Source organism: Xanthomonas campestris pv. asclepiadis (assembly GCF_020784175.1).
In the GTDB taxonomy this organism is placed as follows: domain Bacteria; phylum Pseudomonadota; class Gammaproteobacteria; order Xanthomonadales; family Xanthomonadaceae; genus Xanthomonas; species Xanthomonas campestris_D.
In genome coordinates this window covers 1-44,057 of the sequence record NZ_JAJGQM010000040.1, presented here as the reverse complement: position 1 = coordinate 44,057, position 44,057 = coordinate 1, and the positions used below count along the sequence as shown (strand labels likewise).

General features: G+C 64.3%; 30 protein-coding genes and 4 pseudogenes. 12 read left to right on the top strand and 22 right to left on the bottom strand.

Translation table 11 applies throughout. The annotated features are described in order from the left end of the window. Window positions 1-341: 341 nt before the first annotated feature. On the bottom strand, window positions 342-545 hold the full coding sequence (locus LL972_RS16435; protein ID WP_164738977.1) for a YdcH family protein: 204 nt from the start codon (window positions 543-545) through the stop codon (window positions 342-344). 156 nt (window positions 546-701) lie between these two features. Here LL972_RS16435 and LL972_RS16430 point away from each other — a divergent pair, with 156 nt between their 5' ends. From LL972_RS16430 to LL972_RS16425, 3 genes are read left to right on the top strand one after another with little or no spacing between them, the layout of a single operon-like run. After that, window positions 702-1,274, top strand: a complete 573-nt coding sequence (locus tag LL972_RS16430) for a hypothetical protein (protein WP_228328501.1) — start codon at window positions 702-704, stop codon at window positions 1,272-1,274. Window positions 1,275-1,292: 18 nt separating this feature from the next. Next, window positions 1,293-1,580, top strand: a complete 288-nt coding sequence (locus tag LL972_RS21820) for a toll/interleukin-1 receptor domain-containing protein (RefSeq protein ID WP_429002176.1) — start codon at window positions 1,293-1,295, stop codon at window positions 1,578-1,580. Between the two features lie 42 nt (window positions 1,581-1,622). Continuing rightward, a complete protein-coding gene (locus LL972_RS16425; RefSeq protein ID WP_228328500.1) occupies window positions 1,623-2,033 on the top strand; it encodes a hypothetical protein in 411 nt (136 codons plus the stop codon). Between the two features lie 274 nt (window positions 2,034-2,307). Here LL972_RS16425 and LL972_RS16420 read toward each other — a convergent pair whose 3' ends face one another. The 3 genes from LL972_RS16420 to LL972_RS16410 form a co-directional block, all read right to left on the bottom strand. Then, window positions 2,308-4,116, bottom strand: a complete 1,809-nt coding sequence (locus tag LL972_RS16420; protein WP_228328499.1) for an XVIPCD domain-containing protein — start codon at window positions 4,114-4,116, stop codon at window positions 2,308-2,310. A 5-nt stretch (window positions 4,117-4,121) separates the two neighbouring features. After that, window positions 4,122-4,631: a hypothetical protein gene (locus LL972_RS16415; RefSeq protein ID WP_228328498.1), complete on the bottom strand. Its 510-nt coding sequence runs from the start codon at window positions 4,629-4,631 to the stop codon at window positions 4,122-4,124. Between the two features lie 260 nt (window positions 4,632-4,891). Then, window positions 4,892-5,149 (bottom strand): XAC0095 family protein, encoded by a 258-nt coding sequence (locus LL972_RS16410; protein WP_228328497.1) that lies wholly within the window; start codon window positions 5,147-5,149, stop codon window positions 4,892-4,894. 541 nt (window positions 5,150-5,690) lie between these two features. Here LL972_RS16410 and LL972_RS16405 point away from each other — a divergent pair. Then, window positions 5,691-6,026, top strand: a complete 336-nt coding sequence (locus LL972_RS16405) for a ribonuclease E inhibitor RraB (protein ID WP_228328503.1) — start codon at window positions 5,691-5,693, stop codon at window positions 6,024-6,026. A gap of 86 nt (window positions 6,027-6,112) precedes the next feature. Here the strand turns inward: LL972_RS16405 and LL972_RS16400 are convergent, their stop codons facing one another. From LL972_RS16400 to LL972_RS16385, 4 genes are all read right to left on the bottom strand, one after another. After that, the gene (locus LL972_RS16400) at window positions 6,113-6,646 is read right to left on the bottom strand and encodes a lipocalin family protein (protein ID WP_228328496.1); all 534 of its coding nucleotides are present in this window, start codon (window positions 6,644-6,646) and stop codon (window positions 6,113-6,115) included. Window positions 6,647-6,990: 344 nt separating this feature from the next. Beyond that, window positions 6,991-8,025: a glycoside hydrolase family 43 protein gene (locus LL972_RS16395; RefSeq protein WP_228328495.1), complete on the bottom strand. Its 1,035-nt coding sequence runs from the start codon at window positions 8,023-8,025 to the stop codon at window positions 6,991-6,993. A gap of 32 nt (window positions 8,026-8,057) precedes the next feature. Next, window positions 8,058-9,545, bottom strand: coding sequence for an MFS transporter (locus tag LL972_RS16390; protein WP_228328494.1), 1,488 nt, complete (start codon window positions 9,543-9,545; stop codon window positions 8,058-8,060). A 241-nt stretch (window positions 9,546-9,786) separates the two neighbouring features. Beyond that, the gene (locus tag LL972_RS16385) at window positions 9,787-12,729 is read right to left on the bottom strand and encodes a TonB-dependent receptor (protein ID WP_228328493.1); all 2,943 of its coding nucleotides are present in this window, start codon (window positions 12,727-12,729) and stop codon (window positions 9,787-9,789) included. A 465-nt stretch (window positions 12,730-13,194) separates the two neighbouring features. Between LL972_RS16385 and LL972_RS16380 the strand changes: the two genes are divergently transcribed. The 5 genes and pseudogenes from LL972_RS16380 (at window position 13,195) to LL972_RS16360 (ending at window position 20,991) form a co-directional block, all read left to right on the top strand. Then, on the top strand, window positions 13,195-14,517 hold the full coding sequence (locus LL972_RS16380; protein ID WP_228328492.1) for an MFS transporter: 1,323 nt from the start codon (window positions 13,195-13,197) through the stop codon (window positions 14,515-14,517). A 10-nt stretch (window positions 14,518-14,527) separates the two neighbouring features. Next, window positions 14,528-15,514 carry an endo-1,4-beta-xylanase gene (locus LL972_RS16375; RefSeq protein WP_228328491.1) on the top strand — a complete coding sequence of 329 codons (987 nt, stop codon included), beginning with the start codon at window positions 14,528-14,530 and terminating at the stop codon, window positions 15,512-15,514. A 43-nt stretch (window positions 15,515-15,557) separates the two neighbouring features. Further along, complete coding sequence (gene uxaC, locus LL972_RS16370) at window positions 15,558-16,979, top strand: glucuronate isomerase (protein WP_228328490.1); 1,422 nt, start codon at window positions 15,558-15,560, stop codon at window positions 16,977-16,979. 166 nt (window positions 16,980-17,145) lie between these two features. Continuing rightward, window positions 17,146-19,580, top strand: a pseudogene (gene galB, locus LL972_RS16365) (beta-galactosidase GalB). 233 nt (window positions 19,581-19,813) lie between these two features. Then, window positions 19,814-20,991 (top strand): annotated as a pseudogene (locus LL972_RS16360) (endo-1,4-beta-xylanase). 99 nt (window positions 20,992-21,090) lie between these two features. On the opposite strand, the gene LL972_RS16355 reads toward LL972_RS16360, so the two are convergent. Together LL972_RS16355 and LL972_RS16350 are read right to left on the bottom strand one after the other, a co-directional pair. Beyond that, a complete protein-coding gene (locus LL972_RS16355; protein WP_228328489.1) occupies window positions 21,091-22,422 on the bottom strand; it encodes an XVIPCD domain-containing protein in 1,332 nt (443 codons plus the stop codon). 12 nt (window positions 22,423-22,434) lie between these two features. Beyond that, a complete protein-coding gene (locus tag LL972_RS16350; RefSeq protein WP_228328488.1) occupies window positions 22,435-22,908 on the bottom strand; it encodes a hypothetical protein in 474 nt (157 codons plus the stop codon). Window positions 22,909-23,283: 375 nt separating this feature from the next. Here LL972_RS16350 and LL972_RS16345 point away from each other — a divergent pair, with 375 nt between their 5' ends. Continuing rightward, complete coding sequence (locus LL972_RS16345) at window positions 23,284-24,321, top strand: SMP-30/gluconolactonase/LRE family protein (protein WP_228328487.1); 1,038 nt, start codon at window positions 23,284-23,286, stop codon at window positions 24,319-24,321. A gap of 152 nt (window positions 24,322-24,473) precedes the next feature. Here the strand turns inward: LL972_RS16345 and LL972_RS16340 are convergent, their stop codons facing one another. From LL972_RS16340 to LL972_RS16320, 5 genes are all read right to left on the bottom strand, one after another. Beyond that, window positions 24,474-25,472 (bottom strand): Kelch repeat-containing protein, encoded by a 999-nt coding sequence (locus LL972_RS16340; protein WP_429002175.1) that lies wholly within the window; start codon window positions 25,470-25,472, stop codon window positions 24,474-24,476. Between the two features lie 302 nt (window positions 25,473-25,774). Next, on the bottom strand, window positions 25,775-27,397 hold the full coding sequence (locus LL972_RS16335; protein ID WP_228328485.1) for an L-lactate permease: 1,623 nt from the start codon (window positions 27,395-27,397) through the stop codon (window positions 25,775-25,777). A gap of 38 nt (window positions 27,398-27,435) precedes the next feature. Further along, on the bottom strand, window positions 27,436-28,440 hold the full coding sequence (locus LL972_RS16330) for a 2-hydroxyacid dehydrogenase (RefSeq protein WP_228328484.1): 1,005 nt from the start codon (window positions 28,438-28,440) through the stop codon (window positions 27,436-27,438). Window positions 28,441-28,675: 235 nt separating this feature from the next. After that, a complete protein-coding gene (locus tag LL972_RS16325) occupies window positions 28,676-28,834 on the bottom strand; it encodes a DUF2256 domain-containing protein (RefSeq protein WP_104584391.1) in 159 nt (52 codons plus the stop codon). A gap of 325 nt (window positions 28,835-29,159) precedes the next feature. After that, window positions 29,160-29,450, bottom strand: a complete 291-nt coding sequence (locus LL972_RS16320) for a SymE family type I addiction module toxin (protein ID WP_228328483.1) — start codon at window positions 29,448-29,450, stop codon at window positions 29,160-29,162. A gap of 478 nt (window positions 29,451-29,928) precedes the next feature. On the opposite strand from LL972_RS16320, the gene LL972_RS16315 reads away from it, so the two are divergent. Beyond that, window positions 29,929-30,315 (top strand): bleomycin resistance protein, encoded by a 387-nt coding sequence (locus tag LL972_RS16315; RefSeq protein WP_228328482.1) that lies wholly within the window; start codon window positions 29,929-29,931, stop codon window positions 30,313-30,315. Between the two features lie 162 nt (window positions 30,316-30,477). Here LL972_RS16315 and LL972_RS16310 read toward each other — a convergent pair whose 3' ends face one another. The 6 genes and pseudogenes from LL972_RS16310 to LL972_RS16285 form a co-directional block, all read right to left on the bottom strand. After that, window positions 30,478-31,941: a mannitol dehydrogenase family protein gene (locus LL972_RS16310; protein ID WP_228328502.1), complete on the bottom strand. Its 1,464-nt coding sequence runs from the start codon at window positions 31,939-31,941 to the stop codon at window positions 30,478-30,480. 229 nt (window positions 31,942-32,170) lie between these two features. Beyond that, window positions 32,171-34,858 carry a glycoside hydrolase family 3 protein gene (locus LL972_RS16305; RefSeq protein ID WP_228328481.1) on the bottom strand — a complete coding sequence of 896 codons (2,688 nt, stop codon included), beginning with the start codon at window positions 34,856-34,858 and terminating at the stop codon, window positions 32,171-32,173. A gap of 2 nt (window positions 34,859-34,860) precedes the next feature. Beyond that, window positions 34,861-36,555 carry a glycoside hydrolase family 43 protein gene (locus LL972_RS16300; RefSeq protein ID WP_228328480.1) on the bottom strand — a complete coding sequence of 565 codons (1,695 nt, stop codon included), beginning with the start codon at window positions 36,553-36,555 and terminating at the stop codon, window positions 34,861-34,863. After that, window positions 36,555-37,814, bottom strand: a complete 1,260-nt coding sequence (manD, locus tag LL972_RS16295; RefSeq protein WP_039520834.1) for a D-mannonate dehydratase ManD — start codon at window positions 37,812-37,814, stop codon at window positions 36,555-36,557. Before manD ends, LL972_RS16300 begins: the two co-directional genes overlap by 1 nt. A gap of 11 nt (window positions 37,815-37,825) precedes the next feature. Then, complete coding sequence (locus LL972_RS16290; protein WP_228328479.1) at window positions 37,826-39,790, bottom strand: sialate O-acetylesterase; 1,965 nt, start codon at window positions 39,788-39,790, stop codon at window positions 37,826-37,828. Then, window positions 39,787-41,916 (bottom strand): annotated as a pseudogene (locus tag LL972_RS16285) (alpha-glucuronidase family glycosyl hydrolase); the annotation flags it as partial. The gene LL972_RS16290 and the pseudogene LL972_RS16285, both read right to left, overlap by 4 nt. Window positions 41,917-42,158: 242 nt before the next feature. Here LL972_RS16285 and LL972_RS16280 point away from each other — a divergent pair. After that, window positions 42,159-43,232: a LacI family DNA-binding transcriptional regulator gene (locus LL972_RS16280; RefSeq protein ID WP_228328477.1), complete on the top strand. Its 1,074-nt coding sequence runs from the start codon at window positions 42,159-42,161 to the stop codon at window positions 43,230-43,232. Between the two features lie 69 nt (window positions 43,233-43,301). Here the strand turns inward: LL972_RS16280 and LL972_RS16275 are convergent. Continuing rightward, window positions 43,302-44,057 (bottom strand): annotated as a pseudogene (locus LL972_RS16275) (xylose isomerase); the annotation flags it as partial.

Genomic DNA, 44,057 nt, shown 5'->3' with positions numbered 1-44,057 from the left:
CATCACGCCTGCCATGAAGTTGGCGATGGCCACTTAGCTCCACTTCTGGCGACCGCTAGAAGTGGGGGGATTACCCGCGCAACGCCACGCCAAGGCCACGCTTGCTCAACCAGCCACGACACGCCGCGTCCCCCATCGCGAATCACATGTCGCGCATTCGCAGCCCCGCAGCCAATCTGCTTACGGGCACCGGAGGAGCGCGCCTGAGCGCGACGGGCCTTCCAGGGAAACGCCTCATCGCGCCCAGGTGCGCTCCTACGCAGGGAATTGGCCCCAAGAGCGGGCAGACGCCGCGATCAAAGCGCGGGTGTCGACAAGCGAACCCAACTGAAGGCATGGCCTCACGCCGGCTCGTCAGGCACCAGCTCCATTTCCAGCCGCGTGATGCAGTCCTTGAGATGCAGCTTGCGCTTCTTCAGGCGCTTCATCTGCAGCTCGTCCTCCAGGTTCGCGGGCACGCGCTGGATCTCCTCGTCCAACGCGCGGTGGGCGCGTCGCAACTCGGCGATCTGCTCGGCGATCTCGGCGGGTGAGAGGGTTTCCACGGCTCCGAGCATACACAACCGCGGCCCGGTCGCGTCACCTGTGCTTGCCGAGCCGCTTGAGGCTGCGACAATGCCGGCGCGCCGCTGGGGAAACGGCGGCGCGTCTGATCCCCTCATTGCCGCGCGGCCACGGCCGTCGAGAAAGGAGTCTTTACGATGCGTTTGCGTTCTTCCCTGCTGGCCCTGAGCCTGCTCACCGCCGCCAACCTGGCCAGCGCCGCCGACGTCGCCAAGTACGACGGCTTTTTGTGCTGCAACCTGCGCACCGACGGCAGCTGGATCAGCGACAGCAACTACGCCGAAGACGGCAAGCGCATGCTTCCCGTAGGCACCCCGGTCAGCGTCACCGGCTTCGGTCGCAACCGCGTCAACCTCAAGATCGCCGGCGAAAAGCAGTCCATCGGCAACGATTACAGCCGCGACCTGGACAACACCGCCTTCGCCGCCCGCTATGTCGTCACCGCCGACCCCAAGCTCAAGCTGGCCACCTTTCCGCCCAAGATCCGCCAGGCCATCAATGACGGCAAGCTCACCGGCGGCATGACCCGCGAACAGGTGCTGATGGCGGTCGGCTACCCGATCAGCAGCGAAAACCCGAATCTGGACGCCTCGCTGTGGCGCTACTGGCGCGACAGCTTCTCCGAGTACCAGGTGCAGTTCGGCCCCAGCGGCAAGCTGGTCAAGGTGACCGCGGACCCGCAGCTGATGAATTTGATTTGGGCGCAGTGAAATTTTGGGGAAAAACTAATGGCGATACCAAAAGCATTTATATCTTATTCGCACGACTCACAGGATCACAAGAAGTGGGTATTGGATTTTGCAGTTAGGCTTCGAAATAATGGAATAGATGCAATGCTTGATCAATGGGACTTGAAGCCCGGCGATGACTTGCCTCTATTCATGGACCGAGGCATGAATTCTGCCGATCGCGTGCTAATGGTTTGTACGGATAATTATGTTGGCAAGGCAAATTCCGGAGTGGGAGGCGTCGGCTACGAGAGAATGATTGTCACAGCTGATTTGTTAAAAAAATAGACTCTAACAAAGTAATACCATTGATACGCCAGAATGGAACTCATGAAGTCCCTATTTTCCTTCAGTCAAAGTTTTTTTTTGGACTTCTCACGACCTGATCAATTTGAGTTTTCATTCGATGAGCTAATTCGCACATTGCACAATTCCTCGCTATTCGAAAAGCCACAAGTTTCCAGTAATCCCTTTGTCTCTACCTCTCAAACCCCACCTAATCGCGTTGGTGATGGCGTTCTGCAGGTGATTAGGTGCGTTGTAAATATCTTTGAAAAGCAGACATGGGATCATGTCAGTTATTCAGAGCTCATTGCAAAAGCAAAGATGTCGAGAATTATGTTTGACATTTATGTCGATCAAGCTAGGTCACAGGATTTATTAACTCAGGATAATGATAAGGACGTCATTTTGACGGCTAAGGGAAAGGTTTATGCTATTCAGCATGGACTAATCTCTTAACGCCTAGTGACCAAAGCTACTAATCGGAATAAATGAGTGGAATTGGCGAGCTAAATGTATTTTAGTTCAACTGCCTCCTGAGAGATCTGCAGCCCGTGGGTGAGGTGAGAGGAAGGCAAAGGTGTGAGCTACGCAGGCTCTGGCCAAGTAGCTGGCATCGTGCAGTTATCAACCAGTATGCTGAGATGAGGCGCGTCCTTGGTTCAACTGACGTATCAATCTGGTGTCTAGTGACTTATCCCGCAGCAGGCGTGGAAACCCACGACCAGATTATTCAAATTGACCGAGCTTGTGTTGATTGTGTCTGTATACGATCTTGCTGTTGAGCCTGCATAACCTCCCGCGCCTTTGTCTGCTGGACTACTTCCACCTGTGCCATACGCTGATCGACAGGAACAGAGAGCGCCTCTTGCGTCGGCATGTGCGCTCGATGCGCAGCGGGATCTGGGGACTGGTGGCCCTCTCGCCACATGTGCATAATTTCGCCGCCAGCCATTTTTTCGGTTGGCGAATTAAATGCAAATTTCAGATCGTCTTTTGCTGTAAAGCCCTTTTCTGCAGCCATCAGCATCAAACTTGCGCTTAGGCGGTCGCTACTCTCATCCCATGATTTCCCTGCTTGTTGATCAAGTCCGCGAACGCCACTACGGATCTTCTCCAACAGCTCATCGTCTGGTCTCCCTGTCTTGTAGGGGACGTTGAGTGCTGGCTGTTGAGGGTCGATGTCGGGAGTCGGGCTGATGTGCTGGTGCGATCCTTTTGTGTGTTGCAAGAGCCCGCGGGTTGGCGGATTGCTGCTGGTGTCCCAATAGATCTGCGGTGTTGCGGTGGTGCCTGGGGGCAGCGTGATTCCGTTATGTTCTAAAAGCTCTTCTTTGAAGCGCAGGCGTTGCATATCGAGCTGCATTTGCGGAGCAACCCCACCCACTGGATGCGCATACGCCCTGTCGAATGCAATCGCTCGACTGACAGCGCCGGCCCCATAGTAGTTGGGGTAGTCCGAGTCACCGTGGAATCCAATGCCTGTTGTCTGATTTTGCGGAAGTCCTGGCGTGCCTCTGGGCTGTTTGTCGAAGTAGTAAGTCGCTTGTGCAGATACATTCTGAGGCGTCATGGGCAGTGAGCCGTCCTGATTGAACGTAATCCCTGGCCGCGCTTGTGTCTGCGTCCTGTTGCTCGGATTGGCTTCAACAAAGTCATCCACACGGCCATTTCCGAGACGTCTCATTGCATTCAAATCGACGGCCGGATTGATTTGCCGCTCCCGATCAATCAATGCGTTCCAACCTGAAATCTGAGCTTTGGCCTCATCGTCGCGCGCACTTTTAACTAGATTCTCCACGGGGATCGTGTAATCGTTGACCGGATTATTATCTTTTGCAATCGCTTTCACTGCGGCATCAAATTGCTTATATGAGTTGGCCATGCTTACTTGATTGAAGGCATGCTGCGTCTCATGACCAAGAACAAATGTTAGATCAGTAGCGTTGGATTTATTGAACTGACTCTGGGTTTGCCCGACCGTAGCTGGTGGAATGCTCATGGTTTTACTGGTCGGGTTGAACGTCCCCCCTGCAATCGTGCCACTAAGAGGAGCGAAATTTTCCAGCAGCATGCGTTTTTGGGGGTCGCTACTGTCAATGGTCGTAACAGCTCGCTTCATCTCGTTCGCCAGCGTCGGCGAACTGTTGATTGTTGCCTGCAGGTTGGTGACCATATCTTGCGTTACAGGCTGGCTTTGTTGGTTTGCATCCATATACGAACTATTTGCGAAACGCATACCCATCTCTTGCAGCCGGAGCGAACCGCGCAAGCTCGCCGTCGGTGCGGATCCTGGATCAAGCGCCGGGAGAGTGACGATTCCGGATGCCTTATCGTAGGAGCCTGTCAGCGGTTCGGAACCGCCAACGCCTGGCTCGAATCCTTTCAGATGACCCCTGGCTGCTTCTTGATTGAGCCTCTGTGTAAGGTCTGGATCGGCCGCAACCGTTGCGCGTAGCTGCGCTTCCTGATCGGGAGTTACATCCGGTCGATTTGCAAATCGAGTCAAAGCGGATTGCAGTTGAGCGTTTGGAACGGCCATGACCATTACTCCTCAATCTTGTGAAGACTGATTGACTTAACGCAGCTGACACTTGCTTGTTGAGGTTCAGGGGAGGCTGGGTGCCATGGATTGATCTGGGCACGTATATTTTTGCGTGAGTACTGAAAAGACAGAATCCATCCAAATTCGTTATAGAGTCCTAGTTCGGCTTTGAACCCAGCATCTTTCAATGCTCTATCATATTGCTCGAAGGCTAGCTCGCAAGGAGGAGTGGTTGAAAGAGGAATGCTACTCGGTGGTAAAAGTTCCAAAGTGACATTGGAGTACTGCGTAAATTTCTTGTCGAAGTTATACGTGATGCCGTATCCTGAATAAGGAGCTGGTTGATCGAGCGTATAAAACCCAGAATTTTCACCTGCACTCTTGGTGAATGGAACTTCTAGATACTTCTCAAGAAGTAATGGCGATAATTCATCAAAACTTTCGACATTTTCTATTAAAGAGAAGAGACGGTCCAGCAGGGCTTGGGGTGTCAGCTCAGTGTGTGTGGTCATGTCTCTTCCTCGAGGTTCGTCAGCCGAAGGTTTGGCAGTTGCACAAGACGTTGCCAAGCAGATGAGCACTACGACTATCAATAAATTCGCCTTGGATTTCACTTCGCATGCTCCTTTCGTTTGCCAAGTGCACCGCTTAAAAATTTTGTTGCTTGACGATGTTCAACTACTGCCAATTTCTTATAGCTTGTAGAAGCAGCAATAGGTGGCCGAGATCAGGGCCGCAGCGATTACTACTGTTGATTCGAGTCAAGCGCATGCTATGACGAAGCACGTCGCTTTGTCATATCGACAGGCACCGTGGTCTGCGATAGTACATCGTCCAACTGCTCCGCCAGCATATCGAAGCAAAACGCCAACGCATCCATTGGTATGGGAGGCTCATTGATGCCTGAGGTGTTTGACACGTAGCGGGGGCGTGCGAGCGCAGCCAGAAAGCGCAAATGATCGCGCGTTTGCAGTAACCGAAGCTGCGCGTTTTCCGGCAGCAGGTAATACCCGAACAGAGACTGCTCCATGCTTACTCCTCCGGAACAGGCTCCCGCCGCACGATGCGGCGGGATGCCGGGAGGTTAGCAACCGCAGATAGCCGGCGGGCTTATTTCCCTTGCGGGTGTTGTATTCGCCGCCCTCCCGACGTGGAAACGCCGAGCATGCGCCCAAACATCAGGCACAAAAAACCACCGCTTGACGGGGGTGGCACCGCTATCTGTGGAGTTGCTACGCTCCGTGAAGGAGTGTGCTACTGATGCATGGAGGAGTCAAGGTGCAGGCCTGGAGTCTTCGCGCCCTTTCGGTTATCAATGCCGTGTCGCAAAGATGTAGGTATTAACATGCAGGCATTTCAGCTCAGGGGGATACTTAGGTGACTCGAATACGCTAGCTGATGAAGCGGGAAATGGTGTGATCGCCAGAAATATAGTGAGCTCGAAGGGCATTCTGAAACCATTTGATTTCAGGCGCGCAGTTAATGACAAGCCCCACACAAGCCGGGCGCTAGGATTCCTCCTCGGTAAATTTGTCAAAAAAATGAAGCTTCCCATGTAACGAAATCCGGATCTGTATCCTAACGACGATAACGGCGACACCCTCTGGCACATTGCCCAGCAAGGGGTGGATCTATCCAAGCCACGCGAGATTGCGTTCTCCGTGGTCTTCCCCACGAAGGAGTCGGCATTGGCGTTTTCGGTGACGCTGCTGCGCTTCGAGCAAAAGGTGCGTTGCTGCCATTACCCGGAAAACACGGCGTTTCCGATGGACGTGACGGTGTATCCGACCATGATCCCAACGTACAAGGCGATTTCGGCGTTCGAGGAAGAGTTGGCAACAGAGGCCAAGCCGTTAGGAGGTTTGAATGACGGATGGGAGTTTTCTGCGGATGAAAAGAACGTCTAACGCCGGCGATGTGCGAGAGCCTGCGATGCAGTCACTACATCGCTGAGCTCGTCGCACTTTTTACCGCATCGGCCCTTTTTACCGCGTCAGCGCTGCGACTGCGGGACGCGGCGCAGCTGCGACACGTCGTAGCCCATGGCGGCGATACGCTGGACGGCCTGCTGATAGTCGGCCTCGGAGACCTGCGGCGTGCGCGCCATGTACCAGACGTAATCGCGCTTGCTGCGCGCCACGATGGTCTGCGTGTACTCCGCATCGCGCCAGGCAATCACGTATTCGGCCTTGAATGGCCAGAAGAACTGCATGCTCCACAGCGCGCCATTGCCCTCCTTCGCCACCTGGCCGATCGGATGCATGGACTTGAGCGGCGCCTGGAAGCTGCCCTTGCGGAAGGTAAAGGTGGTCTGGATGCGACCGTCTGGTCGCAGTGCATAACTCTCCACCGCATCGTAGGCCTTGCGCTCGGGCCGGGTGGGAATATGCGCGATGACGTACCAGTCGCCCATGAAGCGTGGCACGTCGACGCTGTCTGCGCGCGGCAGGGCGGGACGCGACTCGCTGCCGCTTGCACTTCCGTGAGCCGCGAGCGTCAGTAACAACAGCATCGAACCATGTCGCATGGCAATCTCCACCTGAAAGAAATACGTACATAGTCCTACGGCGTTGCCCTGCGTGCGGATGCAACCCCATGCGATGCAGTTCCGCACTGGCGCACGCCGGCCTGCCTTGCCAGTGAGGCGACGGTAACGTTCAACATGTCATGGCGGCGTTGAAGCGCCAGGCCGACGCGTTGCGCACGCCAGGAGATGCTCGATCAAAGACTTAAGCGCTGGGGCGACGATCAGCCGCAGTGAGGGTCACGACGTGCTTGAAAATGCAGAGATGACAGGACGTGTCGTTCAGTGCCGGCGATCGAGCCATGACGGGCTGGTTTAAGTCCAGGCAGGCGGTAGCCCGACGGCATTCACCAGGGCGATACCGCGTCTTCCCCATATGGATGAATCGTCGCGATCCTTCCATCCGCGTCGTGTTCCAGCGGTGCCATCTTGATGCTGCGCAGATGCGTCTGCCCGCCCGACAAGACAGCGTCGTGATAGAACAGATACCACTGGCCTTCGAACGCACAGATGGAGTGATGCGTGGTCCAGCCGATCACCGGTGCGAGCAGCACGCCCTGGTAGGCGAATGGCCCGTACGGGGAGTCGCTGGTGGCGTAGCAGATCAGGTGGGTGTCGCCGGTGGAATACGACAGGTAGTAGCGGCCCGCATGGCGGTGCACCCAGGGGCCTTCGAAGAAGCGGCGGGCGTGGTCGCCGGCGCGGAGCGGGGCGCCGTGTTCGTCTAGGATGACGATCTCGCGGGTGGGTTCGGCCAGTTGCGTCATGTCCTCGTGCAGGCGCGCGACGCGTGGGCCGAGTGCGGATGCGTCGTCTGCGGGTTCCTGGTTGGTTTGGTCGTAGACGTTGTCGCGGTAGTGCTGCAGCTGGCCGCCCCAGATGCCGCCGAAGTACAGGTAATGCGCGCCGTCGTCGTCGGCCAGGACGGCCGGGTCGATCGAGTAGGTGCCGGCAATGGGTTCGGGCTCGGCGACGAACGGGCCTTGCGGGCCATCGCCGACTGCCACGCCGATCTGGAAGATGCCGTCGGCACGTTTGGCGGGAAAATACAGGTAGGTCTTGCCGTCGCGCTGCGCGGCATCCGGTGCCCACATCTGGCGCTGTGCCCAGGGCACGTCGCGCACGTGCAGCACCTGCCCCAGGTCTTCTACCTGCGCGTGCGGATGCGCCATGCGTAGCACGTGGTAGTCGGCCATGTCGAAGTGCGAGCCGTCGTCGCTGAAGGCAACGCCGGCATCGATGTCGTGCGAGGGGTAGATGTACAGCGCGCCGTCGAACACGTGTGCGGACGGGTCGGCGGTATAGAGGTGGGTGACCAGCGGTGCGGAAATGGCGGTGCGCGCCAGCGCCTGCAGTGCAGCGGTGTGCAGTTCATCGGACATGCGCGTACCTGTGCATGAGGTGGAGGAGGGAGTCAGGGCGAAGCGAGTGGTGCGGCCTGACGGCGCAGGCCCAGCTCGTGTTCGATGCGGGTTTCCAGCGTCTTGTCGATCTCGTACAGCGCCAGCAACGCGGTGCCGAGCAGGAACGGGATCGAGGCGTACACGCTGATGGCCAGGCGAATGCCGTCGGTGACCGCTGCACTTTGCTGCGGCAGGGTGGCGTCGTAGCCATAGAACGCCAGGATGCCGGCGACCAGCGCGCCGCCGACGCTCAGGCCGATCTTCAACCCGCACAACATCGCCGAGAAAATGATCGCGGTGGCGCGGCGGTGGTTCTTCCACTCCGAGTAGTCGGCCACGTCGGCGATCATCGCCCACAGCAGCGGGATGGTGATGCCGTAGAAGAAGCCGTGCAGCACGTAGGAGGCGAACACCCAGCCGATCGCCGCCGGCGGATACACATAGAACGCCAGCAAAAACAGCGTAGAAACCAGCAGCGCGCCGCCGCACACATTGCGCTTGCCGTAGCGATCGGCCAGCCGCTTGGAAAAGCCGATGCCCACGATCATCGCCAGGATGCCGCCGGCGCTGAACACGCTGAAGGCCGAGGTCGGTGCGTCCTGCGGCCATTGCAGCGCGCTCATGCCAGCGCCGGTGAGCACGCTATTGATTGCAGCGATAAAGCGGTTGAAGCCGGCATTGTCGAGGAACTGCGCCAGCGCGCCGGCGTCGAGGTAGTACTTGAAGTAGTAGATGTACATCCCGCCCTTCATGGCGAGATTGATGAAGACCAGAATGGTCAGCGCCAGCATCACCAGCCAGGGCTTGTTGCGGACCAGATCGGTGAGGTCCTGGCGCACGCTGCTGCGTTGTTCGCTGATCGGCAGCACCCGCTCGCGCGTGGTGAAGAAGGTGATCAGAAAGCACAGCGTGCCGACGGCGGCGAACAGCGCCATGGTGTTGCGAAAGCCCTGCGCCTTGTCGCCATTGCCCAGGATCAGCACCAGCGGCAGCAGCAGCACCTGGATCACGAACTGGGCGAAGGTCACCGCCAGGAAGCGATAGGCCGACAGGCTGTTGCGCTGCTCCATGCTGCCGGTGAGCACGCCGCTCAATGCCGAGTACGGCAGGTTGTTGGCCACGTACACCAGCATCAGCAGCGTGTAGGTGGCGAAGGCGTAGGCGATCTTGCCCTGCTCGCCGAGGGCGGGCGTGTTGAATGCGGCCAGCGACAACGCACCGAACGGCACTGCCGTCCACAGGATCCACGGGCGGAACTTGCCCCAGCGCGTGCGGGTGCGGTCGGCCAGGATGCCGATGATGGGCGTGAACACGAATGCGCCAAGCATGCCCACCACGAAGATCAGCGTGGCCGCCACACCCGCCGGAATGCGGAACACATCGGTATAGAAGAACGCCAGGAAGGTGACCAGCGTCTGGAAGATCAGGTTGGCGGCCAGGTCGCCCAGGCTGTAGCCGATCTTTTCGCGCAGGGAGAGCTGTTGTGACTGATCGTTCATGAGGCGGGGCGGGCTCGAGGAGTGCTGCGGGAAACGCCGCGGCGCGCGCCAGGCCGCCGACCGCGATCGGTCCGGATCGCGGCGGCAGGCATGGCGCCTGAAGTGTCCGGCAAAATCGCGCGCGCCGTCGCCAGGCAGGCGGCAGCGATACGCGGTGCGCGGGCCATGCGGCAAGGCCATGCGCTCCCCACGGGTCGGCCACACCCGCCTGGCCTCTGTGCTGTCGTGTCGATGACCACGCTCAGAACGTGCCGCGAATGCCGAGCATGACCGTGCGGCCGGGCTCGTACAGATCGTAGGTGGCGTTGGGCCAGGCGTAGGTGGTGCGCAGCGGCTCGTCGGTGAGGTTGGTGACGTTGAGGGTGATCTGCGGCTTGGACGGCAGCGATTCCAGGGTGTAGCTGGCAGACAGATCCAGCTGCCCGCGCGCATCGGCGTTGAGGCGCGCGTAGGGAATGCCATTCTGGTTGGCGCCGGAGATCACCATGTCGTCGTTCCAGGTGTAGGACAGGCGCACCGAGGCGGCGTCCTTTTCCCAGTACACGGTGCCGTTCCACAGGTTGGGTGCAACGCCGACCGCCACTGCCGGAATGCCTTCGCCTTCGGAGGATTGGGTGACATGGGTGTAGTTCACGCTGAAGCCCAGGCCGTCGACCAGCCGGTCCAGCGGCTGCACCCAGATCGCCTCGGTGCCGCGGATGTTGAGCACGCCGTCGGCGTTGACCTGGGTCTGCACATCCACGGTGGCCGCATTCGGGCCGCCGCGCTGGTCCAGGCCGGCCTGCTGGATCGGCAGCAGGCTCTCGTACGGCACGCCCAGGTCGTTGAAGGGAATGCGCCGCACGCCGTTGACGGTGAAGCCGCTGATGCGCTTGTTGAACAGCGTCAGGCCCACATAGCCTTCGCCGCCGGTGTACCACTCGCCGCCGAAGTCCACGTTGGTGGACAGGTACGGCGCCAGGTTCGGATTGCCCTGGGTTGCAGTCTGCGCGGAGGGGTCGCTGAAGTTGGTGTTGGGCAGCATCGCGCTGGGATCGGGGCGGGTGAGCGTGCGCGAGCTGGACAGGCGCAGCACCACGTTGTCTGCCACGTCCCAGGCGGCGTTGAACGAGGGCAGGGTTTCCTTGTAGTCCGAATCCAGCACCTGGATGCGGCGGATGCCGTTGATGGTGACCGGGCCGGTGATGGTCTGGTCGGTGGTCACGTAGCGCACGCCGGCATTGAAGCGCAGCGTGCGGTTCCACACTTCGGTTTCGGCGTTGGTTTCGATGTAGAAACCCCAGTTCTTTTCGCGGATGCCGCCGGCCGAGGCGCCGGTGTTGGCGGAGTTGGTTTCCGGGGCGGAATCGCGTAGCGCGTAGTAGTTGGTGTCGCCCAGGAAGCGGTTGAAATCGGCGGTGATGAAGCCATCCGGGCCGGGGCGCAGATAGCCGGCCAGGGCCGCATTCGGGATTGCCGAGCCGGGGCCGCCGTTGCAGATGGTGCCGCCACCACCGCGGCAGACCACCTGCTCCCAGGCGATGCTGTTGTCGAAACCGCGAATGGTGCGCTCGGCCTGGTCGTAGGCGGCGCCGATCTTGATGTTGCGCTTGTCTTCGCCGAACTGCAGGTCGGCACGTCCGCCACGTGTTTCGGTCACGCGTTTTTCGTTCTGGATATTGACCCGGCCACCGTTCCAGCCCCAGCCCAGGTTCGGGTCGTTGAGATCGAGCGGGCTGCTGATCGACGGGCGGTCGCCGCCTTCATTGCGGTAGTCGACGGTGGTGAACGGCGAGGTGACCAGGATGCTGGGCGACTCACGATCCAGCCAGCTACGCGTGGCATTGGCCTGCACGTTGAGCTTGATGTCCTGGTCCGCGCCGAACAGCAGTTCCGCACCCGGGTTGACGCTCCAGAACTTGACCTCTTCGCGATACGGGCGCGCTTCCAGGAAGTACTGCGCATTGGCGAAGGTGGCGCTGGTGACCACGTTGTTCTGGTCCAGCTGCATGCCCAGCGGGATCATGTTGCCGTTGCGGCCGATCAGATTCATGCTGATCCGCTCGGTGGTGCGCTTGGCTTCCGAATACAGCGTATCCAGGTAGAAATGCATGCTGTCGGAGGGGCGCCATTCCAGCGACATCACCGAGGCATCGCGGTCGCGATCGCCATTCATGTAGACGCTGCGGCCCAGCCGCGGAATCAGCGCGTCGCTGATCTGGTCGATGCTCAGGCCCGGGTTGCGCGCCAGCAGCCAGGCCGCATCGATGGTCTCGCCGGTGGTCAGGCCGCTGCCGGCGGTGGCCGGCACGCGGTCGGGAATGCGCCAGTTGCCGCCGCCGTTGACGTTGCAGGCGGCCGGCTGATTGGTGGCCGGCGTGCCGGCAGGCGGGGTGAGGCCGCACTGGGTGTAGGTGAGGCCGGGGTTGGTCCAGCCCACGCTTTCGAAGCCGCGCACGCCCAGCTTGCTGCGCACCGAGGCCACGCCGAACAGCGCGCCGAAGGTGCCTTGCTCGTTGGTCCAGCTGCCCATGAAGGCGCCGCGCGGGGTGGTCTTTTCGCTGGTGCTGTTCCAGTCGGCCTGGGCCTGGTAGGTGAAATGCACGCCGGGGCGATCGAACGGGCGCGCGCTGCGCATGTCCACCACACCGGACACGCCGCCTTCGAGCATGCTGGCCGTGGGCGTCTTGCTCACGGTGAGCTGGGTGAAGAACTCGGTGGGAAACAGGTTCAGATCGACTTCGCGGTTCTGGTTCTGCGCGTTCAGGCCGATCGAGGCGGTGGCGATGCTGGCGCCGTTGAGCGTGGTCTTGGTGAAGCTGGTGCCCAGGCCGCGGATGGCGATGTTCAAGCCCTCGCCATTGACGTCGCGCGAGAGCTGCACGCCGGGGATGCGGTTGAGCGACTCGGCGATATTCATGTCCGGGAACTTGCCGATGTCCTCGGCAAACACGGTGTCGGCAAAGCCCACCGAGTCGCGCTTGGCATCGGTGGAAAACTGGATGCTGCGCCGGTAGCCGGACACGGTGACGGTGTCGAGCTGGGTCACTGCATCGCCGCCGGCAGCAGTGGCCGCTGGCGATTGTGCGGCAGGTGCGGCGCTGCTGGCGTCGCTGGACTGCGCCCAGGCAGCAGTGCTGGCCATGCCCAGCAGGATGGACCCCAACGCGCAGGACAACGCGGTTCGTGCGTAGCTGTTCTTCACCGTAATCCCTTCCCTAACACGTGAGCAGATGTCCCACGCATCGCCCCTGCGCAGGGAGTGCCGCTGCCGATGCGCGGCGCGGCGATGGTGCGATGGGGGAGACGGGCGATCAGCGGTGGCCGATGTTAGCGCTACCAAATTCAGAACATCACGCTGCAGGGCAGCATAGGCGGCGAGGTATCGCGGCGGCGGGCAACAGTGGCGCTGATCGAAACCGTGCCGGCTGCGCACCATGCGCTGGCGTGCTGCACTGCGCGATGGTTTTTGCCCGGTGGCGTGGTAATGGTAGCGCTATCACCCGTGGCGCAAGGCCACCTTCGTGCAGGTGCAGTGCTCGATGAATCGAACCGAAGAACGCGGCAGCCAGAGGCCGGGCCACACGCGACATGTGGCAACGCATTGCAGCGATCGTTGCGCGATTGCCCCTCGCACACTGCGTCCAGCAGCGACGTGGCGCTCGCGCACATGAGCGAGTTGCCGCAAGCGGCTGCCCCTGCCGGCACGCTGGCGCGCCTGGGCCGCATGCGGTGGCGTGTGTGCGCACTGCTGCTTGCCGCCACCACCATCAACTATGTCGACCGCCAGGTGCTTGGCGTGCTGGCGCCGTTTCTGCAGACGCAAATCGGCTGGAACGAGATCCAGTACGGCTATATCGTCACCGCCTTCCAGGCCGCCTACGCGCTGGGCCTGTTGTGCAGCGGTGCGGTGATTGACCGCTTCGGTACGCGCGTCGGCTACGCGCTGGCAATCGGCATCTGGAGCCTGGCGGCGATGGGGCACGCGCTGGCCACCAGCGTGGTGGGCTTTGCGATTGCGCGCTTCTTCCTGGGGCTGGGCGAGTCCGGCAACTTCCCCGCCGCGCTGAAGACGGTGGCCGAGTGGTTTCCGCGTCGCGAGCGCGCCCTGGCCACCGGCATCTTCAATTCCGGCTCCAACATCGGTGCCATCGTCGCGCCGTTGCTGGTGCCGCTGATCGCCACCGCCTGGGGCTGGCAGGCGGCCTTCCTGTTCACCGGCGTGCTCAGCGCCACCTGGCTGCTGGTGTGGTGGCTCAGCTATCACCCGCCCGAGCAGCAACCCGGCCTGTCGGCGGCAGAGCTGGCGCATATCCGCAGCGATGCGCACGAGCCGGTGCAGCGGCGGCTGTCGTGGCTGCAGGTGCTGCGGCACCGGCAGGCCTGGGCGTTCGTGCTGGGCAAGTTCATCACCGACCCGATCTGGTGGTTCTTCCTGTTCTGGCTGCCCAAGTTCCTGCATGCCGAATACGGCTTGAGCCTGTTGCAACTGGGTGCGCCGTTGATCGTGATCTTCGTGCTGGCCGATATCGGCAGCATTGCCGGCGGCTGGGTTGCCGGGCGCTTCATCGCGCGCGGCTGGAGCGTCAACCGCGCGCGCAAGACCGCCATGCTGATCTGCGCCGTCTCGGTGGTGCCGATCGTGTTCGCTGCACGCGCAGACAATCTATGGGTGGCGGTCGGTTTGATCGGTTTGGCCACTGCCGCGCATCAGGGTTGGTCGGCCAATCTGTTCACGCTGCCGTCGGACATGTTTCCACGCCACGCGGTCGCCACCGTGGTCGGCATCGGCGGCTTTGCCGGTGCGGTCGGTGGCATGCTGATCGCTACTTTCATCGGTTTTCTGTTGCAGGCCACCGGCAGCTACGTGCCGGTATTCCTGATGGCGGGCTCGGCCTACCTGCTGGCGCTGGCGGTGGTGCACACGCTGGTGCCACGCCTGGAGCCGGCGCAGCTGCCGGCAGACGCCGCCGCTACCGCCGCATCTTCCTGAGGGGATCATCATGCAATTACGCACACTGGCAATCGGGTTGTTGTTGGCGGCGAACGTCGCAACGCTTGCGCAGGCCGCACCGCTGGCTTCCGGCGCGCCCAAGTTCCTGGGCAGCGCCTACAGCCCGCAACAGGCGCCAGGATTCGCGCAGTACTGGAACAAGCTCACCCCGGAAAACAGCGGCAAGTGGGGCAGCGTGGAAGCGGTGCGCGACCAGATGGACTGGGGCGGGCTGGATGCGGCCTACCGCTTTGCCAAGGCCAACGGCATGCCGTTCCAGATGCATGTGATGGTGTGGGGCAACCAGCAGCCGGAATGGATCAAGTCGTTGCCGCCGGCCGAGCAACGCCGCGAGATCGCGCAGTGGTTTGCTGCGGTTGCGCAGCGCTATCCGGACATCGACCTGCTGGAAGTGGTCAACGAACCGCTCAACGACCCGCCCAGCAAGGACGACACCGGCGGCGGCAATTATCTGCAGGCGTTGGGCGGCGACGGCGCCAGCGGCTGGGAATGGGTGCTGCAGTCGTTCCGGCTGGCGCGCCAGCACTTTCCGCGTGCGCGGTTGATGATCAACGACTACAGCATCACCAACAGCGCCCAGGCCACGCAGAAGTACCTGCAGATCGTGAAGCTGCTGCAGCGCGAGCAGCTGGTCGATGCGATCGGCGTGCAGGAGCATGCCTTCGAAACCACCCCGAACGTGGCGATGTCGGTGCATCGTGCCAATCTCGATGTATTGGCCGCGACCGGCCTGCCGATCTACATCACCGAGTTCGATCTGGACGGCCCCAGCGATGCGCAGCAGCTGGCCGACTACCAGCGCGTCTTCCCGGTGTTCTGGGAGCACCCGGCGGTGCGCGGCATTACGCTGTGGGGGTTCCGCCCCGGCCTGTGGCGCGACAAGGAGGCGGCGTACCTGATCCGTGCCGATGGCACCGAGCGGCCGGCGCTGACCTGGCTGCGCGATTACGTTGCCAGCCACAGCGCAGCGCCGTGATCCCTGTGTCCTGCATTCCTCCCACGAGTTCGTCGGCCGACTGATGCCTACATCCATCCCGCTGACCCTGCACGACGATCGCCTGTTGCCCGCCGACCCCGGCACGCGTGCGATCGCGCGCCGCCTGTATGCGCAGATCGCCGCGCTGCCGATCATCAGCCCGCACGGCCATACCGACCCGGCATGGTTCGCCACCGATGCGCCGTTTGCCAATGCCACCGAGCTGTTGCTGGTGCCGGACCATTATGTGTTCCGCATCCTCTACAGCCAGGGCATCGCGTTGGACGCATTGGGCATCCCGCGGGCGGATGGATCGCGCGCGGCGGTGGACCCGCGCGCGGCGTGGCGCGTGTTCGCCGAGCACTACACGTTGCTGCGCGGAACGCCGTCAGCGTTGTGGCTCAATCATGTCTTCCATGACGTGTTCGATCTGCGCATCCGGCTGGATGCCGGCACTGCCGATCATTACTACGACCACATCACCGCTGCACTGCAGATGCCGGCATTCCGCCCGCGTGCCCTGTTCGAGCGCTTCGACATCGAGGTGATCGCCACCACCGAGTCGCCGCTGGACACGCTGCAGCACCACGCGGCCATTCGCGCCAGCGGTTGGAAGGGACGCGTGCTCACCGCGTATCGGCCGGACCCGGTGGTCGACCCCGAACACGAACAGTTTGCCGGCGCACTGCAGCAGTTTGGCGCGCTCACCGGCGAGGACGTGCTGAGCTGGCAGGGCTATCTGCGTGCGCATCGGCAGCGCCGCGCGTTCTTTGCCGCACACGGCGCAACCTCCACCGACCACGGCCACCCCAGTGCGGCCACCGCCGATCTGTCGCCGGCCGAAGCGCAGCGCCTGTTCGATACCGTGGTGCGCGGCGCAGCCACGCCCGCGCAGGCCGAGCTGTTCCGCGCGCAGGTGCTGACCGAGATGGCGGCGATGAGCCTGGACGATGGGCTGGTGATGCAGCTGCATCCGGGCTGCTTCCGCAATCACAACCGGCAGCTGTTCCAGACCTTCGGGCGCGACAAGGGTGCCGATATTCCGATGCGCACCGACTACGTGCACGCACTCAAGCCCTTGCTGGACCGATTCGGCAACGACCCGCGTCTGCGCCTGATCGTGTTCACCCTGGACGAGACCAGCTACAGCCGCGAGTTGGCGCCACTGGCCGGGCATTATCCGTCGCTGCTGCTGGGCCCGGCCTGGTGGTTCCATGATGCGCCGGAGGGCATGTGGCGCTTCCGCGAGCAGACCCTGGCCAGCGCCGGCTTCTACAACACCGTGGGTTTCAACGACGACACCCGTGCCTTCCTGTCGATCCCGGCACGCCACGATGTGGCGCGACGCGTGGACAGCGCGTTTCTCGCCAAGCTGGTCGCCGAGCACAGGCTGGATGAGGACGAGGCGGTCGAGGTGGTGATCGATCTGGCGTATCGCCTGCCCAAGCAAGCCTACAAGCTGTGAGGCTGAGCGAGGCAGCACGTGGCGATGCCTGCACGCGTGCAGGTAGTGCGGATCGACCATGCATGCGTGCATGGTCGACGCGAGGCGCGATATGACGCATGCAGGCATGGCAGCGACGGCGACGCGAGATTTTTTCAGGCATTGCGCACGACTCGCAGGTGTCGCGATGCTTTGCATCTGCGTGGTAGTGCCCGCGCTGGCAGCACCACCTGTGCCGACCCAGCCGCCACGCGAGCGTGTCTCGCTCAACGCGCAGTGGCGCTTCCATCGCGGCGATCCTCCAGGCAATCGGCAAATCCTGGACTACGACACCCGCCCGCATGTGCTACGCAGCGAAGACGGCAAGGTGGCCGACGCGCAGCCCGAGCAGGCGCAGCGCCTCGATGCCGCCGCAACCCGCGTGCTCAAGCCGTGGATCCTGCCCACGGCCAACAACTTGATTGCAGATCCCGCGAAGCGGCACAAACGCCCGCCCGGCCACCCCGGCAGTAGCGTCGCCTTCGTGCAGCCGCAGTTCGACGACAGCGGTTGGGAGCGCGTGGATCTGCCGCACGACTGGGCCATCGCCGGGCCGTTCCTGGCCGATGGCCCCTATGGCGGCATGGGGCGCCTGCCAAGCTGGGGCGTGGGTTGGTATCGCAAGCGCCTGGACATTCCGGCCAGCGATCGCGGACGTTCGCTGTTTCTGGATCTCGATGGCGCGATGGCCTATGCCACGGTCTGGCTCAACGGCAAGCTGGTCGGCGGCTGGCCGTATGGCTACAGCTCCTGGCGCGTGGACCTGAGCCCGTACGTGGTGTTTGGTGCACGCAATCAATTGGCGATTCGTCTGGATAACCCGCCGGAGTCGGCGCGTTGGTATCCGGGCGGCGGGCTGTATCGCAATGTGTGGCTGACCAAAGCTGCGCCGCTGCATGTCGCGCACTGGGGCACGCAGCTGACCACGCCGCAGGTGTCGGCCGACACCGCGCAGGTGCAGTTGGCGATCACGCTGGACAATGCCGCGCGCAGTGCGGTGCAGGCGCAGGTCAGCACCGCGATCTATGTGCTCGACGCTGCACGCGGTACACGTAGTGGCGAGCCGGTCGCGCGCATTGCCGCCATGCGGGTTGCGGTTGCCGCAGGTGGGAGCGCACGCGTGCAGGGCAGCACGCAGATCGACCATCCACGTCTCTGGGGCCCGCCGCCCACCCAGCACCCGCATCGCTATGTCGCCGTGACCGAGGTCAGTCAGGACGGGCACGTGGTGGATCGCTACGAAACACCGTTCGGCATCCGCAGTATCGTGTTCGATGCCGGCAAGGGCTTGCTGGTCAACGGCGAACATGTGCCGATTCGCGGCGTGAACAATCATCACGACCTCGGCGCGCTGGGGGCGGCGTTCAACCTGCGCGCCGCCGAGCGGCAACTGCAGTTGCTGCAACAGATGGGCGCCAATGCCATCCGCATGAGTCACAACCCGCCCGCACCGGAGCTGCTGGAGCTGACCGACCGCATGGGCCTGCTGGTGGTGGACGAGGTGTTCGACAGTTGGGAGATGAAGAAGACCCCGCTGGATTTCCACCTGGTGTTCCCGCAGTGGCACGAGCCGGACCTGCGCGCGATGCTGCGGCGCGACCGCAATCATCCCTCGGTGATCTTGTGGAGCGTCGGTAACGAAGTCGGTGAGCAGTACACCGGCGAGCAGGGCGCGGCGATCGCACGCACACTGCACGCCATCGTGCACGAGGAAGACCCCACGCGCCCCGCCACGGTGGCGATGAACTACGCCTCGCCCGAGATGCCGCTGCCCGCTGCGCTGGATGTCATCAGCCTCAATTACCAGGGCGAAGGCATCCGCGACGCGCCGGAATTCGCAGGCACCGAGCGCATCCGAAAACAACCGCAATATCCGGCGTTCCATGGCAGGTTCCCGCACAAGGCCATTCTCAGCAGCGAGACCGCTTCGGCGTTGAGCAGCCGCGGTGTGTATCTGTTTCCGGTGACGCCGGACAACAGCGCGCCGGTGCGCGATGGGCGCGGCGGCGACTCGGTCGCGCACCAGGTCAGCGCCTACGAACTGCATGCGGTGGACTTCGGCTCCAGCGCCGACAAGGTGTTCTCGGCGCAGGACCAGCATCGGTATGTCGCCGGCGAATTCGTCTGGACCGGCTTCGATTATCTGGGCGAGCCCACGCCGTACTACAGCTCGCGCAGTTCGTACTCCGGCATCTTCGATCTGGCCGGTTTTCCCAAGGACCGCTACTGGCTCTATCAATCGCGTTGGCGCCCCGATCTGCCGATGGCGCATCTGCTGCCGCACTGGACCTGGCCCGGCCGCGAGGGCCAGGTCACGCCGGTGCATGTGTTCACCTCCGGCGATGAGGCCGAGCTGTCGCCGGCGACCGCCTGCGTTTCCGCATCGAAGGCCCGGGCGAGCTGGTCGCTACCGACAATGGCGACCCCACCAACCTGGAGTCGTTCGCCGCGCCGCAGCGCAACGCCTTCAACGGCCTGTGTCTGGCGATCGTGCGTGCCAAGGCCGGCGCGCATGGCACGATCACCGTCCATGTCGAATCCGACAGCTTGCAGGCCGCCAGTGCGCAGGTGGTGGTGGAGTGATGGGGCTGCTGCTCGGCAATTGTGTGGCACGTGCAGGTGAGCTGTCGCGTGCGGATGGCGATGCGGTGCCTGCACGCAACAGATGCGACGGATGCAAACGTGCTCCCGGTATCGCTAGCGTGGTTGCTGGATTCAAACGCACCTGGCAACGCGTAAGCTGCGATCCCGCATTGGCGCGCATTGCCAGTCAGCCGCGAAGAGAACAGAAGACGCATCTGATCAGGAAGTCCGTCATGCAAGAAAACAGTACGCGCGCATCAACCTGCCTGAGCATTGCGTTCGCCGTCATCAGCGCCGTCACTGCACTGCCAGCCTCCGCTGCCTGCGACACTCGCAGCACGTCGCTCCAGCGCGCCTACGCCGATGGCTTCCTGATCGGCACCGCCGTCAATGCCGACATCGTCTCCGGCAAGGATGCCGCTTCTGCGGCGCTGGTCGCCTGCCACTTCAATGCAGTCACCGCCGAAAACGTGATGAAGGCCGAAGTGGTTGCGCCACGTCCGGGTGTGTTCGACTTCAGCGCTGCCGACGCCTTCGTCGCCTATGGACGCAGCCACGACATGTTCGTGATCGGCCATACCCTGGTCTGGCACAACCAGACGCCGGACTGGTTCTTCGTCGATGCACAAGGCAAGCCCAACACCGCCGACGCGCAGCTGGAGCGCATGCGTGCGCACATCGAGCGCGTGGCAGGGCGCTATGTCGGCAAAGTGCAGGCCTGGGACGTGGTCAACGAGATCATCGACGAGGACGGCAGTTATCGCTCCACCAACTGGGTGCAGCGCGTGGCGATGGTGACACCGTGGTGCGCAATGCCTTTCGCTTCGCGCAGCGGTACGCACCCGATGCGCAGCTCTACTACAACGACTTCAATGCCTGGCGCCCGGCCAAGCGCGACGGCATCGTGCGCATGGTCAGGATGCTGCAGCACGACGGTATCCGTATCGACGGCGTCGGCATGCAAGGACACTGGGGGCTCAACTACCCCAGCCTGCGCGACATCGAAGACGCCATCGATGCCTACGCCGCGCTCGGCATCAAGGTCATGATCACCGAGCTGGACATCGACGTGTTGCCGCTCACCAAAGAGGGCCAGGTCATCGGCACCGGGCTTGCGCACACGCAGTTCCAGCTGCCGGAATTCAAGCGCTTTCTCGACCCTTACCGCGATGGCTTGCCAGCGCAGGTGCAGGCGCAACTGCGCGATCGCTACGCCGAGTTGTTCGCGCTGTTTTGGCGCAAGCGCGACAAGCTCGCCCGTGTCAGTGTCTGGGGCGTCACCGACGGCATGTCATGGAAGAACGACTACCCCGTGCCGGGGCGTACCAATTATCCGCTGCTGTTCGATCGCAATTACCAGCCCAAGCCGGCAGTGGATGCGGTGTTGGCGGTGCCGGCGCAAGCGCACTAGCGCATCCTATGAGCGCAGTAGCCGTATGTCAGCCGTCGGCTACTGCCATTGCACGGGTTGTCTGAGATTGCCGTCGCACAGCGCAACGCCGGCATCGGCTCAGCGCGTCAGCACCGGTGGCGAGGTGGCTTGGGTCTGCGCTTGCGTGTCCTGCTCTTGCACCACGCGTTGGGTCTGCGCCTGCTGCACGTGTTGCTGCTGCAGCTGCTGGTAGGTTTCCTGGGCAGGCCGCGCAATCGCTTCGCTGGTCGGCATTTGCGCGCGATTGGCATAGGGATCGGATGAGGCAGTGTTGCCGTCGCGATACACGAATGCCAACTCGCCGCCCTGGCGCGTCGCCGTGGGTCGGTTGAATCCCACCGACAGCTGGTCGTGCTCGCTGAAGCCGCTCTGCTTGGCCAGTAGCGTCAGGCTGGCTGTCATACGTTCGCTGTTGTCGTCCCAGCCCTTGCCCAGCGCCTGCTCGGCCTGGGCCACGCCGCTGCGCACCTTGTCGTGCAAGGCCCGGTCCGCGCCAGTCGGCTCGGCTGCGGGCGCACCGGTACGCGGCGCCGGCGGTGTCAGGCCGGTATCGCGAAACCCGTTCGGTATCCACTCTGGCGGGACCTTGTCCTGATCGATGCCCAGCGCCTTCAGATCGGCGCGCACTTCCGGCTGCACACGCCTGGGATCGCGCAGCTGCGCGGCCTCCTCTGCCTCGGCGACCATGAGCAGATCGGGTGCACCGTAGTGCTGCGGATAACCGCGTGTGTCGTAGAACAGCTTGCCCATCGCCTCCACGTTCTTCGGCGCGTTCGCGTCGATCTTCAGGTCGTTGCCGAAGCTCAGCCCATCCTTGGCCTTGTAAGTCGCCTTGGCGCCCTCGCCGTTCTTGTCGATGTAGTTGGCCATCTCCGTACTAGCGTTGTACAGATCCTTCAGCGTCGCCTCGGGATGACTGTGCTTGACGTAATCGGCCAGCGTGTTGACGCCAGCGATCTCGTCTTTGGACTCGCGCGTGCGCGCCTCGGCGCCATGCGCCTTCAATGCCGTGGTGTAATCGTGTGGCGAAGGCGACTTGGCGACTTCGTCGATCTTGTCCTTGAAGGCAGCGTGGGATTGATCGATCGCTGCCTTGTTGATCGCATGGCCGATCTCGTGGCCGAGGATGATCCTCGCGGTATTGGCCGAATCGTCGCGCGGGGTATCCATATTGGCGGTGCGCAGCACGTCCATCGGCAGCAGGATCTCGCCGGTGCCCGGCCGGTACGCGCCGGCCCTATTGTCCGGATGCGGCCCGAAACCGGACAACTGTTTCTGCTCGATCGCCTGCTCCACCCGTACCTTGAGGTCAGGCGTGTTGTCCAACATCTGCCGCAGCGCCTGACCCTCCTTGGCATGGATCGCTTCGAACGCAGCTACCATTTTTTTCAGGTCGTCGTCGTTCGCCATCACACCCTCTCCTTATGCGGTGGCCAGGATTTGCAACGCAGAAATGCAAGCCTGCATGTCGTCCTGCGCTGTCTCCTTGCCGACGAACGCGTAAACCACCACAGGGCCACGCTCGAAGTGCCAGCGGCCGGGGCTGCCCAGGCGCGGCGGCGCGATCCACTGCGCGACGAAACCGGCCTCGACCAACGCCTGCCGGTACGGACCGATCGGTTGCGTGCAGCGCGCCGGCGTAGCTGCATCCGGCGCGAACGCGAAATCCAAACGCGACGGCGGCTGCCCATCGGTGTCGGCCACCGACTCCAACGCGTAGCGTCCACCATCGGCCAGGCGACCGGAGGCACTGAACTGCTGCGCGTTGTCGCCGGTGTCCACCTGCAGACCTGCAGACGCGGCGATCTGCTCCGGGGTCAGATCCTGCTTGCCGCGGATCGCAAGGATCAGCCGCACTACGCCTTGTGCCAGTTGCTCTGGCGTCATCTCCGACATGGCCCGCTCCTTTGTAGTGGGAATCGATGAGGGTTGGGAGTGTGCACCGGCGCATGCGGCCAACAGCGTGGTCGCCAGCAGCACGGCGCCGCGCTGCAAGAGCCGGCGGCCCACACGCGGCGGTGCCCTGCAAATGCCGCTGGGGGAAACAGGGTCCATGATGTGCCTCTCCTTTGAACGTTTGTCGTGCGTGTCCGCGGCCAGGCATGTTGACGATGATCTTAGCCGTCGCGTCGGCGTGGCGCAGCCTGTGTCCGATCTGCGCAGGCAACGCCACTGCCGCAACGAGCATACGTAACTGTCCACACGCCCCCAAGTGAAGAGGCCGCGCCGGCCGGGTGTCATCATCTGCCCACCTTACCGAGGAACCTTCCGATGCGCTTGCCGCCCTATCTGTTGTTGGCCGTTCCGCTGCTGGCGATCCTCGCCGCCTGCACCAGGAAGGAGGTGCCGCCACCGCGCTTTCCTGCGATCGGGCACCTGAAAACCTTCGATCGCGGCTTCAGCGACGTGGTCGCCAGCGATGCGCGCATCGAAAAGCTCAGCGAAGGTTTCACCTGGTCCGAAGGCCCTGCGTGGGTTCGCAACGGCGGCTATCTGCTGTTCACCGACGTGCCGGAAAACAAGCTCTATCGTTGGTCCGAAGACGCCGGATTATCGGTCCTGCTGTCGCCGTCCGGTTACAGCGGCCCGGAGCAGGCCACGCTACGCGAAGCCGGTGCCAACGGCCTGTATGCCGAACCGGGCGGCACCGTGTTGCTGGCCGATTCCGGCACGCGCATCGTCGCCAGGCTCGACCCGGCCACGCGCAAGAAGACGCCGCTGGCAACGCAGTTCGAAGGCCATCGCTTCAACAGCCCCAACGATCTGGTCCGCCGCAGCGATGGCGTGGTGTTCTTCACCGACCCGCCGTACGGCCTGAAGGGCATGAACGACTCGCCGGTCAAGGAACTGCGCTTCAACGGCGTCTACCGCCTGGACACCGACGGCAGCGTGCACCTGCTGGACGACAGCCTCAGCCTTCCCAACGGCATCGCCCTGTCGCCCGATGCGCGCACCTTGTATGTGGCCAACTCCGATCCGCAGCGCCCGATCTGGATGGCCTACGCGCTCGACGCCAACGGTGCGGTGACCGGCAAGCGCGTGTTCGCCGATGCCTCCGATCTGGTTGCAAAGGACGCCCCCGGCCTGCCGGACGGCATGGCGATTTCCGCCGATGGCCACCTGTTCGCCACCGGCCCCGGCGGCGTCATCGTGTTCGCCCCCGACGGCCGCAGGCTGGGCCGCATCGAAACCGGCGAACCCATTTCCAACTGCGCCTTCGGCAACGACGGCCATACGCTGTACATGACTTCGCACGCGATGCTGGCGCGGGTGCGCGTCAAGGCGCTGGGCCTGGAGTTTGCGCGGTAGAACCCGGTAGCCCACCACACCGCAGCACACTCAGTCGCCGCTCTTGTAGGAGCGGCCCTGGCCGCGATGGAGCGTGACCGATCGCCCTGCACGACAAGTCGCTTTCCCGTCGAGCCAAGACTGCGATCCGGCTCGGATGTCGCCCACCTCGCTTAGCGCATGGCTTCCGCGTCACTCAACACCAACACATCATCCAGCTCCGGCCCGCCGCCACGGTTGCCGCTACCCGCAACGATGTACAGAACGTCGCCCACTGCTGCGGCCTGGGTGCCGTGGCGCCCTCGCGGCAAGGCCGCCAACGTCGTCCAGGTGGACCTGGACGGGTCGTAGGCTTCGACTTCGTCGTGCGCCTTGACTTGGCGCGTGCTCTCGCCGCCGATGACCAGCAGCTGGCCATTGTGCGCAATGGCGGCGGCACCGGCGCGCGGCGTCGGCAACGCGGCCGGGGCAACGCTCCAGGTGCCGCGCTGGATGTCATAGACATCGACTTCGGAAATCGTCTGCGCCAAGGTGTTGCCGCTCTCGTGCGACGACCTGCGTCCGCCGGCGGCGTAGAGTTTTCCGTCGAGCACCACTGCATGGAAATGATCGCGGGCACGCGGTGCATCGGCCAGCTGCGTCCATTGCCGGGTTCTGGTGTCGAACGCATCCAGCCATGGCACATAACCGCTCATATGGCCGCGCGTGTTGCCGCCGACCAGGTACAGCACGCCGTCGTGTTCCACTGCGCCGGTCGCGCCGCGGCGGCGGTTTTCGGGAATCTCCGCGCCCACCTGCCAGCGATCGGTGGCAGGGTCGTAGATCAACAGGTGAGTCAGCGCTGCTTCTTCCGGATAGTCACCAGTCAGGCCGCCGACAACGTAGAGTTTTCCCGACGCCACCACTGCCTGCGCGTGGCTGACCGCCAGCGGTGGCGTGCTGCCCTTCGACCAGCGGCGCGTCCTGGTGTCGAAGATGTCCAGCGGCCGGTCATTGCGTCCTCCGATCAGATAGAGACGATCGCCGATCGCCACCAGGCTGTTCTCGTGCCGTGCATGTGGCCTGCCGTCGCCGGCAATGGTCTTCCAATGCAACGCGTGCTGCGCTTCTGGCGATGCAGGCGCCTGCACTGCCGTCTCGGCAAACGCAGGTGAGCATGCGGAGATGGCCAAGAGAAAAACCACACATATTGCGTCTGCTGACAGTGTCATGGACGGCTGCTACCTAAGCGCAGGGGATACCGAGTGTAGCGACATCGCCGCGATGCGGCGTACAAGGAAATACCGAATCTAAAGCGCGGAAAGCAGCGCGCATACCAAAGCAGACTGAACCGATGTACCTGCTTGGTTGCGTGGTTATGGCATCAGCAGAAAGAACCCTGCACCCGCTTCAAACAACGCATGCCACGATCCGCAGAAGAGCATGCCGGTACAAGCAACAACGCGTTACTTCCGGCAGCACGCATCAGAGGAGATCATTGCAACACCATCGACAACAGCCACGTGCAAAGACAGACATACGCCAGCAATCCCAGGCTGGCGGCCAGGGTGGTCCGCATGATCGCCGACTCCTGCCCCACCAGCTTGACCGCAGCCGCTGCAATGGCGATCGACTGCGGCGAGACCAGCTTGGCCATCACGCCGCCGGCGGTGTTGGCCGCCACCAGCAATGCGGCCGGCACGCCGATCTGTGCCGCCGTCACCGCCTGCAGATGCGCAAACAGCGTATTGCTGTTGACCACCGAGCCGGTGATGAACACCCCCATCCAGCCGATGACCGGCGACAGTAGCGGAAACACGCCACCGGCCTGCGTCAGTGCCAGACCAATGCTCGACGATGCGCCGGAATAGTTGGTGACATAGGCCACCGCCATCACCAGCGACACGGTGGCCAGCGGTCTCCACATTTCCCTCGCCGATTGGGCCAACTCGCCGGTTGCCGAGCGCAGGGTCAGGCGCGGCGACAGCAGTACCGTCAGCACTGCGGCGATCAGGATCGCCGTGCCGGAAGCGTTGAGCCAACCGACATTCCACACCGCAGGCAGCGTACGCACGCTGGCCACCAGTGGCGGCACTTCCTGCACGCGTTGATCGAGCAGGCCGATGGGCAGATGCAATACCGTGGCGGCAAGCGCGCCGTCCGCGGCAAACAGTGCCTTGAACGCAGGCAGGCTCCATACCAGGATCGCGCCGGTCAGGATGTAGAACGGCGACCATGCACGCAGCACCTGGGCAAGCGTCCAGCGCTGGGCGGAGCACGGCGGCGCCTGTGCTTCGCGGTAGATGCGCTTGGGCCGCCAGAACCGCATGAACAGGGCCAGGCCGCCCATGCCGGCCAGCGGGCCGGCAATGTCCACCAGTTCCGGCCCCAGCAGGGACAAGGTCAGCGTCTGCACGCCACTGAACACAACGCCGACAAACAGCAGCACCGGCCAGGTCTCGCGTACGCCACGCCAACCATCGAGCATCACCACCAGCCCCGCCGGCACCAACAGTGCGCAGACCTGCACCAGCGCGATCAGCATCAGCGACATCTCGTCCAGCTGTACGCCGCCCTGCTGCGCGCCGACCAGCACCGGAATGCCGATCGCGCCATAGGCACCCGCCGCGCCGTTGGCGAGCAGGCACAACATCGCCGCCTTGAGTGGACGGAAGCCCAGCTCCACCAGCAGTGCCGCGCAGATGGCAATCGGCACGCCGAAGCCTGCAGCGCCTTCCAGAAATCCGCCGAAGCAGAACGCGATGAGCAACACCTGGATGCGTTGGTCTTCGGACACCGTGGCGATGCTGCCGCGGATCACCTCGAACTTGCCGCTGCGGATTGCCAGCTTGTATAGCCACACCGCCATCAGCACGATGAAGCCGATCGGAAAGATGCCGTTGGCAATGCCCAACAGCGCGGCGCCCACGATGCTGGCCATCGGCATGCCGAACACCAGCGACGACACCGCCACCGAGACCAGCACCGCCAGCGACGCGGCGGTCAGCCCCTTGAGCCGCAGCAGCGTCAGCGCCAGCAAAAAGAACAGCACCGGCAACGCAGCCAGCAAGGCCGAGAGGTTGGCGTTACCGAGCGGGTCGTAGAGTTGTTGCCACATGGTCGGGCCTGCGCGGGTGGTGAGCGGAAAAGGTGACGCTAAGGTGCCGGAACAAGATTCGCGCACGCAGTGCCCGCAACGAAATCAGCGAGGTTGCGCAGGGTGATTTCGGAGATTTCCTGCAGCGCTTCGGCGGTGAAGAATCCCTGGTGCCCGGTCACCAATACATTGGGGAAGGTCATCAGGCGTTGAAACACATCGTCGTCGATGATCTCGCCCGAGCGGTCCTGAAAGAACAGGGCGCTTTCCTGCTCGTAGACATCGATGGCCAGATGACCGAGCTGGCGGGACTTGAGCGCGCGGATCACCGCATCGGTATCCACCAGCCCACCGCGCGAGGTGTTGACCAGCATCGCGCCGGGCTTCATCGACGCCAGCGCTGCGTCATCGATCAAGTGTTGCGTTGCCGGCGTCAGCGGGCAGTGCAGCGAGACGATATCCGCGCGTGCGAGCAGCGTCTCCAGTTCGACCCGTTGCCCGAGTGTCTCGAAGCCAGGCGTGGGATAGGGATCGTAGCCCAGCACAGCGCAGCCCATCCCAGTGAAAATACGTGCAGTCGCCAGCCCGATCTTGCCCAGCCCGACCAGGCCTACCGTCTTGCCGTGCAAGGTGCGGCCGAGCAGGCCATTGAGCATGAAGTTGCCCTCGCGCAGGCGGTTGTAGGCGCGGTGCGTCTGCCGGTTGAGCGTCATGACCAGCGCCAGGGTGTGCTCGGCCACCGCTTCGGGCGAGTAGGCCGGCACGCGTGCCACGAACAGGCCAAGTGCGGTGGCCGCGGCAAGGTCCACATTGTTGAAACCGGCGCAGCGCAGCAGCACCGCGCGCACACCGCTGGCGTGTAGCGCCTGCAGCACATGCGCATCGAGCTGATCGTTGACGAACACGCACACCACCTGGCACCCCTGCGCCAGTGCGGCCGTCTGCAGATCCAGCGTTGCCTCGAAGTAAACGAACTCGGCTGCACATTCCGCGCCCAGGCGCATTTTTGCTTCGTCGAGAAAGCGCTTGTCGTAAGGGCGCGTGCTGAAGACAGCCATTTTCATGCGGAAAACTCCATAGGTGCGGGAATACGGTAGCTCACCCAACCGGGCCTCTTCCACCGCGTTTTTGCCAATCGCCGCGACCACGACCAGCTCCAGTGGCGATGCAGACATCGAACCTGTGCCGAGGTTCGTTACTGCACAGCGCGCACCCACACTACGCGAGTGCGCCTGTGTGCGACGGTCTGGCGCTGGTGGGCGCGCGTGGTGGTGATCGGCAATGCGCACGTCGTGCAGGTCACGGAGGCGGACGCGTCCGCTTGCTTTCACCACGGCAGCGGTCGGAGCAGTACTTCACCTGGTCCCACACGCGCTCCCACTTCTTGCGCCAGCGAAACGGCCGCCCGCAGTGCATGCAGGGTTTCTCAGGCAACTCGTGTTTCTTGCGCATAGCCATGCGGCGCGTGAGCCTAACCGGAGGTGGGTGGGGCGTGGATGAGGCCGAGCATGTCATGTCGCGCGGTGCCCTGCAGATGCCGGTGCAGGCAACAAGCCCTGTGCCGCTGGCGACCCACGTGCAACGCGGCCTTGCTTCGCTGCCCCGTCTCGGAACAGACACGTTGCTCTCGCGTGCAGACGGCACAGGCAGCCTTCTGTCTCCAACGCAAGCAGGATCGGCCAGGCTTCCTGCTCCAATCCGGACCAGGGCAACAAGCGCACCTGCTCCCATGCAGGGGAGCAGGTGCCACAAGCGCCGCATCAGGGCGCTTGGCCCATACGGGTCACTTTCGGTGTGGTTTCACCGCAGCCAGCGCGGGTGCCATGCGGCTGATCAACAGCACGCCGCGTCCCACCGTGACCTGCAGCGCATCGCCAACCGCGAAACCGCAGTGTTCCAGCCAACGTCCGGACAGCCGCAGCTTGGGCACCGCGCAGCCGACGACATCCTCGGCCCGCCGCACGTCGTAGTGCTGGCAGCTCATGGTGACACGCTCGGGAATACGGAAGCCGGGCTTGCGCAAGGGCGGGGTGGGCGCTGGCGATGGATCTGCAGCCGACTCTTTATCGGTCACGGTGGAGACCGAACTCTTCTTTGGTCTGGTACGTGCGACAACAGATCGCTTTTAAGGCGATGTAGAGCGTGCACGTGCGGTTACGTCGACGTCGGGAGGGGTCATATCGAACTCCTTGTGCGATAGAGAGGCCCGCCACATCGCTGTCAATCAAGGTGGCGGACGGTGTGCGGTTGACAGACCGGCCACAAGGTACCGGCAGACCTTTCGGTCTCCGCACACCGCCCGCCATAGAGCGAGCACGCCCCATACACATGACATCGGGCAAAGAAAAAGCGCCGAAATCGTGCAATTGGCGCTGGTGCGCCTTGTGTTTTCGGACTGTCAAATCCGGCTGCGGAATGTGCCGCAGCAACGAGATCTTGCTACTCGCCAATGAAGCGAGTCAAGACAGGACGGCACGGCTCCCAACCGATCCTTCGTATGTGGCGTATCGTTGCGCCCAAAGACGACTTCGTTCTCCCACTACGAGAAAGCGATGACTTCCACTGCCGAAACGCCAGACCGTACGATTCCACTGCTCCCAGGCCGTTCGATCGAACGCACGGTTGCCTTCTACCGGCGGCTGGGCTTTGTCGGCGATGCGCATCCGCACGATGCGGGCTACGCGATCATGACGCGTGGCGAGGTGGAACTGCATTTCTTCGCGCACCCGGACCTTGATCCTGCTGCCTGCTATGCGGGGTGCTACATCCGGGTTGGCGATGTCGATGCGGTCTACGCCGCCATGCATGCGGCGGAGCTTCCGCTGCACGGCATCCCCCGGCTCGATCCTGTCGGCGACAAGCCATGGGGAATGCGGGAATTCGCGCTTGTCGACGAGAACGGCAACCTGCTCAGGATTGGGCAGGTGATCGGTAAGTAGGCATTCAATCGCCGGCTGCATCTGCGTGCCTGCCTATCCGCAACAGGCCGTGGATCGGGTAGCTCGATGGGCGGTGTTCTGCGCACTGCTGCCCGCCAATCGCACGCTGCAGACATCGGAGCTTGTCGCATGCGACGTCACCGGGCGATGCAGTGCGATGCATCACCCCAAGTCAATGGCCCGTTGTATCTCTGCTGGTGTTGCATTGCCCAGCGCAGCGTAGGCAGCGTGCAGCGTCTGCACAAAACGCGCATCGCCGGAAAGCGACGCGAACACCGTATCCACGGTGAGGAATGCCCCGATGTCATGGGCGGCATCGCCGGTGGCCGAGCGGCCGATGTCGCTTAGCTCTTCGCTCAGCGGATCGACCAGGGCCGCTCCATGACCAGCCTGCCTGCGCACGAACTGCAACCAGGCCGCTACCGGAATGCAGAGCCGGTCGATCCGCCGCCCGGCAGCCAGCGCGTCGCCGATGACGCCGAGCAGGCGTACCGGGATCTTCTGCGAGCCGTCCCAGGCGATCTGGGCGAGCAGGTGGCGGATGGCGGGGTTGCCGAAGCGGGCCAGGATGGCGTCAATGTACTGCTGCGCGTCGAAGCCCGGCATGGGCTGCAGGGTGGGGGCGATGTCTTCGCGCATCAGGGCTTCGACAAAGGTAGCCAGTTGCCGGTGGCGCATGGCATCGGCGACGGTTTCCAATTCAAGCAGGCTGCCGAGATAGGCGAGTGCGGAGTGCGGGCCGTTGAGCAGGCGCAGCTTGGCGCGTGCATAGCCGGCGATGTCGTCGCTGAGGGTCACGCCGGCACGCTCGAAGGCGGGGCGGCCGTTGCAGAAGCGGTCTTCGATCACCCACTGGCTGTAGCGCTCGCGCTGGATCGGCCAGGCGTCGTGCAGGCCGGTTTGCGCTTGTACTTGCGCGCGCAGCGCGTCGTCGCTGGCGGGGGTGATGCTGTCGACCATCGAGCGTGGGAAGGTGGCGTGCTGGTCGATCCACGCCGCAAGCGCTGGATCGTGTTGCTGGGCGAACTGCAACACCGCGCGGCGCAGCAGGCTGCCGTTGTCGGGCAGGTTGTCGCAGCTGAGCACGGTGAACGGCGCAATACCTTGCTGCCTGCGCTGCTGCAGGCCGGCGACGAGATAGCCGATGGCGCTGCGCGGTGTGCCGGGGTGGGCGATGTCGTGCGCGATGTCCGGATGAGTGAGGTCGAGCGTGTCGCCGGCCAGGCAGTAGCCTTTTTCGGTGATGGTGAGGGTGACCAGCCGCACGGCGGGATCGGCCAGGCGCGCGAGCACGGCGGCCTGTTCGTCGGCGGCGCACAGCACCTCGCGGATGGCGCCGATGATGCGCAGTTGCGGGTGCTCGTCGAGCAGGGCGAGGGTGTACAGGCCGTCTTGTGGGCGTAGGGCGTCGCGCACCGTTGGGCTGTGTAGTGAGACGGCGCAGATGGCCCAGCTGGGGTCATGCGCGAGCAGGTCGTCGATGTAGACGGCCTGGTGGGCGCGGTGGAAGGCGCCTGCGCCTAGATGGACGATGCCGATGGTGGTCTGTTTGGGGTCGTAGCTGGGAGTGAGGACGGTGGTTGGTAGGTGCGCGAGTGTTGCGATGGAGAGCGTTTGAATTGGCATGGGTTTTTGTTTGGAATCGTGGGGGTGCTGCAAGTTCGCCTGTGGCCGTACCCTCACCCCAACTCCCGCTCCGCGCCCCGGCCCACGTCTTGCGACGCGGGCGCTCCAAGGCACGCGCGCCAGTGGCGCGCAAGCGGTGCCTCTTCGCCCCGGCGGGAGAGTGGCTTAGGGGAATCGCGGCTGGGTGGCTTCTTTGCCCATGTCCGCATGGCGTGAGTGTCAGCGGTTTCTACTTGTCGGTGACGGTAAAGCGTTGTGTGCTGCGGATATCAGCGCTGGAAGCGCCGATCTGCACCTCGTAGGCGCCTGGGTCCACCGCGTAGGCCTTGCGCTGCTCGTCGTAGATGCGCAGCGCGTCCTGCGCCTTGAGGGTGAAGCACACCTGGCGTTGTTCGCCGGGTTGCAGGGTGACGCGCTGGAAGCCGCGCAGTTCCTTGATGGCACGTTCGCGTTGCGGCTTGAGCGGATGCAGATACAGCTGCACCACTTCATCGCCTGCGCGTTGGCCGGTGTTCTTCAGCGTGACCGTGGCCGTGAGCGTGCCATCGGCTGCAACCGTGGTGCGATCAAGGCGTAGATCCGAATACGCAAATTGCGTGTACGACAGGCCGTGGCCGAACGGGTACAGCGGCTTGCCGGTGAAGTAGCGATACGTACGCCCGCGCATGGCGTAATCGTCGAAGGCGGGCAGGCGCTCGTCTTCCTTGTAGAAGGTGATCGGCAGGCGGCCGCCAGGACTGGCCTGGCCGAACAGCACATCGCCGACCGCGCTGCCGCCGCGTTGGCCGGGGTACCAGGCCAGCAGCATGGCGGGCACGTGTTGCTGCGCCCAGTCGATCGCCAGCGCCGAGCCGGTGGTCAGCACCGCAACCACCGGCGTGCCGGTGGCCTGCAGTGCCTGCAGCAACTCGCGTTGCGGTTTGGGCAGGCGGGTGTCGGTGCGGTCGCCGCCGGCAAAGCCGGGATAGTTGACGTCCATCTCCTCGCCTTCGACATCGCCGGTGAGGCCGCCGACGAACACCACCACCTCGGCATTGCGTGCGGCGTCTACCGCTTCCTGCAGCGGCGGTTTGGCGCCGGGCATGCGCCAGGCCAGGCGCACGCCGGCATCGCGGGTGGCCTCGAAGTACTCCACGCGCAGGTCGTAGGCCCTGCCGCCTTCCAGCACGACGCTGGCATTGCCGCCGCGCATGCGCGGGGCCTCGCTCCATTGATCGATGAGCAGCTTGCCGTCCAGAGATAGGCGCACGCCATCGTCGGCGGCAATCTGCAGCTCGTAGGTACCCGACACCGGCGGCAGCAGCTGGCCATGCCAGCGCACGCTGAAGTCGTCCTTGGCCAGCGCACGGTCGGCCTGCAGTTCACCACGGCCGACGGCATCGTCGGTGGGCGCATTGCGGTCCCAGCGGAAGGCGATGCGCGGGTCGATGCGGGTCAGCACCGGTTGGCCGGCCAACGCACGTCCACGGAAGTACTCGCCGGTGAGTCCGTTCTGCTTGGCATCTGGCGCCGGGCGCAGATAGCGGGTGTCGATCGGTGCGGCGGCATTGGGATCTTCGCGCCCCTCCACCAGGTCGCTGCCGCGCGCGTAGACCACCTGCGCCTGCGGCGCGGCGTCGCGGATGCCTTGCAGGATGGTGACCGGCGCGGCCGGCGTGCCGTAGTAATTGCCCAGCAGCGACATCGGGTCGTCGGCGGTGGGGCCGATCACGGCAATGCGCTTGAGCGTGGGTTTGAGCGGCAGCAGGCCGTCGTTCTTCAGCAGTACCAGCGATTCGCGCGCGGTGCGGCGCGCCAATGCATCGTGCTGCGGCGACTGATTGGCCGAGGGCGGAATCTGCGCCCACGGCACCTTGGCCGGCGGGTCGAACATGCCCAGCCGCATGCGCGTGGTCATCAGCCGCTTGAGCGCGGTGTCGATGCTGGCTTCGTCGATCAGGCCCGCACGCACCGCCGCCGGCAACGCGGCATAGGTGTCGCCGCAATCCAGGTCGGTGCCGTGCTTGACGCCAAGTGCGGCCGCGGCCTCGGGCGTGGGCACGATCTTGTGGTTCTGCCAGATATCGCGGATGGCGGCGCAGTCGCTGACGATATAGCCATCGAAGCCCCAGTCGCGGCGCAGGATGCCTTCCAGCCGCGTGCTGGCCGAGGCGGATTCGCCGTTGACGCGGTTGTAGGCGCCCATCACCGCGGCGACCTTGCCTTCCTGCACCAGGGCCTGGAAGGCGGGCAGGTAGGTCTCATACAGATCGCGTTCGCTGGGATGCACGTCGAAGTGATGACGGTCGGCCTCCGGCCCGCTGTGCACCGCGAAGTGCTTGGCGGTGGCATCGAGCTTGCGATACGGCCCTTGCTGGGCCTGCAGGCCCTGCACGAAGGTCACGCCCATGCGCGCGGTCAAAAACGGGTCTTCGCCATAGGTTTCCTGCCCGCGGCCCCAGCGCGGGTCGCGGAAGATGTTGATGTTGGGCGACCAGAAGGTGAGCCCCTGGTAGCGCCTGTGCTCGCCGCGCGCCAGGAACGCGTGGTGCTTGGCGCGTGCTTCGTCACTGATGGCGGTGGCCACCTCGGCCATCAACGGGGTGTCGAAGGTGGCGGCCAGGCCGATCGCCTGCGGAAACACGGTGGCGCCGCCGGCACGCGCCACGCCGTGCAGCGCCTCGTTCCACCAATCGTATTCGGGCACCTGCAGGCGCGGGATCGCCGGAGCGGCGTTCTGCATCTGCGCGGCCTTTTCCTCCAGCGTCATGCGCGCCACCAGGTCGGCCGCGCGTACATCGAACGGGCGCTGGGTGTCCAGGTATGGCGGCGGCGTTGCGGCCTGCGTGCCGGTGGCGGCAAGCGCCATCGCCAGCAGTAAGCCGCGTGCGAGTGCACGGCGTGGCGCGACGGCGAGATGGGCAGGGTGCGAATGCATGGTCAGTCCTCCTGGGTGCGGTGCGGTTCCAGCTGGGCAAACGGCCCGATCATGCTGCCGACGAAACCGCCGGCCTGTGCGGTGCTGAGCATGCCTGCATCGTCGTTGCGGCGTAGCGATTGCCAGCCGCGCCCATCGGCATCGAAGGCGAAGCTGTAGGCCCCACCGTCGCCGCTGATCTGCAGGCGCAACTGTGCGGTTGCGGGGATGCGGGTGCGTGCGAGCGTGGTGGTTGTTGCGCCATCGCGCTTGTCGAGGAAGACGTCCAGCGCATCGCCGTTGCGTCGTACGCCTAGCGCATACCACGCGTTGGAATTCTGAAAGGCAGCCAGCCCTGCGCTGATGCCGGGCTGCGTGGGTACCGCCAAGGCCGTGCTTGCGGTAAAGCGCGTGTGCTGCTGGCGACGTGCGAGGAAGGCCGGTGTGGCGGTGCTGTCCAGGCCGTGTGCGTTGGCATGCAGCGTCACCCAACCGGCGCGCGTGCGCAGGCTGGCCACTTGATGTTTGGGCACACGTAAGAAAAGCCATTCGCGCTGCAGCGAGGTGCCGGCGAAGTCGTCGCGCCAGGTGAAGTTGCCCGACAACGGGGCTTGATCGGCCGGTGTCTTGCCGTCGCGCGGGCTCTGTGCGTGATACGGAATCGGCTCGCCGGCCGGCAGGATCGACGGCCAACCATCGCGCCAGTGCACCGGCAGCAGGAAGGTTTCGCGTCCGGTGTTGTAGCGCTCGCCCGCATACGGGCGGCTGGCCAGAAACACCGCCCACCATTGCCCGTCCGGTGTGTCCACCAGATCCACATGCCCGGCATTGCTGACCGGATGCGCGCGCTCGGCCGGAAGGTCGCGCTGAGTCAGGATCGGGTTGTGCGGCGAGGCCTCGAACGGCCCCCACACGTTGCGGCTGCGCAGCACCACCTGCGAATGTTGCGGCCCGGTGCCGCCTTCGGCACACGAGAGGTAATACCAACCGTCGCGTTGATACAGATGCGGGCCTTCGATCCAGATCGGCTTGCTGGCCAGGTCCACGCCACCGTTGAGCAACACCTTGCGTGGGCCGATCGGTTGATTGCTGGCCAGGTCGAAGCGCTGCATCCAGATCGCGCGATGGCCGTCGTACAACGGCGTGCCTTCCGGCGGGCCGTTGTTGAGCAGGTAGGCGCTGCCGTCGGTATCGAAGAACAACGACGGGTCGATGCCGTCGATGCCCGGCAACCACGTCAATGCCGACCATGGGCCGGCGGGATTGCTGGCGCTGGCGATGAAGTTGCCGCCGCTGTCGACCGAGGTGCCTACGACATAGAAACGCCCGGCATGATGACGGATGCTGGCAGCGAACATGCCGCGCGATACGCCCAGCCTGTCGTAATCGAGCTGCTCACGGTGCTCGACCACATTGCCGATCTGCGTCCAGTGCACCAAGTCGGTACTCTCGAACACCGGAATCGCCGGGAAATACGCGAACGTGGAATTGACCAGGTAATAGCGCTCGCCCACGCGCGTCACGCTGGGGTCCGGGTAGAACCCGGCCAGCACCGGATTGCGGTAATGACCGGCCGGCAGCGGTTTGGTGAACACCGTATCGTCGCCACGATAGTCGAACCAATCGAAAGCGACATCGGCTTGCGCTTGCGCCTGCACGCGCGCAGGCGCGGTCACCGCAAGCAGCAGTGCCGCAAGCGCGGCCAGCAGCCAGCGCATCACCAGTCCCACATCGCACCGTCTTCCAGCCGCGCGATCGGCAACTGCTTGGGCACATAGGGGTACTTCGCGGCCAGGGCTTCGTCGATGTCCACGCCATGCCCGGGCGTTTCGCCGCAATGCAGGCGGCCATCGCGGAACACGTAATCGTGCGGGAACACCGCGTTGGCCTCGTCGGAATGGAACATGTATTCCTGGATGCCGAAGTTGGGCACCCAGGTGTCGAAGTGCAATGCCGCGCCCATGCACACCGGCGACAAATCGGTGGCGCCGTGGAAGCCGGTGCGCACCTGATGCAGGGCGGCGAAGTCGGCCAGCCTGCGCACATGCGTAATGCCGCCGGCGTGGACAATCGTGGTGCGGATGTAGTCGATCAACTGCTGCTCGATCAGGTGCTTGCAATCCCAGAGCGAATTGAATACCTCGCCCACCGCCAGCGGCGTCACCGTGTGCTGGCGGATCACTTCGAACGCGCGCTGGTTTTCCGCCGGCGTGGCGTCTTCCAGCCAGAACAGCCGGTATGGTTCCAGGTCGCGGCCCAGGCGCGCGGCCTCGATCGGGGTGAGCCGGTGGTGCGCGTCGTGCAGCAGCTCGATCTCGTCGCCGTGGTCGTTGCGCAATTGCTCGAACAATTTCGGCACCACGCCGAGATAGCGCGGCGTGGACCACACCGTTTCGGTCGGCAATTCGCTCTCTGCAGGCTCATACGGTTTGCCGCCGCTGGAAATGCCGTAGGTCTTCTTGATGCCGGGCACGCCGCACTGCGCGCGGATGGCGATGAAGCCCAGCTCGCGGAAGCGGCCGACCTCATCGCTGGTTTCGGCGATATCGCGGCCATTGGCATGGCCGTACACCAGCGCACCCTCGCGCGAGCGCCCGCCCAGCAGCTGATACAGCGGCAGGCCGGCCATCTTGCCCAGGATGTCCCATAGCGCCACGTCTACCGCGGCGATGGCGCTCATCGTCACCGGGCCGCGCCGCCAGTAGGCGCCGCGATAGAAGAACTGCCAGATGTCCTCGATGCGGCCGGCGTCGCGGCCGATCAGGTTCGGCACCAGGTGTTCCTGCAGGTAAGCCGCCACTGCCAGCTCACGGCCGTTGAGCGTGGCATCGCCCAGCCCGGTGATGCCCGAGCGGGTGCGGATCTTCAAGGTGACGAAGTTGCGCCCGGGGCAGGTGACGATGACGCGCGCCTCGACGATCTCGCGATCGCGGGCCGAGCCTTGCAGTGGAGCAGGGGAGTCGGGGGTCTGTGACATCGTGGTCTCGCTCAGGGAGAAGTGGCGGCAGTGATGGGGAGTTCGAACGGGCCGGCCGGCAGGCCGCTGCGGTCGTACAGCGTGCAGACCGGGCTGTCGGCCCAGCAGTAGCGCACGCGCGTGGGGTCAAGGCCGGGAGGAATGCGCAGATCGATGGCGTGGTCGTGCACGGTGGCGACGGCATAACGACAGGTGCCGGGGGCGGCGGCACAGACCTCGAAACCGATCGGTGCATCGTTGCCATAACTCAGCAGCGTAGTGTCCACAGCATCGAAGGCGATGCGCACGCCGTCGCCTTCGCGTTGCGCGCTGCGCGGCACCGGGCCGGAGGGCGCAAGCGCTTCGCCGTACACCACCTGCCGCGCCGCACGCGCCAGGCGCCGGCCCAGTTCCTGCTTGTTGGCCGGATGGATGTCGTAGCGGTCGCCGATGTCGATCGTCACTGCCAGGCCGGCATGCGCATCGTTGGCGACGAAGCGGCGCTGCGCCTCGCGCAGCTGCGCCCAGCCGCTCTCCACCGGCTGCGTGGGCGGCGCGCCATAGTTGGCCAGTTGCACGATCAGCAGCGGCAACTGCGCACCGAAGCGCTGCCGCCAATCGCGTTGCCATGCGGTGAGCAAGGCCGGGTAATGCGCGGCATCGCCGGCATTGGATTCGCCCTGGTACCACAGCACGCCACGCAGGCCGAGCTGGCCGAGCGGGGCGATCATGCCGTTGTACAAGGTGGTCAGCCCGGCCGCCGACGACCACGGCGCGCGCGGTGGCGAGCCCAGTTGCGGCGGCACGATGCGGTACTGCCAGGGTGCATCCAGCGGCAGCGTGCTGCCATCGGCGAACTGCAGCGCACGCGATTGCGCATCGCCCAGCAACCCGCCACGCCGATAGGTATTGAGCACATTGAGCACGATGCTGTTGCGCCCGGCATGCAGGCGCCCGCGCGGCAAGCGGTAGCGGCGCGGCTGATCGGCGCCGTAGCTGCTGCCCACGCCGCGCCCGTTGACCCAGGTCTGGTCCAACTCGTCCACCGGCCCGAGCAGCAGGGTGGCATCTTGTGCGGCCTGCGTCTGCGTCAGCTCCACGCTGGTGCGGTACCAGACCATGCCGTTGAAGCCGACCAGCTGCGGCACGCCCCAGTCGTCCCACGCGCCCAATGCCGCCGGTGCGGTTTGCCAGGCGCCGGGCGCATCCGGTTGCCAGGGCTCGCCTTGGCCGTGCACCTGCCACCAGGCTTCCCAGAGCGCGGCCCAACGCGGCGCCGCATCCACAGGGTCGACGGCGTACCGCGCAAGCACATCCAGTGCCGGGCCATCGTCGCCGGCGGCGCGCAAGGCTGTCTCGCCGATCCAGGCCTGCAGTTGCGAGCCGCCCCAGGAGGCATTGATCAGGCCCATCGGCACATCGACGGTCTTCTGCAACTCACGTGCGAAGTAATAGCAGGCGGCAGAAAACTCCTTCACCGTTTCCGGCGTGGTGAGCTGCCACGCGGCAGCGCCACCGAAGCCGCGCTGCGGCGTCGGGCTGGACTGCGCCGGCACCTTGAACATGCGGATGCGCGGGTTGTCGGCATCGGCGATCTCGCTGCGTGAGTCCAGGGTGCGATGCACCTGTAATTCCATGTTGGATTGGCCCGAGCACAGCCACACATCGCCGATCAGCACGTCGTTGACCTGCTGCGTCACGCCCGTGCCGGTGCGTGCGCTCAAGGTGTACGGGCCGCCGGCGGCGTGCGCAGGCAGGCGCGCTTCCCAATGGCCCTGCCGGTCTGCGCGCGCATGCACCTGCTGCGCATCCAGTTGCACGCTCACGCGCGCGCCCGGGGCTGCATCGCCCCACACGCGGATCGGTGCATCGCGCTGCAACACCACATGCTCCTGAAACAGTGCATGCAGCAATGGCGCGTCGGCTGCCTGCGCCAGGCGCGGCAGCAGCGCTGCCAAGAGCGCTGCCATGATGACCGTCGAGCTGCGTGCGCTCATTTGGGATTCCCCGGTGCATACGGAAACTTCAGGGCCTGGTAATACGCCAGCGGATGCGCCGGCGGCGCCGTGCCGGCAGGCAATGGCCGCCTGGACACGCGCTGGAAGTAGGCGATGCTGGCATCGCGCCACCACTGCGCTTCGTCCTGCTGGATCGCCAGGAAACTAGCCACCTGCTGGTAACGCGGCGGATCGATCCTGTCGGCAAGGCCCTGCCAGGTCGCGCGCATGGCACGCACCTCGTCCACGCCGTGGTCGTAATGCCATATCAGCTCGTCCCACAGCGGTCGCCCGGAGGCCATGCGGTGCTCCCAGGGCACATGGTGGAACCACAGCAGGTAATGCTCCGGCACGCGCTGCACATCGCCGAACACACGTGCCACCGGCTTGGCGTATTGCGCCACTGCATTGCTGCCGCTGGCACTACGGTCAAAGCCAATGCCGTGACGGTCGGCGCGGTGGTAGTAGACCGGGTCCCAATCCGGGCGCTCGCTGCCGGCATCCCACGGCGCCGGGCCGTAGTGATGCCCGCGCCCCATCAGGTGATGCAGGCCGAGCGGGGTCATGTAGTCCACCACTGCCTCGCGCGAGCGCAGCATCATCCCCACCACCGGCGTCACCACGTCAGCATCGTTGGAGAAGCTCATGCGCACCCACTCCTGCGCGATGGCCTGCGGCGACAACTGCGGATTCCACGCCAGCCGTCCGTACGCATACCAGTTGGCCTGGTCGAAGATCGAGCCGCTCCAGTTGCGGTCCGCACCGATGTTGGCCACCCCGGCAATGCCGGTCAGCCGCGTGCGTTTGGCATCCTTGAACAAACTGCCATCCACGCTGCTGGCCACCGTCGAGCCCTTGCCGCGCGCATAGGTGTCGGCCTGCAGGGTTTCGGCAAACAGCGTGCCCAGATAGGCCAGATGGGTGGAAAAACCCAGATATTCCTTGGTGATCTGGAACTCCGGCATCAACGGCGTCTTGCGCATCGCCCCGAACAGCGGATGGAACGGCTCGCGCGGCTGGAAGTCGATGGCGCCATTTTTCACCTGCACGATCACGTTGTCGCGGAACCGGCCATCCAGCGGCAGGAACTCGCTATACGCCTGCTTGGCGCGATCGTCCGGCTGCTCATGCGAATAGACGAACGCGCGCCACATCACCACCCCGCCATGCGGCGCGAGTGCATCGGCCAACAGATTGGCGCCATCGGCATGGCTGCGCCCGTAGTCCTGCGGGCCGGGCTGGCCTTCGGAATTGGCCTTGACCAGAAAACCGCCAAAATCCGGAATGCGCGCGTAGATGGCGTCGGCGGTGTCGCGCCACCACCGCTGTACCTGCGGATCCAGCGGGTCGGCGGTCGTCAGGCCACCGATCTCGATCGGCGCGCTGAAGCGCGCGCTGAGAAACACGCGAATGCCGTAAGGGCGAAACACCCTGGCCAGTGCCGCTGCCTTGTCCAGATACTGCGGCGTCAGGCTCCAGGCCTTGGCATTGACGTTGTTGAGCACGCTGCCGTTGATGCCCAGCGATGCATTGGCGCGCGCATAGTCGGTGTAGCGCGGATCCAGATACCCGGGCAGGGTCTGCCAGTTCCACAGGGACGCACCGGCATAGCCACGCTCGACCACCCCGTCCAGGTTGTCCCAGTGATTGAGCAGGCGCAGCTGCAGCCGCGGCGACTCGCGCAGGTCCAGCGCGGCCAGCGATTGACCGGTCTGCAGCAGGCGCAGCAAGTGGAATGCCCCGTACAGCGCACCGATATCACTGCCGCCGACGATGGCGGTGGCGCGATGCCCGTCCACGCGGACGCTGCGGATCAGATAGCCGTCGCGGCCCAGGCCGGTGGTCTGCAGGTGCAATGCCGCGATCTGTGGCGCTGCGGCCGCACCCAGCACGATCGCACCATCGCGCGTGACCGTGGCAGACGAGGACGGCGCAGCACCAAGCAGGCCCGACAGCCCACGCTGCAATTCCTCGCGTGCGGCCTGCAAGCTTGGCGAGTCGCCGACGACGATCAATTCGCTTGCGCTGCCGCGCACCTGCGCCGCGTTGGCCAGCGGGTGGTAGCGCAACCACAAGTCGTAGCCATCTTCGGCGCGCGCACCGGCACTGGCCAGCACCAATCCACCCAGCAGCGTCACCGCCAGCCACCACGGCTGCGCCAACGCAGCGCAATACGCGACGCAGCGCCGCGTTGCACGCGCGCTCATGCGGCATGCTCCATCGACATCCACGTACACGGCGGCGTATCGCCGCTCTGCCTGCTTCCCGGTACCATGCGTCGCATCGTCGTGCACGCAGTGAGCGCTTGCGTTATCGCAGCGGTTTGTGTGCATCGTGCAGGTTCGCCACCCACTTGAAGAGGCCACGCTTGGAGAAGGTCAGGAAATCGGTCCGCCGCACCAGCCGCGCGACCACCATCGACGAGGTGGCGGCGCTGGCGAAGGTCTCGCCGATGACGGTCTCGCGCGTGGTCAACAACAACGGCAGCGTGCGCGATGCCACCCGCGCACGCGTGCTGCGCGCGGTCGACAAGCTGGGCTACACGCCCAACCTGGCGGCCAGTGCCCTGGCCGCCGCGCAGAGCACGCGCATTGCGTTGATCTACAGCGATCCCAGTGGCGCCTACCTGCGTGAATTGCTGCTGGGCGTGTTGCGGGTTGCCTCGCGCACGCCGATCCAGCTGGTGATCGATTGCTGGGACGACCTGGATGCAGACGCCGAACGCCGCGCCGCGCGCAAGCTCGCCAAGGGCGTGGCCGGGGTGATCCTGCCGCCACCGCTGTGCGAATCCAAGGCCGCGGTCTTGGAACTGGTCCGCGCCAAGGTGCCGGTGGTGGCGATCGCCTCCAACCATTTCAGCCCGGATGTGGCCTGCGTGCGCATCGACGAATTCGCCGCCGCCAAGGAAATCACCGAGCATCTGATCGCCCAGGGCCACACGCGTATCGGTTACATCGCCGGCCATCCCAATCTGTCGGCCAGCACGCGCCGTTTCGAAGGCTTCCAGGCGGCGCTGGCCGATGCCGGCCTGCGGCTGGATCGGCATCTGGTGCAACCGGGCGACTACACCTACAAATTCGGCCTGGTCGCCGCCGAAAAATTGCTGGCGCGCAGGCGTCGCCCCAGCGCCATCTTCGCCAGCAACGACGATATGGCCGCCGCTGCAATCTCGGTCGCACATCGGCGCGGGCTGGATGTGCCACGCGATCTGTCGGTGGTCGGCTTCGACGACACCTCCGCCGCCACCGCGGTCTGGCCCGAACTCACCACCGTGCAGCAGCCCATCGCCGCCATGGCCGACGCCGCGCTGGACATCCTGTTGAAGACGATACGCGCCAAGGAGCGCACGGCGAAGATGGTCGATCATGTGGTCGCGCACCTGCTGGTCAAGCGGGATTCGGTGGCCGCACCGGCGGCGCCGGATGCAGCGGGACAGCCCTGACGCTGCACGCGGTTCTGCGCGCAGGCCGCCGGTGATCGCCTGCGCGTGCAGGCGGTCACCGACACGGCATCAACGCGTCAGATACTGGTTGATCAGGTTCTCGTAGGCTTCCTGGCGGCCGCTGAGCTGCTTGGGCGCGTTGCCGGCCGCGTACTGGGCCAGATCCACCAGCGTGCTGCTGCCGTTGGCAAAGTCGGCACCGGCACCGCTGTCGAGGCTGGCGTAACGCTCGGCGCGCCACTGCTCCAGCGGCGAGGACGTCAGCAGCGCATTGGCCACTTCCAGCCCGCGTGCGAACGCGTCCATGCCGCCGATATGCGCCAGGAACAGATCCTGCGGGTCGGACGACTCGCGGCGCACCTTGGCGTCGAAGTTCAAACCACCCGGTGCCAGCCCGCCCTGGCGCAGCACCACCAGCATTGCGCCGACGGTGTCGTACAGGTCGGTCGGGAACTGGTCGGTATCCCAGCCGTTCTGCGGGTTGCCGCGGTTGGCATCGATGCTGCCGAGCAGGCCGGCATCGGCTGCCACCTGCAGGTCGTGCTCGAAGCTGTGGCCCGAAAGCGTGGCATGGTTGGCTTCGATATTGAGCTTGAAGTCCCGGTCCAGGCCGTGCTGGCGCAGGAAGCCGATCACCGTGGCGCTGTCGAAGTCGTACTGGTGCTTCATCGGCTCCATCGGCTTGGGCTCGATCAGGAAGTTGCCGGTAAAGCCAATGGCGCGGCCGTAATCGCGTGCCAGGGTCAAGAAGCGCGCCATGTTGTCCTGCTCGCGCTTCATCTGCGTGTTGTGCAGGCAGGCGTAGCCTTCGCGGCCGCCCCAGAA

Coding starts and splice junctions, on each gene's coding strand:
- LL972_RS16430 (WP_228328501.1), top strand. CDS start 702: ATGCGTTTGCGTTCTTCCCTGCTGGCCCTGAGCCTGCTCACCGCCGCC.
- LL972_RS21820 (WP_429002176.1), top strand. CDS start 1,293: ATGGCGATACCAAAAGCATTTATATCTTATTCGCACGACTCACAGGAT.
- LL972_RS16425 (WP_228328500.1), top strand. CDS start 1,623: ATGAAGTCCCTATTTTCCTTCAGTCAAAGTTTTTTTTTGGACTTCTCA.
- LL972_RS16420 (WP_228328499.1), bottom strand. CDS start 4,116: ATGGCCGTTCCAAACGCTCAACTGCAATCCGCTTTGACTCGATTTGCA.
- LL972_RS16415 (WP_228328498.1), bottom strand. CDS start 4,631: ATGACCACACACACTGAGCTGACACCCCAAGCCCTGCTGGACCGTCTC.
- LL972_RS16410 (WP_228328497.1), bottom strand. CDS start 5,149: ATGGAGCAGTCTCTGTTCGGGTATTACCTGCTGCCGGAAAACGCGCAG.
- LL972_RS16400 (WP_228328496.1), bottom strand. CDS start 6,646: ATGCGACATGGTTCGATGCTGTTGTTACTGACGCTCGCGGCTCACGGA.
- LL972_RS16395 (WP_228328495.1), bottom strand. CDS start 8,025: ATGTCCGATGAACTGCACACCGCTGCACTGCAGGCGCTGGCGCGCACC.
- LL972_RS16390 (WP_228328494.1), bottom strand. CDS start 9,545: ATGAACGATCAGTCACAACAGCTCTCCCTGCGCGAAAAGATCGGCTAC.
- LL972_RS16380 (WP_228328492.1), top strand. CDS start 13,195: ATGAGCGAGTTGCCGCAAGCGGCTGCCCCTGCCGGCACGCTGGCGCGC.
- LL972_RS16375 (WP_228328491.1), top strand. CDS start 14,528: ATGCAATTACGCACACTGGCAATCGGGTTGTTGTTGGCGGCGAACGTC.
- uxaC (WP_228328490.1), top strand. CDS start 15,558: ATGCCTACATCCATCCCGCTGACCCTGCACGACGATCGCCTGTTGCCC.
- LL972_RS16355 (WP_228328489.1), bottom strand. CDS start 22,422: ATGGCGAACGACGACGACCTGAAAAAAATGGTAGCTGCGTTCGAAGCG.
- LL972_RS16350 (WP_228328488.1), bottom strand. CDS start 22,908: ATGTCGGAGATGACGCCAGAGCAACTGGCACAAGGCGTAGTGCGGCTG.
- LL972_RS16345 (WP_228328487.1), top strand. CDS start 23,284: ATGCGCTTGCCGCCCTATCTGTTGTTGGCCGTTCCGCTGCTGGCGATC.
- LL972_RS16335 (WP_228328485.1), bottom strand. CDS start 27,397: ATGTGGCAACAACTCTACGACCCGCTCGGTAACGCCAACCTCTCGGCC.
- LL972_RS16330 (WP_228328484.1), bottom strand. CDS start 28,440: ATGAAAATGGCTGTCTTCAGCACGCGCCCTTACGACAAGCGCTTTCTC.
- LL972_RS16325 (WP_104584391.1), bottom strand. CDS start 28,834: ATGGCTATGCGCAAGAAACACGAGTTGCCTGAGAAACCCTGCATGCAC.
- LL972_RS16315 (WP_228328482.1), top strand. CDS start 29,929: ATGACTTCCACTGCCGAAACGCCAGACCGTACGATTCCACTGCTCCCA.
- LL972_RS16310 (WP_228328502.1), bottom strand. CDS start 31,941: ATGCCAATTCAAACGCTCTCCATCGCAACACTCGCGCACCTACCAACC.
- LL972_RS16305 (WP_228328481.1), bottom strand. CDS start 34,858: ATGCATTCGCACCCTGCCCATCTCGCCGTCGCGCCACGCCGTGCACTC.
- LL972_RS16300 (WP_228328480.1), bottom strand. CDS start 36,555: ATGCGCTGGCTGCTGGCCGCGCTTGCGGCACTGCTGCTTGCGGTGACC.
- manD (WP_039520834.1), bottom strand. CDS start 37,814: ATGTCACAGACCCCCGACTCCCCTGCTCCACTGCAAGGCTCGGCCCGC.
- LL972_RS16290 (WP_228328479.1), bottom strand. CDS start 39,790: ATGAGCGCACGCAGCTCGACGGTCATCATGGCAGCGCTCTTGGCAGCG.